The 57,047-nt window shown below is 68.3% G+C and carries 50 protein-coding genes and 1 tRNA gene (1 of these 51 only partly in view); 25 read left to right on the plus strand and 26 right to left on the minus strand.

What is annotated here, in order from left to right; genetic code table 11:
- Window positions 1–64: 64 nt before the first annotated feature.
- The 3 genes from G5B31_RS15680 (at window position 65) to G5B31_RS15690 (ending at window position 3,194) form a co-directional block, all read left to right on the plus strand.
- Window positions 65–2,203, plus strand: coding sequence for a YjbH domain-containing protein (locus G5B31_RS15680; protein WP_346763923.1), 2,139 nt, complete (start codon window positions 65–67; stop codon window positions 2,201–2,203).
- Window positions 2,194–2,814, plus strand: coding sequence for a YjbF family lipoprotein (locus G5B31_RS15685; RefSeq protein ID WP_165019145.1), 621 nt, complete (start codon window positions 2,194–2,196; stop codon window positions 2,812–2,814). Before G5B31_RS15680 ends, G5B31_RS15685 begins: the two co-directional genes overlap by 10 nt.
- Before the next feature lie 170 nt (window positions 2,815–2,984).
- Window positions 2,985–3,194, plus strand: coding sequence for a hypothetical protein (locus G5B31_RS15690; protein WP_165019146.1), 210 nt, complete (start codon window positions 2,985–2,987; stop codon window positions 3,192–3,194).
- 119 nt (window positions 3,195–3,313) lie between these two features.
- Here G5B31_RS15690 and G5B31_RS15695 read toward each other — a convergent pair whose 3' ends face one another.
- Together G5B31_RS15695 and G5B31_RS15700 are read right to left on the minus strand one after the other, a co-directional pair.
- Window positions 3,314–6,835, minus strand: coding sequence for a translocation/assembly module TamB domain-containing protein (locus tag G5B31_RS15695; protein ID WP_165019147.1), 3,522 nt, complete (start codon window positions 6,833–6,835; stop codon window positions 3,314–3,316).
- On the minus strand, window positions 6,835–8,670 hold the full coding sequence (locus G5B31_RS15700) for an autotransporter assembly complex family protein (RefSeq protein ID WP_165019148.1): 1,836 nt from the start codon (window positions 8,668–8,670) through the stop codon (window positions 6,835–6,837). Before G5B31_RS15700 ends, G5B31_RS15695 begins: the two co-directional genes overlap by 1 nt.
- 190 nt (window positions 8,671–8,860) lie before the next feature.
- Between G5B31_RS15700 and G5B31_RS15705 the strand changes: the two genes are divergently transcribed.
- The 6 genes from G5B31_RS15705 to infB all read left to right on the plus strand — a co-directional run bounded on the left by G5B31_RS15705 (window position 8,861) and on the right by infB (window position 15,896).
- Window positions 8,861–9,169, plus strand: coding sequence for a monooxygenase (locus tag G5B31_RS15705; protein ID WP_165019149.1), 309 nt, complete (start codon window positions 8,861–8,863; stop codon window positions 9,167–9,169).
- A gap of 74 nt (window positions 9,170–9,243) precedes the next feature.
- Window positions 9,244–10,476, plus strand: a complete 1,233-nt coding sequence (gene rhuM, locus G5B31_RS15710; protein ID WP_205911976.1) for a RhuM family protein — start codon at window positions 9,244–9,246, stop codon at window positions 10,474–10,476.
- Window positions 10,394–11,002 (plus strand): ribosome maturation factor RimP, encoded by a 609-nt coding sequence (gene rimP, locus G5B31_RS15715; RefSeq protein ID WP_165019150.1) that lies wholly within the window; start codon window positions 10,394–10,396, stop codon window positions 11,000–11,002. Before rhuM ends, rimP begins: the two co-directional genes overlap by 83 nt.
- Window positions 11,003–11,014: 12 nt before the next feature.
- Window positions 11,015–12,628: a transcription termination factor NusA gene (gene nusA, locus G5B31_RS15720; RefSeq protein ID WP_165019151.1), complete on the plus strand. Its 1,614-nt coding sequence runs from the start codon at window positions 11,015–11,017 to the stop codon at window positions 12,626–12,628.
- A gap of 23 nt (window positions 12,629–12,651) precedes the next feature.
- Window positions 12,652–13,287, plus strand: coding sequence for an RNA-binding protein (locus G5B31_RS15725; protein WP_165019152.1), 636 nt, complete (start codon window positions 12,652–12,654; stop codon window positions 13,285–13,287).
- A 5-nt stretch (window positions 13,288–13,292) separates the two neighbouring features.
- On the plus strand, window positions 13,293–15,896 hold the full coding sequence (gene infB, locus G5B31_RS15730) for a translation initiation factor IF-2 (protein ID WP_165019153.1): 2,604 nt from the start codon (window positions 13,293–13,295) through the stop codon (window positions 15,894–15,896).
- 70 nt (window positions 15,897–15,966) lie between these two features.
- On the opposite strand, the gene G5B31_RS15735 is transcribed toward infB, so the two are convergent.
- The 4 genes from G5B31_RS15735 to G5B31_RS15750 form a co-directional block, all read right to left on the minus strand.
- Window positions 15,967–16,110, minus strand: a complete 144-nt coding sequence (locus G5B31_RS15735) for a hypothetical protein (protein ID WP_165019154.1) — start codon at window positions 16,108–16,110, stop codon at window positions 15,967–15,969.
- A 96-nt stretch (window positions 16,111–16,206) separates the two neighbouring features.
- The gene (locus tag G5B31_RS15740; protein ID WP_165019155.1) at window positions 16,207–16,605 is read right to left on the minus strand and encodes a (deoxy)nucleoside triphosphate pyrophosphohydrolase; all 399 of its coding nucleotides are present in this window, start codon (window positions 16,603–16,605) and stop codon (window positions 16,207–16,209) included.
- A 75-nt stretch (window positions 16,606–16,680) separates the two neighbouring features.
- A complete protein-coding gene (argJ, locus tag G5B31_RS15745) occupies window positions 16,681–17,913 on the minus strand; it encodes a bifunctional glutamate N-acetyltransferase/amino-acid acetyltransferase ArgJ (RefSeq protein ID WP_394352134.1) in 1,233 nt (410 codons plus the stop codon).
- A gap of 172 nt (window positions 17,914–18,085) precedes the next feature.
- Window positions 18,086–18,928, minus strand: a complete 843-nt coding sequence (locus tag G5B31_RS15750; protein ID WP_165019157.1) for a peptidylprolyl isomerase — start codon at window positions 18,926–18,928, stop codon at window positions 18,086–18,088.
- A 200-nt stretch (window positions 18,929–19,128) separates the two neighbouring features.
- Here G5B31_RS15750 and secA point away from each other — a divergent pair, with 200 nt between their 5' ends.
- The 3 genes from secA to G5B31_RS15765 all read left to right on the plus strand — a co-directional run bounded on the left by secA (window position 19,129) and on the right by G5B31_RS15765 (window position 24,556).
- Entirely contained in the window at window positions 19,129–21,858 is a 2,730-nt protein-coding gene (secA, locus tag G5B31_RS15755) for a preprotein translocase subunit SecA (RefSeq protein WP_165019158.1), read from the plus strand.
- A 131-nt stretch (window positions 21,859–21,989) separates the two neighbouring features.
- Complete coding sequence (locus G5B31_RS15760) at window positions 21,990–23,009, plus strand: hypothetical protein (RefSeq protein ID WP_165019159.1); 1,020 nt, start codon at window positions 21,990–21,992, stop codon at window positions 23,007–23,009.
- Between the two features lie 17 nt (window positions 23,010–23,026).
- Window positions 23,027–24,556, plus strand: a complete 1,530-nt coding sequence (locus G5B31_RS15765) for a phosphate ABC transporter substrate-binding/OmpA family protein (RefSeq protein WP_165019160.1) — start codon at window positions 23,027–23,029, stop codon at window positions 24,554–24,556.
- Between the two features lie 6 nt (window positions 24,557–24,562).
- Here the strand turns inward: G5B31_RS15765 and radC are convergent, their stop codons facing one another.
- From radC to G5B31_RS15790, 5 genes are all read right to left on the minus strand, one after another.
- Window positions 24,563–25,327: a DNA repair protein RadC gene (radC, locus tag G5B31_RS15770; protein WP_165019161.1), complete on the minus strand. Its 765-nt coding sequence runs from the start codon at window positions 25,325–25,327 to the stop codon at window positions 24,563–24,565.
- A 125-nt stretch (window positions 25,328–25,452) separates the two neighbouring features.
- Window positions 25,453–26,610: a molecular chaperone DnaJ gene (gene dnaJ, locus G5B31_RS15775; protein ID WP_165019162.1), complete on the minus strand. Its 1,158-nt coding sequence runs from the start codon at window positions 26,608–26,610 to the stop codon at window positions 25,453–25,455.
- A 72-nt stretch (window positions 26,611–26,682) separates the two neighbouring features.
- Window positions 26,683–28,590, minus strand: a complete 1,908-nt coding sequence (dnaK, locus tag G5B31_RS15780) for a molecular chaperone DnaK (RefSeq protein ID WP_165019163.1) — start codon at window positions 28,588–28,590, stop codon at window positions 26,683–26,685.
- 203 nt (window positions 28,591–28,793) lie between these two features.
- Window positions 28,794–29,405 (minus strand): COG3650 family protein, encoded by a 612-nt coding sequence (locus G5B31_RS15785; RefSeq protein ID WP_165019164.1) that lies wholly within the window; start codon window positions 29,403–29,405, stop codon window positions 28,794–28,796.
- Window positions 29,402–30,226, minus strand: a complete 825-nt coding sequence (locus G5B31_RS15790; protein WP_165019165.1) for an ABC transporter permease — start codon at window positions 30,224–30,226, stop codon at window positions 29,402–29,404. The genes G5B31_RS15785 and G5B31_RS15790 overlap by 4 nt, the downstream gene beginning before the upstream one ends.
- Before the next feature lie 119 nt (window positions 30,227–30,345).
- Between G5B31_RS15790 and cysQ the strand changes: the two genes are divergently transcribed.
- The 7 genes from cysQ to G5B31_RS15825 all read left to right on the plus strand — a co-directional run bounded on the left by cysQ (window position 30,346) and on the right by G5B31_RS15825 (window position 38,366).
- Window positions 30,346–31,122 carry a 3'(2'),5'-bisphosphate nucleotidase CysQ gene (cysQ, locus tag G5B31_RS15795; RefSeq protein WP_165019166.1) on the plus strand — a complete coding sequence of 259 codons (777 nt, stop codon included), beginning with the start codon at window positions 30,346–30,348 and terminating at the stop codon, window positions 31,120–31,122.
- Window positions 31,119–31,916: a 3-deoxy-manno-octulosonate cytidylyltransferase gene (locus tag G5B31_RS15800; RefSeq protein ID WP_165019167.1), complete on the plus strand. Its 798-nt coding sequence runs from the start codon at window positions 31,119–31,121 to the stop codon at window positions 31,914–31,916. Before cysQ ends, G5B31_RS15800 begins: the two co-directional genes overlap by 4 nt.
- Window positions 31,917–32,073: 157 nt before the next feature.
- Window positions 32,074–32,970 carry a UTP--glucose-1-phosphate uridylyltransferase GalU gene (gene galU, locus G5B31_RS15805; protein ID WP_165019168.1) on the plus strand — a complete coding sequence of 299 codons (897 nt, stop codon included), beginning with the start codon at window positions 32,074–32,076 and terminating at the stop codon, window positions 32,968–32,970.
- Between the two features lie 4 nt (window positions 32,971–32,974).
- Window positions 32,975–34,048 (plus strand): glycosyltransferase family 2 protein, encoded by a 1,074-nt coding sequence (locus G5B31_RS15810; RefSeq protein ID WP_165019169.1) that lies wholly within the window; start codon window positions 32,975–32,977, stop codon window positions 34,046–34,048.
- Between the two features lie 208 nt (window positions 34,049–34,256).
- Window positions 34,257–35,267: a glycosyltransferase family 2 protein gene (locus tag G5B31_RS15815; protein WP_346763924.1), complete on the plus strand. Its 1,011-nt coding sequence runs from the start codon at window positions 34,257–34,259 to the stop codon at window positions 35,265–35,267.
- Entirely contained in the window at window positions 35,264–36,961 is a 1,698-nt protein-coding gene (locus G5B31_RS15820) for a beta-1,6-N-acetylglucosaminyltransferase (RefSeq protein ID WP_165019170.1), read from the plus strand. The genes G5B31_RS15815 and G5B31_RS15820 overlap by 4 nt, the downstream gene beginning before the upstream one ends.
- A gap of 1 nt (window position 36,962) precedes the next feature.
- Complete coding sequence (locus G5B31_RS15825; RefSeq protein ID WP_346763925.1) at window positions 36,963–38,366, plus strand: nodulation protein NodH; 1,404 nt, start codon at window positions 36,963–36,965, stop codon at window positions 38,364–38,366.
- A gap of 75 nt (window positions 38,367–38,441) precedes the next feature.
- On the opposite strand, the gene G5B31_RS15830 is transcribed toward G5B31_RS15825, so the two are convergent.
- From G5B31_RS15830 to G5B31_RS15875, 10 genes are all read right to left on the minus strand, one after another.
- Window positions 38,442–38,888, minus strand: a complete 447-nt coding sequence (locus G5B31_RS15830) for a carboxymuconolactone decarboxylase family protein (RefSeq protein ID WP_165019171.1) — start codon at window positions 38,886–38,888, stop codon at window positions 38,442–38,444.
- A gap of 20 nt (window positions 38,889–38,908) precedes the next feature.
- A complete protein-coding gene (locus G5B31_RS15835) occupies window positions 38,909–39,373 on the minus strand; it encodes a PTS sugar transporter subunit IIA (RefSeq protein WP_165019172.1) in 465 nt (154 codons plus the stop codon).
- 36 nt (window positions 39,374–39,409) lie between these two features.
- Window positions 39,410–39,985, minus strand: a complete 576-nt coding sequence (gene hpf, locus G5B31_RS15840; RefSeq protein WP_165019173.1) for a ribosome hibernation-promoting factor, HPF/YfiA family — start codon at window positions 39,983–39,985, stop codon at window positions 39,410–39,412.
- A 213-nt stretch (window positions 39,986–40,198) separates the two neighbouring features.
- Window positions 40,199–40,960, minus strand: a complete 762-nt coding sequence (lptB, locus tag G5B31_RS15845; RefSeq protein WP_165019174.1) for an LPS export ABC transporter ATP-binding protein — start codon at window positions 40,958–40,960, stop codon at window positions 40,199–40,201.
- Window positions 40,960–41,454, minus strand: coding sequence for an LptA/OstA family protein (locus G5B31_RS15850; RefSeq protein ID WP_165019175.1), 495 nt, complete (start codon window positions 41,452–41,454; stop codon window positions 40,960–40,962). Before G5B31_RS15850 ends, lptB begins: the two co-directional genes overlap by 1 nt.
- 14 nt (window positions 41,455–41,468) lie before the next feature.
- Window positions 41,469–42,080, minus strand: a complete 612-nt coding sequence (locus G5B31_RS15855) for an LPS export ABC transporter periplasmic protein LptC (RefSeq protein WP_165019176.1) — start codon at window positions 42,078–42,080, stop codon at window positions 41,469–41,471.
- Window positions 42,081–42,084: 4 nt separating this feature from the next.
- Complete coding sequence (locus G5B31_RS15860) at window positions 42,085–43,044, minus strand: SIS domain-containing protein (RefSeq protein WP_165019177.1); 960 nt, start codon at window positions 43,042–43,044, stop codon at window positions 42,085–42,087.
- Entirely contained in the window at window positions 43,025–43,639 is a 615-nt protein-coding gene (locus G5B31_RS15865; protein ID WP_165019178.1) for a ribonuclease D, read from the minus strand. The genes G5B31_RS15860 and G5B31_RS15865 overlap by 20 nt, the downstream gene beginning before the upstream one ends.
- Before the next feature lie 51 nt (window positions 43,640–43,690).
- Window positions 43,691–43,990 carry a hypothetical protein gene (locus G5B31_RS15870; RefSeq protein ID WP_165019179.1) on the minus strand — a complete coding sequence of 100 codons (300 nt, stop codon included), beginning with the start codon at window positions 43,988–43,990 and terminating at the stop codon, window positions 43,691–43,693.
- A 150-nt stretch (window positions 43,991–44,140) separates the two neighbouring features.
- Window positions 44,141–44,225 (minus strand) — tRNA-Leu (locus G5B31_RS15875).
- Window positions 44,226–44,373: 148 nt separating this feature from the next.
- On the opposite strand from G5B31_RS15875, the gene G5B31_RS15880 reads away from it, so the two are divergent.
- The 6 genes from G5B31_RS15880 to gltB all read left to right on the plus strand — a co-directional run bounded on the left by G5B31_RS15880 (window position 44,374) and on the right by gltB (window position 53,452).
- The gene (locus G5B31_RS15880; RefSeq protein ID WP_165019180.1) at window positions 44,374–45,360 is read left to right on the plus strand and encodes a complex I NDUFA9 subunit family protein; all 987 of its coding nucleotides are present in this window, start codon (window positions 44,374–44,376) and stop codon (window positions 45,358–45,360) included.
- Between the two features lie 3 nt (window positions 45,361–45,363).
- Window positions 45,364–46,164 carry an undecaprenyl-diphosphate phosphatase gene (locus G5B31_RS15885; RefSeq protein ID WP_165019181.1) on the plus strand — a complete coding sequence of 267 codons (801 nt, stop codon included), beginning with the start codon at window positions 45,364–45,366 and terminating at the stop codon, window positions 46,162–46,164.
- 162 nt (window positions 46,165–46,326) lie between these two features.
- Window positions 46,327–47,763 (plus strand): NAD(P)-dependent oxidoreductase, encoded by a 1,437-nt coding sequence (locus G5B31_RS15890; RefSeq protein WP_165019206.1) that lies wholly within the window; start codon window positions 46,327–46,329, stop codon window positions 47,761–47,763.
- 10 nt (window positions 47,764–47,773) lie between these two features.
- Window positions 47,774–48,481 (plus strand): hypothetical protein, encoded by a 708-nt coding sequence (locus G5B31_RS15895; RefSeq protein WP_165019182.1) that lies wholly within the window; start codon window positions 47,774–47,776, stop codon window positions 48,479–48,481.
- On the plus strand, window positions 48,471–48,917 hold the full coding sequence (locus G5B31_RS15900) for a GFA family protein (RefSeq protein WP_165019183.1): 447 nt from the start codon (window positions 48,471–48,473) through the stop codon (window positions 48,915–48,917). Before G5B31_RS15895 ends, G5B31_RS15900 begins: the two co-directional genes overlap by 11 nt.
- Entirely contained in the window at window positions 48,914–53,452 is a 4,539-nt protein-coding gene (gene gltB / locus G5B31_RS15905; RefSeq protein ID WP_165019184.1) for a glutamate synthase large subunit, read from the plus strand. Before G5B31_RS15900 ends, gltB begins: the two co-directional genes overlap by 4 nt.
- Before the next feature lie 24 nt (window positions 53,453–53,476).
- Here the strand turns inward: gltB and G5B31_RS15910 are convergent, their stop codons facing one another.
- From G5B31_RS15910 to G5B31_RS15930, 5 genes are all read right to left on the minus strand, one after another.
- Window positions 53,477–54,487, minus strand: a complete 1,011-nt coding sequence (locus tag G5B31_RS15910) for an NAD-dependent epimerase/dehydratase family protein (RefSeq protein ID WP_165019185.1) — start codon at window positions 54,485–54,487, stop codon at window positions 53,477–53,479.
- Between the two features lie 75 nt (window positions 54,488–54,562).
- Complete coding sequence (locus tag G5B31_RS15915; protein WP_165019207.1) at window positions 54,563–55,333, minus strand: ABC transporter permease; 771 nt, start codon at window positions 55,331–55,333, stop codon at window positions 54,563–54,565.
- Window positions 55,333–56,058 carry an ABC transporter permease gene (locus tag G5B31_RS15920; protein ID WP_165019186.1) on the minus strand — a complete coding sequence of 242 codons (726 nt, stop codon included), beginning with the start codon at window positions 56,056–56,058 and terminating at the stop codon, window positions 55,333–55,335. The genes G5B31_RS15915 and G5B31_RS15920 overlap by 1 nt, the downstream gene beginning before the upstream one ends.
- 22 nt (window positions 56,059–56,080) lie before the next feature.
- A complete protein-coding gene (locus G5B31_RS15925) occupies window positions 56,081–56,857 on the minus strand; it encodes a transporter substrate-binding domain-containing protein (RefSeq protein WP_165019187.1) in 777 nt (258 codons plus the stop codon).
- Window positions 56,858–56,893: 36 nt separating this feature from the next.
- On the minus strand, window positions 56,894–57,047 hold the end of the coding sequence (locus G5B31_RS15930; RefSeq protein ID WP_165019188.1) for an ABC transporter ATP-binding protein. Its footprint extends 641 nt past the window's final position; only the last 154 of its 795 coding nucleotides appear in the window; its start codon lies off the right edge, out of view — the gene reads right to left on this strand; its stop codon occupies window positions 56,894–56,896.

The following is a 57,047-nucleotide window of genomic DNA, read 5'->3' on the forward strand; positions in this document are numbered from 1 at the left end:
CTCGGGCCGGGCTTGTGACGGCGGGCGGGGACCGGCATAGGATGGTCGTGCAGGGAAGCGAGGGGTGCAGAACAGGATGAACCGCCGGATCAGCAGCCTGGTCGCCGTATCCGCCGCCGCCGTTCTGGCCGGCTCCGCGCCCGCGCTGGCCGAGATGCGCCCCAGCCTGTCCTTCTACGGCGTGCCCGGCATCATCGACATGCCCTCGGGCGAGGCGATGAAGGACGGCTCCATCGGCGTGACGCTGGCCTATTTCGGCTCGCAGCTGCGCACGACGCTGACCTTCCAGATCACCCCGCGAATCTCCGGCAGCTACCGCTTCAGCTCCACCCGCAACTGGAGCGATGCGCTGGCGCCCGGCGATCCGCTGAACGACGGCTACGACACCTACAACGACCGCGCCTTCGACCTGCGCCTGCTGCTGCTGGAAGAGACCGATTATCTGCCCGCGGTCACGCTGGGGCTGCAGGATTTCGTCGGCACCGGCAAGAATTCCGCCGAATACATCGTGGCGACCAAGTCCTTCGGCGACCGGCTGAAGGTGACGGCCGGCCTGGGCTGGGGGCGGCTGGGGTCCTACAACGACATCGGCTCCTTCGGCGACCGGCCGGAGGTCTATGACAACGATCAGGGCGGCAAGCCCTCGATCGACCAGTGGTTCCGCGGCCCGGTGGCGCCCTTCGCGGGGGTGGAGTGGCAGATCAACGACAACTGGAAGGCGAAGGCCGAATATTCCTCGGACGGCTATGACGAGGTGGCCGGGGACCGCAAGATCTTCGAGCGCCGCAGCCCGTTCAACTTCGGCGTGGAATACGAATATGCCGAGGCGGTGCGGGTCGGCCTGTATTCGCTTTACGGCACCGAGATCGGCTTCAACGTGCAGCTGACCATGGACCCCAAGCGCCGCCCGGTCGGCGGCATCCTCGGCCCGGCGCCGGGGCAGGTGGGCACCCGCCCCTCGCGCAGCGCCGATCCCGCGGCCTGGAGCGGCGGCTGGACCACCCAGCCCGGCGCGGCCGAGAGCCTGCGCGGCAAGCTGTCGAAGGAACTGGCCCCCGACGGGCTGATCGTCGAGGATTTCTCCTACACCGCCACCACCGTCCACCTGCGCGTCCGCAACACCCAGATCGATTCGGGTCCGCAGGCCATCGGCCGCAGCGCCCGGGCGCTGAGCCGGGTGATGCCCGCCTCGGTCGAGGTGTTCGAGATCGTGCCGCTGGTGCGCGGCATGGGGGCCTCGAAGGTCACCATCCGCCGCAGCGACCTGGAGGCGCTGGAGCACAGCCCCGCCAACGACACCGCCCTGCGCGGCAAGGTGCAGATCGCCGAGGCCGGCCCCGCCCCCGGCGGCCTGCGGGACGAGACCGTCTATCCCCGCTTCACCTGGGGGCTCTTCCCCGTGCTGCGGGTGTCCGAGCCGCTGCACGGCGACATCGGCCTGCGGCTGAACGCCAGCTACGAGCTGCGGCCCGGGCTGGTGCTGTCCGGCTCGGTGTTCCAGAAACTTGCCGGAAACTTCGACGAATGCGAGGGCTGCAAGCCCTCGAACCTGCCCCCCGTCCGCAGCGACATGGCCTATTACGACCTGGCCACCGATACCTCGCTGGATCGGCTGCAACTGGCCTGGTATGCGAAACCGGCCGATCAGCTTTATTCCCGGGTGACCTTCGGCTTCCTCGAACGGATGCACGCCGGTCTTTCGGCCGAGCTGCTGTGGAAGCCGGTGGACAGCCGCTTCGCCCTCGGGGCCGAGGTGAACTACACCCGGCAGCGCGACAGGGACGGCTTCGGCTTCGGCGAATACGACTACGGCGTCGCCACCGGCCATCTGTCGGCCTATTACGATTTCGGCGGCGGCTATCTCGGCCAGGTCGATGTCGGCCGCTATCTGGCGGGCGACAGCGGCGCCACCTTCTCGCTGGACCGCGAATTCGCCAATGGCGTCAAGCTGGGCGCCTATGCCACGCTGACCACCGCCAGCGCCGAGGAATTCGGCGAGGGCTCGTTCGACAAGGGCATCCGGGTGACCATCCCGATGAACTGGCTGCTGGGCCAGCCCGACCGGGGCGAGTTCACCACCACGATGCGGTCCTTGCAGCGCGACGGCGGCGCGCGGCTGGAGGTGGACGGACGGCTCTATGATTCGGTCCGCGACTACCACATGGGCGTTCTCGACACACAATGGGGCCGGGTATGGCGCTGATTCGATCCGTGCTTTCGCCGGCGCTGCTGGCGCTTGCCCTGCTGTCTGGCTGCGGCGGGCTGGCCGCCGTCGCCGGCCTGGGCGGCGGCACCGCGGTGAACCTGGACCGCGTATCGCGCGAGAAGCTGGAGGCCTTCGGCACGCCGATCATGCGCGCCACCATCCCGCTGCTTGGCATCGACACGCTGTTGTCGCCGCGCGACCGCAAGGGCGATGTGGTCACCTGGGAATCCGCCGACGGCTATACCTTCACCTTCCGCAGCGGCGTGCTGGTGGAGACCCGCGGCCTCGGCCCCGACCTGATGTCGGCCAGCGCCCCCGGCCCGGGCCAGATCGCGGCGGGCGGCGCCACCCGGCGCAGCTATTTCTATACCTGGGAGAACGATGCCAGCCAGCGCCGCGACTATGCCTGCACCTCGGCGACCGAGGGGCAGGAAGCGGTGGCGGTCTACGGTCGCCAGCATTCCACCCGCCACGTGGTCGAGACCTGCTTGCGCGAAGGCGGACGGCTGACCAACGAGTTCTGGTTCGAGGGCGGCACCATCCGCCAGTCCCGCCAGTGGATCAGCCCTCTCGCCGGCTCGGGCCGCTTCGTGCTGGTGATCGGCTGACGCAAGCGCCCTCGCATCGGCGTGATTTCGCCGCCCGGACGGGCATTCCCCCGCGAAACCCCCTTCAAACCGGGCGAATGTGCAACAGATTGTTGCCGGCGCGGAATGTTTGTCTTTTCAGAAGGACCCGGGAATGGTATCGCATTAGCAAGTAGCCAATGGAGTGCACCATGAAAAAAGCCCTTGTTCTCGCTGTCGGTCTTTCCCTTTCGGCGTCGGTCGTCTCCGCGGGCGGTCCGATCATCATCGAAGACGATGCTCCGGTCGAAGTGGTGACCACCGAGAAGCCCCGCAGCGGCGCCCTTCTGCCGCTGATCGCCGGTCTCGTGGTCCTGGGCGCCCTCGCCTCCTCGGGCAACGGCTCGGGCAGCGGTTCGTGATCCCGCGCCGGGCCTTCGGGTCCGGGCCGGTTCGACGCTGGACAGAATGTTGAAAGCCCCCTTCGCGGGGGCTTTCAACATTTCCGGGCCAGGGGAATGCCTGTTCCGCCCGCCGGCGGTCAGTAGTCGCGTTCCAGGAAGATGCCGAGGCCGCTGTCGCCGTCCGAGCCGACGCGGCCCTTCACCGTGACGCCCCGCCTCAGGTCGAGGTTCAGGTTGATCTGCGACTTGCCGTCCTGGTCCACCTCGATCTCGGTATAAACATTGCGCGAGATGTATTTGCCCGCGCTGACAGAGGCGGTGCCGTCTTCCGAGGTCTGCACGTCGAGATCGTCGAAGCCGAAGCCCTGCCGCAGCTTGTCGACGATGCCGGTGCCGCCGCGCCCGGCCAGCGTGGCCACCGCATTGGCCAGTTGCGCCGCCTGCAGCGGCGAGATCGATTCCAGCCCGCGTCCGAACAGCAGCCAGGCCAGCACTTCCTCCTGCGGCAGTTCGGGGGTGGAGCTGAAGGTGACCTCGGGCGCGTTCACCGGGCCCTCGATGCGGACCATGCTGATGACGTCGTCGGTCTGGTTCGAGGCGACCACGGTCACGTAGGGCACCAGGTCGCCTTCCAGCACCAGGCTGGCCTCGGTCAGGTCCAGCCGCTTGCCCAGAAGGTCCAGCCGGCCGCGGATCAGCTCGATGGCGCCCGAGGGCGAGATCGCCCGCAGGGTGCCGCCCAGCCGGACCGAGCCGCCCAGTTCGGCGTCCAGCCCGCGGCCGCGCAGGAAGATGCGGTTGGGCGCGTCGATCTGAACGTCCAGCGCCCAGTCCGGCCCGCCGCCGCCGGTGCCCCCGCCGCCCGCTCCTGCGGCGCCCACCCCGGCGCGGGCGCGGGTGGCGCGGACGGCGGCGCTGTCGTTGACATGGCGGATCGCGTCGAGGTCCGCCGCGCTGGCGAAGCCGGTGGAGGGCACGCGCAATTCCGTCTCGCCGATCAGGATGCGGCCGGTCAGCGCGGCGCGGCCCAGAAGCGGCCCCTCGATGCGCAGCTGGCCCGAGGCAACGGTCTCGAACAGTTCCGGGTCGCGCAGGCGCAGGGCTTCGAGGCCGAGGTCCAGGCTGGCGTCCAGCGGCGGGGTCAGCGACAGGCCGCCATTCACCCGCAGCCGCCCGCCCGAGGCCAGGTCGGCGGTGCCCGCCACCTGTGCCCGCCCGCCCGACAGGGTGGCGACCAGTTCCGTCCGTTGCAGCGAGAAGCCGGCCAGCGGATAGGCGACCCGCCCGCCCGACAGCGTGACCCGGCCCGACAGCGAGGACAGCGCCAGCGGCCCGCGCAGGGCCAGGTCCATCCGCAGCCCGCCCGCCAGCGCCAGCGGATCGGCGGCGGCATTGGCCAGCGCGGCATCGGCGGTGCCTTGCAGCGTCAGGTCGGCGCTGCCGCCGGAAATCCGCCCAGCCACCCTTGCGTCGATGGCGGCCGGGCCCATCACCCGCAGGTCCATGTCGGCGCCGCCGCCGGTGGGCGTCAGCCGTCCTGACAGGCTGACCGGGCCGGGATAGCCCGGGACCAGAAGCGACAGGTCGCGCAGCCGGCCCGTCACCTGCAACTCGTCGCTGCCGGCGCTGCCCTTGGCCTCGGCCTGAAGGTTGGCGCCGTCCAGGGTGGCGGAGGTCAGGAAGAAGCCGGCCTCGCGGGTCGCCACCGTGGCCTGAACCGCGGTCTGGCCGGCCAGCAGCTTGTCGACATCCGGCTGGCCGATCCGCAGGCTGCTGCCCTGTCCGTTCAGCGTCAGCTGGCCGTTGTCGGGCGTGCCGGTGAAGGTGGCCGCCGCCGTCAGCCCGCCGCCCCATTGCGGGTCCAGCGCGGACAGGTCGGCCAGCGTCACCTGCCCGGCCAGATCGCTGCCCTTGCTGGAGACCTTGCCGCCCGCCGTCAGCGCCAGCGCACCCGCCGTCAGGTCCAGCGACCGCAGGGTGGTGCCGGTCTCGTCCCGCACCGCCGAGAGGGTCAGCCGGGTTTCCTCCGCCGTCAGCCGGTCCGCCTGCGGGATGCCGATGCGCAGGCCCTGCGTCACCGCCTGGATCGCCACGTCGAAGGCGCCGGACAGGCGGCTGGCCTGCCCCTCCAGCACCACCTCGCCGGAGCCGCCCAGGTCCATCCCCGCCAGATCGGCGAAGCGGGACAGGTCGGCGGCGGTCAGGGTGATCCTGCCGCTGGTCATCAGGCCGGAGTCCAGCCCCTCGACCCGCAAGGACCCGGTGGCGCCGTAATTCTCGCCCTTCACCTCCAGCTGCGGCAGGGCCAGCGCGCCGCTGCCCTCGCGGGAGAACAGCACCACCTTGCCCGACAGCGCCGGGCCGATGGCCTTCTGCATCGCTTCGTCCGCCAGCGACAGGCCGGCAGTGGTGAAGTCCAGCGTGGCGCCGAAGGTGTTGTTGCCCGCCACCCGGCCGATCCGGCCCGAGCCGGTGATCCCGGCCGTGCCCAGCCGCAGCCCCTCGGTCTCCAGCCCCAGCAGGCTGGCGCTGCCCTTCCAGCCGCTGTCCCTGGCAGAGTCGAAGGCCAGCGCGATCTCGCCCCGGCGCAGCCATGTCCGGCCCTCGCCCGACAGCGGCAGCAGCACGGGCTGGCCGTCCGTCCCGGCGATCAGCGCCTTCAGGTCGAAGGCCTCGGGCAGGCCGTCGGCCGCCACGCTGATGCTGCCCGACAGTTGCAGCGCCCGGGTCTGCAGCGCCAGCCGGTCCAGCACCACCCGGCCCGAGGGCCAGCGCGCCCCCGCCACGTCCAGCGACACCAGATTGCCGAGGAAATCGGCGTAATCCGGCAGGAACAGCGGCGCCAGGTCGCCGGCCAGCCGGGCGGAGAACTGCGTCTCGCCCTTCTCGCCCAGCGTGATGGTGACCGGCCCGGCCAGCCGCTCCTCGCCGTCGCTGGCCAGCCGCACGTCGGCGGCGAAATCGGCCAGCGTGCCGCTGCCCTTGATCGTCAGGTCCACCGAGGGACGGCCCGGCAGGTCCAGCAGGCGGGCCGCGATGCCGTCGGCTTCTTCCTGCGCGGTCAGGTCCAGCACCAGCTCGCCGCTGGCGTTGGAATAGCTGGCGTCCAGCACGATCTCGCTGACCCGCCCGTCGGTGCGCCCCAGCACCAGCGCCGCCTTGCCGTCGCCCCCAGACAGCGACAGCGAGGCTTCCAGCTGCCCCTCCACCGCCTCGCCCAGGATCGGCGCGCCGAGGACGATCTTCACCGCCTGCACCTTGGCGATGTCCACCGACACCGGCAGTTCCGGCAGGGCGAAGGGCGTCGCCTCGGGCGAGGGCATCGTGCCCTCGGGCACCACCGGCAGCCGTTCCAGCGTGATGGTCTCGGCCGACAGCTCCTCCACCACCACCTGCCCGGACAGCAGGGAAGAGCGCGACCAGTCCAGCACCACCTCGTCCAGCGTGATCCAGACCCCGGCGTCGTCGGCGATCTCCAGCTTGTCGAGGGTCGCCCGCGACGACAGCGCGCCTTGGAAGCCGGTGATGGTGACCTTGCGGCCGGCGCCGGAGAGGTTGTCCTCCAGGAAGGCGGTCAGGTAGCTGCGGTCGTCCTCCTGCGCCAGCGCGGCGCCGGGCAGGGTGCAGGCGAGACAGAGCGAGAGGGCCAGCGCGCGCATCAGAAGCTCTGCCCCAGGCCGATGTAGATCTGCACGCCGTCGCCGGTGTCGCCATGGACCGGGGCCGCCACGTCCAGCCGGATCGGGCCGAAGCCGGTCTCGTAGCGCAGGCCGAGCCCGGCGCCGGCGTGCCAGTCGTCGTCGTCGCCCGAGAAGCCGTCCACCCCGATCTGCCCGGCATCGACGAAGCCGACGACGCCGATCCTTTCGGTGATCCGGGTGCGGACCTCGGCCGAGACCACGGCCATATGGGTGCCGCCGAGGGTGAATTCGTCCGGCTGGCCCGGGTTCACCGTGACGCCCAGGCTGCGGTAGGGCTGGCCGCGCACCGTGCCGCCGCCGCCCGAGAAGAACAGGTCGTCCCGCGGCGTCTCCATCAGCTCGGAGCCGAGGATCGCGCCCAGCTGCACCCGCCCGGCCAGCGTCACCCGGTCGTTCTCGCCGAAGCTGCGATAGGCCCGGCCGTCGAAGCGCAGCCGCACGCCCGATCCGGTGGTGCCGATGCCCGAGAAGGGTTTCGCCTCGGCGTCGATGTAGAATCCTTTGCGGGCGTCGGTGGTCTTGTCGCGCCTGTCCCAGGTCACGCCCAGGGGCAGCGACAGGCTGCGGTAGCGGAAGTCGCCGGTGGGATCGGTGCCCTCGGCATATTCGTAGTTGATCCCGATCTTCCCGGTCAGCTGGTCCGAGAAATGATGGGTGAAGCTCAGCCCGAATTCGGCGACATTGGCGGTGTAGTCGGTCTCGTCCAGATGGGCGAGGCCGAGGGTAAGGCTGGCGGTGGTGTCGGCGGTGATGGTGGCCGGGCGGTCCAGCGTGATGCCGATGGCATAGTCCACCCCGCTTTCGCCCGAGCCGATGTTGGTGGCCGAGCCCTCGATCTTCAGCCGCTCGCCGCCGCCGGTCAGGTTGCGGTGCAGCCAGTAGCCGGTGAGCGACAGCCCGTCGATGCTGGAGATTTCCGCGCCGATGGAATAGCGGCGGGTCTTCTCTTCGATCACGGTGATGCCGATCGGCAGCAGGTCGCCGGAGACCGGGCTTTCCGCCTCGGTCAGGGTGACCGAGCGGAAGATGCCGGTCCGCCGCAGGCGCTGCGCGGCGCGGTCCAGTTCGGTCTGGCTGAAGCGTTCGCCGTATTTCAGCCCGGCGATCTTGACGATCCGCCGCTCGCGCATCCGCTCCTCGCCCTCCACCGTGACCGGGCCGAAGCGCAGGGCGGGGCCGGGGGCCAGGCGGATGTCGGCGGAGAGCGTGTTGCGGGCATGGTCGGCCACCACGTTCTCGGCGGCGATGGCGACCTTGGCGTGCCCGGCCTCGCGCCAGGCCAGGGTGGCGGCGTCGGCGGCCTCGGTGACCAGGGTGCTGCGGGCGGGTTCGCGGGGGGCGAAGCCCTCGGGCAGGTCGGTCTCGGGGGCAAGCGGCGCGATGCGGGTGGTGCCGAAGGCGAACTGCGGTCCCGGGTCCACGGTGACGGTGATGCGGCCGACGCGGGAAGGCGCGTTCAGCGCCGGGATGTTCGCCGCCTCGCGCCCGTCGATGCGGATCGAGATGGTGGCGCCGTAATGCCCCTCGGCATAAAGCGCGCCCAGGATGCGGGCGTAATCGGCGCGGGCGGCGGCGAAAAGATCGGCCGGATCGGTGGCGCCGTCGGCCTGCTGGGTCAAGAGCAGCGAGGCGCTGCGCAGGGTCTTGGTCAGCGCGGCGTCCTTGTCCTGCCCGACGACCTGGAAGTCCAGCGCATCCAGCGCCGGCGACGGCCCCGGCAGCGCCGTGGCGAGGACGGCCGCAAGGGCGATTGCGGGGACCGTCTTGCGCCTGCCTGGACCTGACCGCCTCACCCGAACGCCCCCCCCCCCCCGCCTGTTCGCTGCCGATTATGGTTCGCCCGGCGGGGAAGGGCAACCGGCCTCGGTCCTCCGGGGCGGCGGATCGCGCATCTTCCGGCCCGGCGATCCGGCCCGCGCCGGGGCTGTTGCCAGCGCCCCGGCGGCGGGCCTAGACTGGCGCGAAAATCGCAGGGGGAAGGCCATGCCGATCACGCTGGTTCAGGTGGATTTTCCGCATCAGGGCCCTTGGGGCGCCGAGATGGCCGCGGCCTTCGAGGGCCTGGCGCAGTCCATCGCGCAGGAGCCGGGCTTCCTGTTCAAATACTGGACCGAGGACCCGTCCCAGGGCATCGCCGGCGGCGTCTATGCCTTCGCCTCCCGCGCCCAGGCCGAGGCCTACCTGGCGATGCACACCACCCGCCTGCAGGGCTTCGGCGTCACCGGCATCCGCGGGCTGGTGCTGGACGTGAACGAAGCGCTGTCGCGGATCGACGGGGCGCCGGTGTTGTGAGGGCGGGAAGGCGTTGACCTGCCGCAGCCAGGCGCGTAGTTTGTTCATGCAATGTTCATGTCTGCAGGGCGCCCATGGCCGGTCAGGAAGACGATCCCATCCATCTTGAACAGGACGAGGCCACGGGGGACCGTTTCCTCGTCTACGGCACCGACAAGGGGATGCGGATCGACATCCGCTTCGAGGGCGAGACGCTGTGGATGACGCAGGCGCAGATCGCGCAGCTGTTCGACAAGGACCGGACGAGCATCACCAAGCACATCGGCAACATCCTGGCCGAGGGCGAGTTGGACGAAGTGACTTCTGTGAAGAAAGTTCACACAAGTATTGGCAGGCCATCCGCCATTTACAGCCTCGATATGGTCATCTCGGTCGGCTACAGGGTGTCCTCGGCGCAGGCGACGGCCTTCCGCCGCTGGGCCACCGGCATCCTGGTGCAATACGCCCGCAAGGGATTCGTCGTCGACAGCATCCGGCTGAAGCGGCCGGAGATGGCGGATCGCTTCGCCGAACTGCGCGAGATCATCCGTGACATCCGCTCGGACGAGGCGAATGTCTACCGCGAGCTGAAGCGCATCTGCGCGATGTGCCAGGATTATCAGGGCGATACCCAGGCAGCGCGCGAGTTCTTCCAGCAGACCCAGGCCAAGCTGGTCCATGCCGTCACCTCTATGACTCCGGCGGAAATCGTGATGGAACGCTCAGACGGGATGGCCGGGAACATGGGTCTTCAGACTTGGCCGAACGACAATATCCGCAAGGGGGACGTCACGGTCTCGAAGAACTATCTGGCCGAGCCCGAGATCAGGGAACTGAACCGGCTGACGACCATCTTGTTGGACATCTTCGAGGATCAGGCCGAGATGGGCCGCCTTGTGGTGATGGCGGATGCGCGGCGGGCTGGACGAACAGCTGCGGAACCTCGGCCGGACGGTCCTGCGCGGGGGCGGAACGGTCTCGGCAGAGGCGGCGAAGGAGAAGGCCCTGCGCGAATACGGGGTCTGGAAGAGTCGCCAGAAGGTGCTGCGCCATCAGCAGGCGGATGCGGCGATTGCGGAGCTGGCGGCCGAAGCCCGGCGCGGAAAGCGGCGCGGCTAGAACAAGGCTTGCAGACTCGCCCCGAGGGGCCTATATGGCCTTCAACAGCTGCTTTCGGGTCCAAACCGGAAGCTACCGGAAGAGCAAGCGGGCCGCTGGGTCCGCTTTTTTGTTTTCAGGAACCACATGACCGATCTGATCGCCAAGACCGCCATCGACCGCCGCCTGGCCGACATCGTCCAGCCGGTGATCGAGGGCTTGGGGTATGAGCTGATCCGGCTGCGGCTGATGGGCGGGCATGGCAAGGTGCAGCGCACGCTGCAGATCATGGCCGACCGGCCCGAAGGCGGCATCGGGGTGGAGGATTGCAGCAAGATCTCCACCGCCGTCTCGGCCGTCCTCGACGTGGAGGACCCGATCGAGGACAATTACGTGCTGGAGGTTTCCTCCCCCGGTATCGACCGGCCGCTGACCCGGCTGAAGGATTTCGAGACCTGGAAGGGCTGGGAAGCCCGGATCGAGACCACCGAGCTGATCGACGGCCGCCGCCGCTTCAAGGGCGGGCTGATGGGTGTCGAGGGCGAGGAGGTGCTGATCGAGATCGAGGAAGGCGGGCAGGAGGTGACCATCGGGCTGCAGTTCGACTGGCTATCCGATGCCAAGCTGATCCTGACCGACGAGCTGATCGCCGAGATGCTGCGGCAGAAGAAAGTGGCGCTGCCGGAAGACGGCGGCTTCGACGAGATCGAAGAAATCGAGGGCGACGAGGAAGACGCGCCCGAGACGAAACACTAAGGGAGCAGGACGATGGCAATCACTTCGGCCAACCAGCTGGAACTGTTGCAGACCGCCGAGGCGGTGGCGCGGGAGAAGATGATCGACCCGGATCTGGTGATCCAGGCGATGGAAGACAGCCTCGCCCGGGCCGCGAAAAGCCGCTACGGCGCCGAGATGGACATCCGGGTCAAGATCGACCGCAAGACCGGCCGCGCCAGCTTTGCCCGCATCCGCACCGTGGTTCCCGACGAGGAGCTGGAGAACCACCACGCCCAGCTGACGGTGAAGCAGGCGAAGAACTACCTGGCCGACCCGCAGATCGGCGACGAGATCGTGGACGAGGTTCCGCCGGTGGACCTGGGCCGGATCGCCGCGCAAAGCGCCAAGCAGGTGATCCTGCAGAAGGTGCGCGAGGCCGAGCGCGACCGCCAGTTCGAGGAATTCAAGGACCGCAAGGGCAGCATCATCAACGGCGTGGTCAAGCGCGAGGAATACGGCAACGTCATCGTCGACATCGGCCGCGGTGAGGGCATCCTGCGCCGGAACGAGAAGATCGGCCGCGAGGCCTATCGCATCGGCGACCGCATCCGCTGCTACATCAAGGACGTGCGGCGCGAGGCCCGGGGGCCGCAGGTGTTCCTGTCCCGCACCGACCCGCAGTTCATGGCGGAACTGTTCAAGATGGAAGTGCCGGAGATCTACGACGGCATCATCGAGATCAAGGCCGTGGCCCGCGACCCGGGCAGCCGCGCCAAGATCGCCGTCATCTCCTACGACAATGCCATCGACCCCGTCGGCGCCTGCGTCGGTATGCGCGGCAGCCGCGTGCAGGCGGTGGTGAACGAGCTTCAGGGCGAGAAGATCGACATCATCCCGTGGAACCAGGACCAGGCGACCTTCCTGGTGAACGCGCTGCAACCGGCGCAGGTGTCCAAGGTCGTGGTGGACGAGGACGCCGGCAAGATCGAAGTGGTGGTGCCGGACGAGCAGCTGTCGCTGGCCATTGGCCGCCGCGGCCAGAACGTGCGGCTGGCATCTCAACTGACGGGCCTGGACATCGATATCCTGACCGAGGCCGAGGAATCGACCCGCCGCCAGGCCGAATTCGCCGAGCGCACCAAGCTGTTCATGGACACGCTTGATGTGGACGAGATGATGGCGCAGCTGCTGGTGTCCGAGGGCTTCACCAACCTGGAAGAAGTGGCCTATGTCGACCAGGACGAGTTGCTGTCCATCGACGGCTTCGACGAAGGCACGGCCGAGGAACTTCAGGCCCGCGCCCGCGACTTCCTGGAGGAACAGGCCAAGAAGGCACTGGAAGCGGCCCGGGCGATGGGCGTCGAGGACAGCCTCATTGAATTCGAGGGCCTGACACCCCAGATGCTGGAGGCGCTGGGCAAGGACGGCATCAAGACTCTGGAAGACTTCGCCACCTGCGCCGACTGGGAACTGGCCGGCGGCTGGACCACCGAGAACGGCCAGCGCAAGAAGGACGAAGGCATTCTGGAGCCCTTCGACATGAGCCTGGAAGAGGCGCAGCACCTGATCATGACGGCGCGCGTTCTGCTGGGTTGGGTCGACCCGACCGAGATGCTGGCCGAGGAAGAGCCTGCCGCCGAAGAAGACCAGGAGGCCGGGGCCTGATCCCAGGCCCCGGGACACGCGCCATGACGCGCGGCGGTCGGGAAAAACTGCGGGACGAGCCGGAGCGCAAATGCATTGCGACCGGCGAGGTCAGCCCCAAGGCGGGGCTGATCCGTTTCGTCGTCGGCCCCGAGTCGGCGGTGGTGCCGGATGTCGCGGCCAAGCTGCCGGGGCGGGGGATCTATGTCTCCTCCACCCGGGCTGCGCTGGACCGGGCCGGGGGCAAGGGCCTGTTCGCCCGGGCGGCGCGGCAGCCGGTGAAGGTGCCGGAGGGGCTGGCCGATCTGGTCGAGGCGCTGCTGGCGAAGCGGGTGGTGGAACTGCTGTCGATGGCCCGCAAGGCCGGCGATGCGGTGACGGGCTACGAGAAGGTGAAGGACTGGCTGGTCGGGGGCCGCGCGGTGGCGCTGATCCAGGCCAGCGACGGGTCGGAGCGCGGCAAGACCAAGCTCAGGCCGCCGGAGGGTGAAAACCGCCTGATTTCCTGCCTCACGGCAGGGGAAATCGGTTTGGCTTTCGGCCGCGAACGTGCCATACACGCGGCGCTTGCGGCTGGTGGACTCACGACCCGTGTTGTAGAGGAAGCGGCAAGGCTTGCCGGGCTTCGTTCGGAAGCAGGCGGGCAGGACGGCGGCGAGACCGCCGGGAAGGATATGTAGGACGCATGAGCGATACTGACGGCAAGAAACCCCTGGGCTTGGGTGGCGCCCCCCGTTCCGGTTCGGTGAAGCAGAGCTTCTCGCACGGCCGGACCCATGCGGTGGTGGTGGAGACCAAGCGCAAGCGCGTGGTCGTTCCGGCGGCGAAGCCTGCGGGCACGCCGGGCGGTGCGGCTTCGGCTGGCGGCACCTCGCCGATGACGGGCGATCCGTCGCGCCGTCCCGCCGGGATTTCCGAAGCCGAGATGCAGCGCCGTCTCGACGCCCTGCGCCAGGCCAAGGCCCGCGAGCAGGAAGAGGCCGCCAAGCGCGCCGCCGATGAAAAGGCGCGCGAGGAGGACCGCCAGCGCCGCCGCGAGGAGATCGAGGCCAAGGAACGCGAGGACCGCCAGCGCGAGGCCGCGCTGCGCGCCCGCGCCGAAGAGGAAGAGCGCCAGAAGCGCGAGGCCGAGGAAGAGGCGAAGAATCGCGCCGCTGCCCGCAAGGCCGACGTCCTGGGCACCCAGCGGCGCCAGCCCGCCAAGGCGGCGGAGCCGGCCGATCCGGCTCCGGCCGAGGCGACGCCGACCGACCGTTCGACCGGCCAGAGCCGGCCGAAGCCCGGCGCTGCCGGCGGCGACGCCAAGCCCGGCCTGTCGCCGCGCAAGACCGACCGCGAGCGCGAGGACCGCGCCACCGACCGCGGCACCAAGGGCAAGGGCGACGACGGCCGCCGCTCCGGCAAGCTGACGCTGACCGCCGCGCTGGATGGCGAAGGCGGCCGGACCCGCAGCCTTGCCGCGATGAAGCGCAAGCAGGAGAAGGCCCGGGCCAAGGCGCTCGGCCTCGGCCACAAGGCCGAGAAGCAGGTGCGCGACGTGCAGCTGCCGGAAACCATCGTCGTCAGCGAACTGGCCAACCGGATGGCGGAACGCGCCGCCGATGTGGTCAAGGCGCTGATGAAGATGGGCATGATGGTCACCATGAACCAGACCATCGACGCCGACACCGCCGAACTGGTGATCGAGGAATTCGGCCACCGCGCCGTCCGCGTCACCGATGCCGACGTGGAACAGGCCATCGACACGGTGGAGGACAAGGCCGAGGATCTGGTCGGCCGTCCGCCGATCGTCACGATCATGGGCCACGTCGACCACGGCAAGACCAGCCTTCTGGACGCGATCCGCCACGCCAACGTGGTCTCGGGCGAGGCCGGGGGCATCACCCAGCACATCGGCGCCTATCAGGTGAAGACCGAAAGCGGGGCGGTGATCAGCTTCCTCGACACCCCCGGCCACGCCGCCTTCACCTCGATGCGGGCCCGTGGCGCGCAGGTGACGGATATCGTGGTGCTGGTGGTGGCCGCCGACGACGCGGTGATGCCGCAGACGGTGGAGGCGATCAACCACGCCAAGGCCGCCGGGGTGCCGATGATCGTCGCCATCAACAAATGCGACAAGCCCACGGCCAATGCCCAGAAGGTCCGCACGGACCTGCTGCAGCACGAGGTTGTGGTCGAGGCGATGTCCGGCGAGGTGCAGGATGTCGAGGTCTCGGCCCTGACCGGCAAGGGGCTGCCGGAACTCTTGGAGGCGATCAGCCTGCAGGCTGAGATCCTGGAGCTGAAGGCGAACCCGAACCGGGCCGCCATGGGTGCGGTGATCGAGGCCAAGCTGGACGTGGGCCGCGGCCCGGTCGCCACGGTTCTGGTGCAGAACGGCACGCTGAAGAAGGGCGACATCTTCGTCGTCGGCGAGAAGTGGGGCCGCGTCCGCGCGCTGGTCAACGACAAGGGCGAGACGGTGGCCGAAGCCGGTCCTTCGGTTCCGGTCGAGGTGCTGGGGCTGAACGGCACCCCGGAAGCCGGCGACGTGCTGAACGTGGTCGACACCGAGGCGCAGGCCCGCGAGATCGCGGAATACCGCGAGAAGGCGGCCAAGGACAAACGCGCCGCCGCCGGCGCCGCCACCACGCTGGAACAGCTGATGGCCAAGGCCAAGGCCGACCAGGACGTGTCGGAACTGCCGGTGCTGGTGAAGGCCGACGTGCAGGGCTCTGCCGAGGCCATCGTCCAGGCGCTGGAGAAGGTGGGCAACGACGAGGTGCGGGTGCGTATCCTGCATTACGGCGTCGGCGCCGTGACCGACAGCGACGTGGGCCTTGCCGAGGCCAGCGGCGCGCCGATCATCGCCTTCAACGTCCGCGCCAATGCCACGGCCCGCAACTCGGCCCAGCAGAAGGGCGTGGAGATCCGCTACTACTCGATCATCTACGACCTGATCGACGACATCAAGGCGGCGGCCTCGGGCCTTCTGAAGGCGGAAGTGCGCGAGAACTTCATCGGCTATGCCTCGATCAAGGAGGTGTTCCGCATCACCGGCGTCGGCAACGTCGCGGGCTGCATCGTCACCGAGGGCGTGGCCCGGCGGTCGGCGGGCGTGCGCCTGCTGCGCGACAACGTGGTGATCCACGAGGGCACGCTGAAGACGCTGAAGCGCTTCAAGGACGAGGTGAAGGAAGTCCATTCCGGCCAGGAATGCGGCATGGCCTTCGAGCGCTACGAGGACATCCGTGCCGGCGACGTGATCGAGATCTTCGAGCGCGAGGAGGTCCAGCGCACGCTGGCCTGACCGGATCGGGAAGAAAAGAAGAAGGCCGGGCAGATCGCCCGGCCTTTTTTTCTTGCCCTGTGGCGGCGCGTCAGGCGGCGCGGGTGCTCTGCGCGACCGGCGTGCCGATGAAGGTCTTCTCGTCGACCCGGACCATCAGCTTGCCGTCCGGCGTCTGGCCGACGACGATCCCCTGGACCGAAACGCAGGTGCCGATTGCGATCGTTCGCAGCATCAATTCCTCCCCCAAGAAACATGCTGGAGGTAGAGTAGCGACAGTTCGATTAAAAAGAAGTGAATTCTTTGCCGCAGGCGAAAGAATCTTTCCCGGTCACAGCCAGTCGCGCAGGATCGGGATCAGCGGCAGGTCGGCGGGCGGCATCGGATAGTCGCGCAGCCGGTCGGCGGCGACCCAGGCGAGGCGCTGGCCCTCGCGCGGGGCGGGAATGCCCTGCCAGCGGCGGCAGGCAAAGAGCGGCATCAGCAGGTGGAAGTCGTCGTAGGTATGGCTGGCGAAGGTCAGTGGGGCGAGGCAGGATTTCCAGGTGTCGATCCCCAGTTCCTCGTGCAGTTCGCGGATCAGGCAGGCCTCCGGCGTTTCGCCGGGCTCGACCTTGCCGCCGGGGAATTCCCACAGGCCGGCCAGCGACTTGCCCTCGGGCCGCTGCGCCAGGAGGACGCGGCCGTCGGCGTCGATCAGGGCGACGGCGGAGACGAGGAGGGTTTTCATCTGAAGCGTTCCGCAAGGTGGAGAGCGCCGGGGGCCAGCCCCCGGACCCCCGGGATATTTGAGGACAGAAAATGATCAGGAGCGGTAGTCGGCGTTGATCTCGACATAGCGGTCGGTCAGGTCGCAGGTCCAGACCGTGCGCTTCGCCCGGCCGAGGCCGAGGTCGACGGCGATCACCAGTTCTGCCTGCTTCATGTAGTCCGCCCCGGCCTCCTCGCTGTAGGAGGGCGCGCGCCAGCCCTTCTCGGCGACCAGGATGTCGCCGAAGCGGATGGTCAGCCGGTCGCGGTCGGCTGTCGCGCCGGACTTGCCGACGGCCATGACGATGCGGCCCCAATTCGGGTCCTGCCCGGCGACGGCCGTCTTCACCAGCGGCGAATTGGCGATGGCGAAGGCGACCCTGGCGGCGTCCTCGTCGGAGGCAGCGCCGGTGACGCGGACCTCGACCAGCTTGGTCGCGCCCTCGCCGTCGCGCACCACCTGCAGGGCAAGGTCGCGCATGACGCCGGCCAGCGCGGTCTCGAAGGCCTTGGCCGCGGCGCCCTTCACCTCGGCCGCCGGGGATTGGCCGGTGGCGGCGACCAGCAGGGTGTCGGAGGTGGAGGTGTCGCTGTCCACCGTGATCGAGTTGAAGGTGCCGCCGACATTGCGGTCCACCATCCGCTGCAGCGCGGCCGGGGCGATCTTCGCGTCGGTGAAGACATAGACCAGCATCGTCGCCATGTCGGGCGCGATCATGCCCGAGCCCTTGGCGATGCCGGCGATGTGGATGGTGCCGCCCTCGCCCTGCACGGTGGCCGCCGCGCCCTTGGGGAAGGTGTCGGTGGTCATGATCGCCTCGGCCGCCATGCCGATGCCGGTTTCCGCCAAGTTGGCGGCAAGGGCGGGGATCACGGCGGTGATCTTCTCGTGCGGCAAGGGCTCGCCGATCACGCCGGTGGAGGAGGAGAAGACGCGGGCGGCGGGGAGGCCGAGCGCCTCGGCCACCGCGCCGGTGACCGCGGCCACGGCGGCATCGCCGACCTTGCCGGTGAAGGCGTTGGAATTGCCCGAGTTCACCACGATGGCCGCGCCTGCACCCGGGGGCACCTTGGCCGCCAGCTTGGTCTGGCAGTCGCGCACGCAGCCCGAGCGGGTGGAGGAGCGGGTGAAGGCCCCGGCCACGGCGGTGCCGGGGGCGAGGCGGACCAGCATCACGTCCTTGCGGTCGCGGTATTTCACCCCGGCGGCCACGGCGGCGAATTCAGCCCCGGCGATGACCGGCAGCTGCGGGAAGGCGGCGGGGGCCAGCGGCGAGACCGGCTTCATCGCCTTCCTCGCGCTCTCCACCACATCGGCCACGGCGCCCTGCACCGCCTCGGCCACAGGGGCGGCGGCGGCGGTCAGGCTGTCCTTCAGCTTGCGGACCTTCTTCTTCAAGGCCTTGGCTTCGGCTTTCCAGTCGGTCTTGGCCATGGCGGCGCCCCTTCGCGGCAGAGGATCAGTCGATCAGTTCGGTCTTCTTCAGCAGCGCCGGGTCGATCTTCTCGCCCGGCTTCTCGACCGCTGCGGCGCCGGTCAGCTCGGCCAGCTTCGCCTCGACCGCCTTGTTCTCGATCTCGGCCGCCAGTTCCTCGCGCATGTCGTCCAGCGTCGGCTGGGCGGCGATGCGGGTTTCCTTGACCAGCACCAGGTGCCAGCCGAAATCGGACTTCACCGGATCGGTGACCTTGCCCGGCTCGGCCGCCACCACGGCATCCTCGAAGGGCTTGACCATCATGCCCAGGCCGAACCAGCCCAGATCGCCGCCCTGCGCGCCCGAGCCGGTGTCGGTGGAATTGGCCTTGGCCAGCTCGGCGAAATCGGCGCCGCCGTCCAGCTGCGCCTTCAGCTCCTTCGCCTTCTCTTCGCTGTCGACCAGGATATGGGCGGCGTTGTATTCCTTCTGCGGCTCGGCGTCCTTGAAGCGGTCGTCATAGGCCTTCTGCAGCGCCTCTTCGGTGACGGCGGCGGCGACCACGTCCTGGATCACCACGCCGGACAGATAGCTGCGGCGGTCGTTGGCCACATTGGCCTCGTCGCGGACCGAAAGCGTGGTATGGGACTGCGACAGCACCTCCTGCTGGATCAGCTGGTCCAGGATACCGTTGAACAGCACGTCGTCGGGCAGGGTCAGGTATTGCGGCGGCAGGTTCTCGCGCAGCGCGATCATCTGGCCCAGGGTGATCTCGGTCCCGTTGACGGTGGCGACCACGGTCGCGGCGTTCTCGCCCTCGGCCAGCGCCGGGGCGGCCAGCGTGGCGGCAAGCGCCAGACCTGCCCAGAACCCTGTCTTTTTCGCCATCTTCACCTTCTCCTGATCGTGCCGCAGCCCTGCGCGACGTTGACTATCCCGGACCTTCCCCTTAGATCGCGTCAGTCGCGGAAAGACAGTCGCGGAAAGACTGGGCCGGCCGGTCCTTCACGGTCCTTCTAGGGAAGGCATCGGGGTCGGGCAAGGCCAAGTCCTCGTGATCGCGCGAAATGGCCGCCATCGGAGAGAATATGCTGGGACTTGCAACGCTCGCGCGGAAGGTGTTCGGAACGGCGAACGACCGCAAGGTGAAATCGGTCCGGCCGCTGGTGGCCAAGATCAACGCGCTGGAGCCGGATTTCGCCGCCCTTTCGGACGAGGGCCTGATCGAAAAGACGCGCGAGTTCCAGAAGCGGGTGCAAGAGCAGGGCGAGGAGCTGGACGCGATCCTGCCCGAGGCCTTCGCCGCCTGCCGCGAGGGGGCGAGGCGGGCGCTCGGCCTGCGGGCCTTCGACGTGCAGCTGATGGGCGGCATCTTCCTGCACCAGGGCAACATCGCCGAGATGCGCACGGGCGAGGGCAAGACCCTGGTCGCCACCTTCCCGGCCTATCTGAACGCGCTGACCGGCAAGGGCGTGCATGTCGTCACCGTGAACGACTACCTGGCCCGCCGCGACGCCGACTGGATGGGCAAGGTCTATGCCCAGCTGGGGATGACCACCGGCGTGGTTGTGCCCTTCCAGGGCGAGGCCGAGAAGCGCGCCGCCTATCGCTGCGACATCACCTATGCCACCAACAACGAATTGGGTTTCGACTACCTGCGCGACAACATGAAGTCCTCGGTGGACGAGATGGCGCAGCGCGGCCATTTCTTCGCCATCGTCGACGAGGTGGACTCGATCCTGATCGACGAGGCGCGGACGCCGCTGATCATCTCGGGGCCGTCGCAGGACCGCAGCGACCTTTACACTGCCGTCGACAAGCTGATCCCGCAGCTGACCGAGGCGCATTACACGCTGGACGAAAAGCAGCGGCAGGTCACCTATACCGACGAGGGCAACGATGCCATCGAGACGCTGCTGGTGCAGGCGGGCGTGCTGCCGGAGGGCCAGCACCTGTTCGCGCCGGAATCCACCACCATCGTCCACCACATCAACCAGGCGCTGCGCGCCCACAAGATGTTCTTCAAGGACCAGCACTACATCGTCCGCGACGGCGAGGTGGTGCTGATCGACGAATTCACCGGCCGGATGATGAAGGGCCGCCGGCTCTCGGACGGCCTGCACCAGGCCATCGAAGCGAAAGAGGGCGCGAAGATCCAGCCCGAGAACGTCACCCTCGCCTCGGTCACCTTCCAGAACTACTTCCGTCTCTATGAAAAGCTGGGCGGCATGACCGGCACCGCGGCCACCGAGGCCGAGGAATTCATGCAGATCTACGGCCTCGGCGTGGTCGAGGTGCCGACCAACCGCCCGGTGGCGCGGAAGGACGAACACGATCAGGTCTACCGCAACACCAAGGAAAAGTTCGACGGCATCCTGACCTCGATCAAGGAGGCCCATGCCCTGGGCCAGCCGATCCTGGTCGGCACGACGTCCATCGAGAAGTCCGAGATGCTGTCCGAGTTCCTGAAGAAGGAAGGCATCCCGCACAACGTGCTGAACGCGCGCCAGCACGAGCAGGAGGCGAAGATCGTCGCCGATGCCGGCAAGCTGGGTGCGGTGACCATCGCCACCAACATGGCCGGCCGCGGCACCGACATCAAGCTGGGCGGCAACGTCGAGTTCAAGGTAATGGAGGCCATCGCCGCCGATCCCGAGGGCCATCCCGACGAGATCCGCTCCCGCATCGAGGCCGAGCACAAGGACGAGGAGGAGGCGGTCAAGCAGGCCGGCGGCCTGTTCGTCCTGGGCACCGAACGGCACGAAAGCCGCCGCATCGACAACCAGCTGCGCGGCCGGTCCGGCCGTCAGGGCGACCCGGGGCGGTCGGCCTTTTTCCTGTCGCTGGAAGACGACCTGATGCGCATCTTCGGGTCCGAACGGCTGGACAAGATCCTGTCCTCGCTGGGGATGAAGGAAGGCGAGGCCATCGTCCATCCCTGGGTGAACAAGTCGCTGGAGAAGGCGCAGGCCAAGGTCGAGGGGCGCAACTTCGACATCCGCAAGCAGCTGCTGCGCTTCGACGACGTGATGAACGACCAGCGCAAGGCGATCTTCGGCCAGCGGCTGGAGATCATGCAGGCCGAGGATGTGACCGAGATCGCCATGGACATGCGCCATCAGGTGATCGACGACCTGATCGCCGAATACACTCCGCCGAAGACCTATCCCGACGCCTGGAACCTGGAAGGCCTGCGCGACGCCTGCCGCGAGCGGCTGAACATGGACCTGCCCGTCGCCGAATGGGCGGCGGAAGAGGGCGTCGACCAGGCGGTGCTGGCGGACCGGATCATCCAGGCCTCGGACAAGATGATGGCCGAGAAGACCGAAGCCTTCGGCAAGCCGACGATGGAGAACATCGAGAAGCAGATCCTGCTGCAGGCCATCGACGGCAAGTGGCGCGAGCACCTGCTGCGGCTGGAACACCTGCGCTCGGTGATCGGCTTCCGGTCCTATGCGCAGCGCGACCCGCTGAACGAATACAAGACCGAGGCCTTCCAGCTGTTCGAATCCATGCTGGAATCGCTGCGCGTGCAGGTGACCGAGCAACTGGGCCGCATCCGCCCCCTGACCCGCGAGGAGCAGGAGCAGATGATGGCGCAGATGATCGCGCAGGGCCAGGCGGCCGCTGCGGGCGAAGGCGAGGCTGCGGCCGTGGCCGTGCGGCCCAAGGCCGAGGCGGCGCCCGCCGCCGTGGCGGCCCGGCTGGACGGGTTCGACGCGGCCGATCCCTCGACCTGGGGCAATCCGGGGCGGAACGATCCCTGCCCCTGCGGCTCGGGCGAGAAGTTCAAGCATTGCCACGGCAAGCTGGCTTGACGGCCGGCTGAACGGGGCCGGGGCCGCGCAAGGCCCCGGTGTCCGTGCTGGAAACATTCCCCAGTCCGGCCACGGAATCGCCCGCTTTCCCGGCAAGGATGCCCCTTGGGTATCCTCATCCGGGGGCGAAGATGGACAAGAGAAAGAAATCGTTGATGCGGGGGGGCGCGGTGATCCTGGTCGCCCTTGCCGCCGGCCATCTGGTCCAGACGATGAATGCCGAAAAGGTGGCGGCGGCCGCCGCGAAGCCGAAGGGGATCGAGCAGGTCTCCGCCGGGCCCGAGGCTGCGGCGCCCGCGCCCGAGGCCGCGGCCCTTCCCGCAGCCGAGCCGGCCCCCGCACTGGTGGCGACCGAGCCCGAAGCCCCGCCCGCCCCGGAGGCGCCGGTGCTCGCCGCCCTGCCGGAGGTCCCGCCCGTCGCGCCGGAGCCTGCGCTGCCCGCCGCCCCCGCTCTCGACCCCGCGCCGGAAGCTGCTCCGCCCGCCCCCGCCGCAGCCGCGGAAGATTGCGCCTCCGCCGTGACCTTGACCGCCGGGCCGCAGGCGATGATCTCCGTCGCCATCGCCGCCCCCTGCCGGGCGGGCGAGCGGGTGGTGCTGCGCCATGCCGGCCTGGCGCTGGCCGAGGAACTGGGCGCCGACGGCAGCCTGCATCTCGACCTGCCGGCGCTGCAGACCTCCGGCGAGGTCTCGGTCCTCTTCGCCGATGCCGAGGTGCTGCGCGATGCCGTGCCCGTGCCGGATGCCGCCGCCGTCCACCGTTTCGCGGTGCAATGGATGGCCGACGACGCCTTCCAGCTGCACGCCTTCGAGAACGGCGCCGACTATGGCCAGCCGGGCGAGGTCTGGTCGGCTGCGCCGGTGTCGCCGAACGGCGGTTATCTCGTCTCCTTGGGTAATCCCGGGCTGGACCTGCCGATGCTGGCCGAGGTCTATACCTTCCCCGCCGAAACCCCCGCCGACCTGTCGATCGAGGCGACGGTGACCGAGACCACCTGCGGCCGCGAATTGCTGGGCGAGGTGCTGGAGGCACAGCAGGGCAAGGTGACGGTGACCGACCTGACGCTGGCGATGCCGGATTGCGAGGCGCTCGGCGACATTCTGGTGTTGAAAAATCCCGGCCGGGACGTGACACTCGCCACCATGAACTAGGGTTCGGGCGGGCTTTCATGCTGACGGGATCTGGACGCGCGGCGGTTTTCGCCGCGCTTCTGTTTGGGGCCTCCCTGCCTGCCGCCGCGCAGGACGTGGCGCTTGTGGCGCGCGAGGGCAGGATCGTGCTGACCGGCACGCTCTTGGGCTTCGACGGCGAGTTCTACCGGATCGACACCTCTTACGGCGCGCTGACGGTGGATGCGCAGGGGGTGATCTGCGAAGGCCCGGCCTGCCCCGACCTGACCGCGCCCAAAGCCACCATCCGCATTGCCGGCGCGGCGGATGCGGGGGCGCGGCTGCTGCCCGGGCTGGTCCGCGCCTTCGCCGAAAGCCGCGGGCTGGTGTATGAAGAGGCTCCCGGCCCCGGCTATGCCGCCCGCATCCTGGACCCCGAGACCCGCAAGGACCTGGCCGAGGTCAGCTTTGCGCCGCTGGCCCCGGATCAGGCCGCCGCCGCGCTGGCGGAGGGCAGCGCCGAGTTGCAGTTGACCGCCTTGGCCGAGGCCGCCTTCGGCGCGCGGGCGGTGGCGCTGGATGCGCTGGTGCCGATCATGGCGCCCGACAACCCGACGCCCGAGGTTTCCACCGTGGAACTGGCCGCGGCGCTGTCGGGCGAGGCCGGCAACTGGGCCGACCTGGGCGGGCCGGACATGCCGCTGGTGCTGCACGCGCTGGCGCCGGAGACCGATCTGGCCCGGGCGCTGGACGCGCGCCTCGGGATAGGGATCAAGGCGCAGGTGCTGCACGACGACATGGCGTCGCTGGCCGAGGCAGTGGCGAAGGACCCCTGGGCGCTGGCGATCACCGGCCGGGCCGAGGTGGGGCCGGCGCGGCTGCTGCCGCTGACGGATAGCTGCGGTTTCCCGCTCCTGCCCGGGCCGATGGCGGTGAAGGCCGAGGATTATCCGCTGGCGCTGCCGCTGTTCTTCCTGACGCCGAAGCGCCGGCTGCCGCTGATGGCGCGCGAGTTCCTGGATTTCCTCGCCAGCCCGGCGGCCGAGGCGGTGGTGGCCCGCGCCGGCTTCATCGACCGCTCCACCGAGCGGGCGCCGATGACGCAGGACGGGTTGCGGCTGATCAATGCGATTCAAGGCGCGGGCGAGGATGTGACGCTGGCCGACCTGAAGCGGCTGGCCGGGGTGATGGACGGCGCCGACCGGCTGTCCTTGACCTTCCGCTTCGAGGACGGCTCGACCCGGCTGACGCCATCGAGCCAGGAGAACATCGCCGATCTGGCCCGGCTGATCGCCTCGGGCGGGTTCGCCGGCGAGGCGCTGGTGCTGGCGGGCTTCTCCGACGGCTCCGGCGCGGCCGAGGCCAACCTGGCGCTGTCGCTGGAGCGCGCGGCGCGGGTGGCGGACGAATTGCGCGCGGCGGCGCCGGACCTGCGCGCGGACCAGATGCCGCGGATCGAGGGCTTCGGCGAGGCGCTGCCGATGGCCTGCGACGAAACCGCCGCCGGGCGCCACCTGAACCGGCGGGTGGAGCTGTGGCTGGTGCCGGATTTCACCCCGCGCGGCGGGGCGGCGGAGGCGCCGCTTTAGCTTCGGCTAAAGATAGCCCTGCGACTTGAAGCTGAGTTCGCGCGATTTGCCGATGATCAGGTGGTCGTGCAGGGTGATGCCCAGGGCATGGGCGGCGTCCTGCACCTGGCAGGTCATCGAGATGTCCGCCTCGGACGGCGTAGGGTCGCCCGAGGGATGGTTGTGCACCAGGATCAGCGCCGAGGCGTTCAACTCCAGCGCGCGTTTCACTACCTCGCGCGGGTAGACCGGCACATGGTCGACGGTGCCGCGGGCCTGTTCCTCGTCGGCGATCAGAACATTCTTGCGGTCGAGGAAGAGGATGCGGAACTGTTCCGTCTCTCGGTGCGCCATGGCGGTGTGGCAATAATCCAGCAGCGCGTCCCAGCTGCCGAGCAGCGGGCGGTTGATCACCCGGGCGCGCATCATCCTTTGCGCGGCGGCCTCGACGATCTTCAGCTCCTGCACCACGGCCTCGCCCACCCCCTTCACCATCATCAGCCGGGCGGGGGTGGCGGAGACGACGCGGTTGAAATCGCCGAATGTATCCAGCAGAAGCCGGGCCAGCGGTTTCACGTCCTGCCGCGGGATGGCGCGGAACAGGACCAGCTCCAGCAGTTCGTAATCCGGCATCGCCGCGGCGCCGCCTTCCATGAAGCGGCTGCGCAGGCGCTTGCGGTGGTCGGCGATGTAGCTGGGCAGCCGGCCGGGCAGGGCCGCGGGCGCGGCCTCATCCTCGTCGCCATCGGGGGCGAAGAGGGGAAGCGATGCGTCTGAGAAACCCTGTGCCATGCCGCGCAGGGTGGCACGGCGGCGGTGAAGAAAGGGTTAACAGCATCCGCTCGTCGAGCACTTCGTGCACTCCTCGCCTGTCCGGTCGGCGAGGAGTGCACGAAGTGCCCGACGAGCCCCGGGGATCAGCCCTTCATCCCGTCCCAGAAGCCCTTCACCTTGGCGAAGAAGGACTTGCCTTCCGGGTTGTTCTCTTCCGACAGCTTCTCGAACTCGCGCAGCAGTTCCTTCTGCCGGGCGGTCAGGTTCACCGGGGTTTCCACCGCCAGTTCGATCACCATGTCGCCGGTGCCGGCGCCGCGCAGGGCGGGCATCCCCTTGCCGCGCAGCCGCATCTGCTTGCCGGACTGGGCGCCGGCGGGAACCTTCACCCGGGCGCGGCCGCCGTCGATGGTGGGCACCTCGACCTCGCCGCCCAAGGCCGCCGCGGGCATCGAGATCGGCACGCGGCAGAACAGATGCACGCCGTCGCGCTGGAAGATCGCGTGGTCCCTGACCTCGATGAAGATATACAGGTCGCCCTGCGGCCCGCCGCGCAGGCCGGCCTCGCCCTCGCCGGCCAGGCGGATGCGGGTGCCGGTCTCCACCCCCGCGGGGATGTTCACCGACAGCTGGCGTTCCTTCTCCACCCGCCCGGCGCCGTGGCAGGTCTTGCAGGGGTTCTTGATGGTCTGGCCCATGCCGTTGCAGGTGGGGCAGGTGCGTTCGACCGTGAAGAAGCCCTGCTGCGCCCGCACCTTGCCCATGCCGGAGCAGGTCGGGCAGGTGACGGGTTCCGCCCCGCCCTCGGCGCCGGTGCCGCGGCAGGTCTCGCAGGTCACGCTGGCGGGGATGGTGATGGTCTTCTGCGCGCCCTGGAACGCTTCTTCCAGCGTCACCCGCAGGTTGTAGCGCAGGTCGGAGCCGCGCTGCGCCCGTTGCCGCGCGCCGCCCCCGCCGCCGCCGCGGCCCATGAAATCGCCGAACAGGTCCTCGAACACGTCCGAGAAGGCGCTGGCGAAATCGCCCTGCTGGAAGCCGCCGGCCCGCGGGCCGCCCCCGCCGCCGCCCATGCCGTTCTCGAAGGCGGCATGGCCGAAGCGGTCGTAGGCCGCCTTCTTCTGTTCGTCCTTCAGCACGTCCCAGGCTTCGTTCACTTCCTTGAACTGGGCCTCGGCCTGCGGATTGTCGGCGTTGCGGTCGGGGTGCAGTTCCTTGGCCTTCTGGCGATAAGCCTTCTTCAGCTCATCGGCAGAAGCCCCGCGCTTGGCCCCGAGAATGTCGTAGTAGTCGCGCTTTGCCACGGCAAAACCCTCAGCTGCAACCGGAGAGGGGCGGCCCGTTGCCAGACCGCCCCCCGTTCCGGTTCAAGCGGATCACTTCCGCTTTCCGCCCAGATCCTCGAAGTCGGCATCGACGATGTCGTCGTCGTCCACCGGGCGGGGCTCGTCCTCGTCCTTCTCGGCACCTTCGGCCTGGCTGGCCTTGTAGATGGCCTCGCCCAGCTTCATCGCGGCTTCGGTCAGGTTCTGGATCGCGCCCTTGATCTTGCCGGCATCCTCGCCCTTCAGCGCGTCTTCCAGCGGGCTCATCGCCAGTTCGATCGCCTCGACGGTGGAGGGGTCGACCTTGTCGCCATGATCGGCCAGAGACTTCCTGGTCGAGTGCAGCAGGCTTTCGCCCTGGTTGCGGGTCTCCACCAGTTCCTTGCGGGCGCGGTCGGCGTCGGCATTGGCCTCGGCGTCCTTGACCATCTTCTCGATGTCCTCATCGGAAAGACCGCCCGAAGCCTGGATGGTGATCTGCTGCGCCCGGCCGGTGCCCTTGTCCTTCGCCGAGACGGACACGATGCCGTTGGCGTCGATGTCGAAGGTCACCTCGATCTGCGGCACGCCGCGCGGGGCGGGCGGGATCTGTTCCAGGTTGAACTGGCCCAGCATCTTGTTGTCGGCCGCCATCTCGCGTTCGCCCTGGAAGACCCGGATCGTCACCGCGTTCTGGTTGTCCTCGGCGGTGGAGAAGACCTGGGACTTCTTGGTCGGGATCGTGGTGTTGCGGTCGATCAGCCGGGTGAACACGCCGCCCAGCGTCTCGATGCCCAGCGACAGCGGGGTCACGTCCAGCAGCACCACGTCCTTGACGTCGCCCTGCAGCACGCCGGCCTGGATCGCGGCGCCCATGGCCACGACTTCATCCGGGTTCACGCCCTTGTGGGGTTCCTTGCCGAAGAACTTGGTGACCTCTTCGATCACCTTCGGCATCCGGGTCATGCCGCCGACCAGCACCACCTCGTCGATTTCGTCCTTGGACACGCCGGCATCTTTCAGCGCGGCGGCGCAGGGCTTCATCGACTTCTTGATCAGGTCGTCGACCAGGCTTTCCAGCTTGGCGCGGGTCAGCTTCATCACCAGGTGCAGCGGCTGGCCGGTGTTGCGGTCCATGCTGATGAAGGGCTGGTTGATTTCGGTCTGCTGGCTGGAGGACAGCTCGATCTTGGCCTTTTCAGAGGCTTCCTTCAGCCGCTGCAGCGCCATCTTGTCCAGCGTCAGGTCGACGCCGTGCTCTTTCTTGAATTCGTCGGCCAGGTAGTTGACGATCCGCATGTCGAAGTCTTCGCCACCCAGGAAGGTGTCGCCGTTGGTCGACTTCACCTCGAAGAGGCCGTCGTCGATCTCCAGGATGGTGATGTCGAAGGTGCCGCCGCCGAGGTCATAGACGGCGATGGTCTTCGATTCCTTCTTGTCCAGGCCATAGGCCAGCGCGGCCGCGGTGGGTTCGTTGATGATGCGCAGGACTTCAAGGCCCGCGATCTTGCCCGCGTCCTTGGTGGCCTGGCGCTGCGCGTCGTTGAAGTAGGCGGGCACGGTGATCACCGCCTGGGTGACGGTCTCGCCCAGGTAGGATTCGGCGGTTTCCTTCATCTTCTGCAGGATGAAGGCGGACACCTGCGAAGGCGAATACTTCTCGCCGCGCACCTCGACCCAGGCGTCGCCGTTGCCGCCGTCGACGATGTTGTAGGGGACAAGCTTCTTGTCCTTCTCCACCTCGGCGTCGCCCAGCCGGCGGCCGATCAGGCGCTTGACGGCGAAGACGGTGTTGGTGGGGTTGGTCACGGCCTGCCGCTTGGCGGGCTGGCCGACGAGGCGTTCGCTTTCCGTGAAGCCCACGATCGAGGGCGTGGTGCGGGCGCCTTCCGAATTCTCGATGACCCGGGGCTGCGCGCCGTCCATGATGGCGACGCAGGAGTTGGTGGTGCCGAGGTCGATACCGATGACTTTGGCCATGTGTATATCCCTTTCTATCAGGCGATCTGCCAGCCGCGGGCCCTGTAGCGTTCGGCACCCTTGGCCGGGTATGGATGCCGCGGGGGCGACCCCTTGGCAGGACTTGGCGTATATAGGCAGGTGCAATTGCGCCTGCAACGGCTGCGGCACGGAGTCTGCTGCGAATTTTCCGAAGGATGGCGCGCGGGACGGCCTTTGCGCCGTCAGTCGCGGTGCTCCAGCGTGCAGCAGCCGCGGAACAGCCGGTTGCCGTCCGGGCTGGCGATGAACAGCCGGGCGTCGAGGCCGAAGCGGCGGTCGGACATGCCGTCGCTGCAGGTCTCGCGGGTGACGGTCAGTTGATACAGATCGTCCCCGCCGCTGCCCCGGGCCAGCACGAAATAGCCTTCCGGCGCGACCATCTCGGCCGAGACCGACAGGAGCCGCGGTTCCTCGCCCGGCGTCTCGAAGCTGTCGCTTCCGCCGTCATGGGCCAGCAGCCAGAACGGCTCTGTCCCCAGGCAGGTCATCGGGCGGGGCAGGGTGTTGGCGGCGGGGTCCGGGCGGGCGGCCAGATAGCGCAGCGCGACCCAGCCATTGCCCTCGCCCGTCGAGACCATGCCCCATTTCCCGTCGCCGGACAGGGCGACGACCTCGATCCCCTTCGCATCCGGGGCAAGCGTCCGCAGGACCGGCGCCCCTGCCGAGGGCTCCGCCCGGACGTTCAGCACGTCGCCGGCGGCGACGCCTGCGACATCGTAGACGGCGGGCAGGTCCTGCGCCGGGGCGGGGCCTGCGGCAAGCCAGAGGGCCAGGGCAAGGGCGCGGCGGATCATTGCCGTTTCTGCCAGCTCAGCGAGACATGCTTGCGGGTGTAGAACTCGGCCATCAGTCCGATCAGGATGCAGACCAACGCCACCTTGATCGGATATTCCACCGAGGTATAGCGGGCGTGGTAGTTCAGGAACATGTGCCCGCGGGCCTGGTCGATGGTGTGGAACAGCGGGTTCCAGTCGAACAGCGCCCGGCGCGAGGCGGGCAACATGCTGGCCACGAACATCTTGCCGGAGGCGATCATGTTGGCGCGCTGGTAGATGGTGGAGAGGATGCCCACCACCTCGGGCTGCCAGGGCTTGGCGGCGTAGAAGATCAGCCCGATCGCCGCGCCGGAAAACCACGACAGCAGCAGCATCCCCAGCACGCCGACGGGTTCGTAGATGGTCAGCGGGGCCCAGAGGGTGTGGTAGAACAGCAGGATCACCGCCATGGCGAACAGCTGCTGATAAAGCGCCGCCAGGGCCGCCGAGACCACGGCGACCACCGGGTTCATCGGCGCGTGCATCATCATCGGCGAGGTCGGCCCGTCCGCGCTGGAGACCGCGCCGAGCGCCTTGGTATGGGTCAGGAACATGAAGACGCCGGACATCACGTAAAGGATGAAGTCGCCGCGGATCGGGCTGCTTTTCAGCCCCATCACCCAGAACATCACCACGAAGATCACCAGCACCAGCGTGGCCTGCACCACGTTCATCACCATGCCGTAGACGGCATTGCCATGGCTCTTGCGCAGGTTGCGGATGGTGGCGTGGTAGATCAGTTCGAGAAACTCGAACCCCGAGCGGATGCGCGACGGGCGTTTCGCCTGCGGTCGAAACATTTCCGGTCCTTCGGCTGCTGCCTCTGCCCATTCAAGCCGGGAAATCTTGCCGTTCCCTTGACGGCGCAGGATAAGCGGGCAAGGAGAGCAAAGCAACTGCCGCGATCCCGGAGGATTCCATGGACTTTCACCGCCTCGTCCCCGTCATCCGCCAGCTGGCGCTGGAGGCCGGCGAGAAGATCATGGAGGTCTATGAGCGGCCCGATTTCGAGGTGAAGTCCAAGGGCGACTCCAGCCCGGTGACCGAGGCGGACGAGGCGGCGGATGCCCTGATCTCGGCCGGGCTGCGCCGGGAGTTCCCCGATGTGGTGCTGATCACCGAGGAGCAGGCGGCCAGCCACGGCTTGCGCGCGAAGACCTTCCTGATCGTCGATCCGCTGGACGGCACCAAGGAATTCGTCCAGCGCCGCGGAGATTTCACCGTGAACATCGCCTATGTGCAGGACGGCGTGCCGCTGCGCGGCGTGGTCTATGCCCCGGCGCAGCAGCGGCTGTTCTACACCCTGCCCGACGGCGCGGCGGTGGAGGAATCGCTGAAGGACGGCAGCCAGCGGCCGATCCGGGTGTCCACCCCCGACAATACGGCGCTGATGGTGGTGGCGTCGAAATCCCACCGCGACCAGGCGACCGAGGATTATATCGGCAGATATGCAGTGAAGGATTCCCGCTCGGCCGGGTCCAGCCTGAAGTTCTGTCTGGTGGCGACCGGCGAGGCGGACCTCTACCCCCGGCTCGGCCGGACGATGGAATGGGACACCGCGGCGGGCGATGCGGTGCTGCGCGGGGCGGGCGGGCAGGTGGTGCGCTTCGACGACCATGCGCCGCTGGCCTATGGCAAGCCGGGCTGGGACAACCCGTTCTTCATCGCGCTGGCCCCGGGCGTCGTGCTGAAATGAAGGCGCTGATCGCCATCCCGGCCCGCTATGCCAGCACCCGCTATCCGGGCAAGCCCCTGGTGGCGTTGAAGGGGCCGGACGGCGAGAAGACCCTGATCCGCCGCAGCTGGGAGGCGGCGATGGCGGTGCAGGGCATCGACCGGGTGGTGGTGGCGACCGACGATGCCCGCATCGCCGACCATGCCGCGGGCTTCGGGGCCGAGGTGGTGATGACCTCCTCCGACGCCCGCAACGGCACCGAGCGCTGCGCCGAGGTGGCGGCGCAGCTGCCGGGCTACGACGCCATCGTGAACCTGCAGGGCGATGCGCCGCTGACCCCCGCCTGGTTCGTCGAGGACCTGCTGCGCGGCCTTGCCGCCGATCCGGCGGCCGAGATCGCCACCCCGGTGCTGCGCTGCGACGGCCGGGCGGTGTCCGGTTTCCTGGCCGACCGCCGCGCCGGCCGGGTGGGCGGCACCACCGCCGTCTTCGGCGCCGGCGGGCGGGGGCTTTACTTCTCCAAGGAGGTCATCCCCTATACCGGGCGCGACTATGCGCCGGACGAGCCGACCCCGGTCTTCCACCATGTCGGCGTCTACGCCTACCGCCCGGCGGCGCTGGCGGCCTATCCGTCCTGGCCCATCGGCCCGCTGGAAACCCTGGAGGGGCTGGAGCAGCTGCGCTTCCTGGAAAACGGCCGCGCGGTGCTTTGCGTCGAGGTGGAGGCGAAGGGTCGCCAGTTCTGGGAATTGAACAACCCTTCGGACGTGCCGGTGATCGAGGCGATGCTGCGCGGCGATCTGCCCGAAGGCTGACGCAGCCGCGGCAACATTCCCCCCTGCCTTCTCGGGGCGTGGTGGTAATTATGCCGTGAATAGCGTATGTTCGCCAAAATCCGGCCAGATTGTTCACTAATGTAAACAATCCAACGGTAGCCTCTGCCCAAGGCGGCAGAACAGAAACGAGTAGATGATGAAAGCCAAGAAGGTCACCAAGGCAGTCTTTCCGGTCGCCGGTCTGGGAACCCGATTCCTGCCCGCCACCAAATCCATCCCGAAAGAGATCATGACGCTGGTGGACCGCCCGCTGATCCAATACGCCATCGACGAGGCGCGGGCGGCCGGGATCAAGGAATTCATCTTCGTGACCAGCCGCGGCAAATCCGCGCTGGAGGATTATTTCGACAACGCGCCCGAGCTGGAATCGGAGCTGCGCAAGAAGGGCAAGACCGAGCTGCTGGAGGTGTTGAAGGACACCAACATGGATTCGGGCGCCATCGCCTATGTCCGGCAGAACCGGCCGATGGGCCTGGGCCATGCCGTCTGGTGCGCCCGCCGCCTGATCGGGGACGAACCCTTCGCGGTGCTGCTGCCCGACGACGTGATCGCGGCGGAAAAGCCCTGCCTGCAGCAGATGGTCGAGGCCTATGAACAGACCGGCGGCTGCATGGTCGCCGCGATGGAGGTGCCTCCGGCCAAGGCCAGCAGCTACGGCGTTCTGGACATCGCCGAGGACCTGGGCGCCATCGTCCGCGCCAAGGGCATGGTCGAGAAGCCGAAGGCCGAGGAGGCGCCCTCGAACCTGGCGGTGATCGGGCGTTACATCCTGTCGCCCAAGGTGCTGACCAACCTCAACCGGATGAAGCAGGGCGCCGGCGGCGAGATCCAGCTGACCGACGCCATCGCTGAAGAGGTGAACGGCAAGGCCGGCGTCTACGGCTACCGCTTCCGCGGCCAGCGCTACGACTGCGGCTCCAAGGCCGGCTTCCTGCAGGCCACGGTGGCCTTCGGCCTGTCGCGCCCCGATCTCTGCGGCGAATTCGGCGCCTATCTCAGCGACATGATGGCGCAGCGCCAGGCAGCGCAATAGGCCCATGGGGGCAGGCCCCCAGTCCTGGCCCATCGGCGACCTGCCCTCCGGGGCGGGCCGCGGTCTCCGCCCCTTCTGGAGGGCGGCCCGGCTGCGGCTTCGGCGGCAGATCTGGCTGGCCCGGGCGATCCGCAAGCGGCGCGAGCTGCGGGTCGTCGCCGACAACACCGCCGGGTTGCGGCGGGGGGCGATCCTCTGCGTGACGGTGGTCCGCAACGAGATCGACCGCCTGCCGCATTTCCTGCAGCACCACCGCCGGCTGGGCGTCGACCATTTCCTGGTCGTCGACAACGGCAGCCTGGACGGGACCGCAGAGTTCCTGTCCGGGCAGTCGGATGTCTCGCTCTGGTCGACCCGGGGCAGCTACAAGAAATCCCGCTTCGGGCTGGACTGGACCAACTGGCTGCTCTTGCGCCACGGCCACGGCCGCTGGTGCCTGACCGTCGATGCCGACGAGCTGCTGGTCTATCCCAACTGGGAGACCCGCCCCCTGCCCGCGCTGACCCGCTGGCTGGAGGGGACGGGCCAGCAGGCCATGGCGGCGATGATGCTGGAGCTTTATCCCGACGGCCCGCTTTCGGCGCAGGATTATCGCCCGGGCGACGACCCGCTCAGCGTGCTGCGCTGGTTCGACAGCGGCAACTACAGCCTTCAGGTCCAGCCCCGGCTGCGCAACCTGTGGATCCAGGGCGGCCCGCGGGCGCGGGTGTTCTTCGCCGGCGATCCGCGCCGGGCGCCGACGCTGAACAAGGTGCCGCTGGTGAAATGGCACTGGCGCTATGCCTATCACAATTCCACCCATACCCTGCTGCCGCCACGGCTGAACGCCGTCTTCGACGAGACGGGGGGCGAGATGACCTCGGGCGCGCTGCTGCACACCAAGTTCCTGCCCTCGATCGTCCGCAAATCGGCCGAAGAGAAGGACCGCCGCCAGCATTTCGCCGACCCGGCCCGTTTCGGCGCCTATTACGACGGGCTGATCGCCGACCCGGTGCTGCATTGCCCCGCCTCGCGTCGTTATACCGGCTGGCGGCAGCTGGAATCGCTGGGGCTGATCTCGCGCGGGGGCTGGGTGTGACCGGCCTGCCCGGAAGGACAGGAAATGGCCGCAATTGTTTACTTCCACCCGGCCAGGCCTTAGAATCGATGCAACAAAAGCCTGAACGGGAAACAATGGCGGCGGATCGGGCACGGGGCAGGGATAACGGGACAAGGGGCGAAAGGCTTTCGCAAGACCTTGGTGACAGGTTTTCCTCCGGCAAATCCACCGATGGCAGGGGCGACGGGTGAGTGTGCTTGGGTCATATCGGCTGCGCCTGCGCCGCCAGCGTCTGCTGGCCCGGGCCTTCCTGCACCGGCGCGAGCTGAAGACCGTCGCCAACCGCATGGCCGGGGTGCGGTCCGAACCGATGCTGCTGTTCACCTGCCTGCGCAACGAGAAGGTGCGGCTGCCCTATTTCCTGCAATATTACCGCGACCTCGGCATCGACCACTTCCTGATCGTCGACAACGACAGCGACGACGGCAGCCGGGAATACCTGGCGCGGCAGCCGGATGTCTCGCTCTGGACCACCAAGGCCAGCTACAAGAACTCGCGCTTCGGGATGGACTGGATCACCCATCTCCTGCGCCATTACGGCCATGGCAACTGGTGCCTGACGGTCGATGTCGACGAATTCCTGATCTATCCCTTCTGCGAGACGCGGCCGCTGCGCGCGCTGACCGACTGGCTGGACGCCAGCCAGATCCGCACCTTCGCCTCGATGCTCCTGGACATGTATCCCAAGGGGCCGATGCAGGATCAGCCCTACCGCGAGGGGCAGAACCCGTTCGAGATCGCGCAATGGTTCGACAGCGGCAATTACACCATCGCCCGCAACTGGGGCTACGGCAACCTGTGGATCCAGGGCGGCCCGCGCACCCGCAGCTTCTTTGCCGACGACCCGCGGCGGGCGCCGGCCCTGAACAAGGTTCCGCTGGTGAAATGGCACCGCAGCTATGCCTATGTCAGCTCCACCCACATGCTGCTGCCGCGGGGGCTGAACCTCGTCTTCGACGAATGGGGGGGCGAGAAGGCCAGCGGCTGCCTGCTGCACGCCAAGTTCCTGGACACCTTCGCCCTGAAGGCCGAGGAAGAGATGGCGCGGGGCGAGCATTACGCCGACAGCCGCGAATACCGTGCCTACCAGAAGGCGCTGGAGGATCAGCCCGACCTGTGGTGCAAATGGTCCGAGAAATACATCAACTGGCGCCAGCTTGAAATCCTGGGGCTGATGTCCAAGGGGAACTGGGCATGACCCTGGGCTTCGTCATGCTGTGCCACACCGCGCTGGACCGCGCGGCGCAGGTCGCCCGCTACTGGGCGGTGCGGGATTGCCCGGTGGTGATCCATGTCGACAAGCGCACCCCCCATGCGCAGGCCGAAAAGCTGCGCACGGACCTGGCCGACCTGGACAACATCCGCTTCTCGATCCGCCATGCCTGCGAATGGGGCACCTGGGGCATCGTCGCCGCCACCCAGGCCGCCGCCACGCTGATGCTGCGCGACTTCCCGCAGGTGCGGCATGTCTGCCTGGCCTCCGGCTCCTGCCTGCCCTTGCGGCCGGTGGAGGAGCTGCGGGCCTATCTGGACGACCGCCCGCGCACCGACTTCATCGAAAGCGTCACCACGGCCGATGTCGGCTGGACGGTGGGCGGGCTGAACTACGAACGCTTCACCCTGCGCTTCCCCTTCTCCTGGCGGAAACACCGCTGGCTGTTCGACAGCTATGTGGAGCTGCAGCGCTTCCTGCGCGTCCGCCGCGCCATGCCCTCGGGCGTGGTGCCGCATCTGGGGTCGCAATGGTGGTGCCTGACCCGGCAGACGCTGTCCGCCATCCTCGACGGGCCGGAGCGCGAGGAATACGACCGCTATTTCCGCAAGGTCTGGATCCCCGACGAAAGCTATTTCCAGACGCTGGTGCGGCAGGTCTCGACCAATGTCGAAAGCCGGTCGCTGACGCTGAGCAAGTTCGACTTCCAGGGCAAGCCGCACATCTTCTACGACGACCACCTGCAACTGCTGAAACGGTCGGACTGCTTCATCGCCCGCAAGATCTGGCCGCAGGCGGAAAGGCTCTATTCCACCTTCCTGTCGCCCACCGCGGGGCAGGAGCCGCGGGCCGAGCCCAACCCCGGCAAGATCGACCGGCTGTTCGCCAAGGCGGTGGAGCGGCGGACCACCGGCCGCGCCGGGCTTTACATGCAGTCGCGCTTTCCGAACAAGGAATGGGAGCAGGGCCGCACCGCCGCGCCCTATTCGATCTTCGAGGGCTTCGCCGAGGTGTTCGAGAACTTCGACACCTGGCTTTCCAAGGTTTCCGGCACCCGGGTCCACGGCCATCTCTTCGCGCCGGAGCGGGTGGAATTCGCCGGCGGCGCCACCATCTACAACGGCTGCCTGTCGGACAGCGCCATCCTGCGCGACTACAACCCTCGCAGTTTCCTGACCAACCTGATCTGGAACACGCGGGGCGAAAGACAGTGCTTCCAGTTCGGCCCGAACGACAACCAGAAGATTGCCGAATTCGTCGCCGCCGACCCGAATGCGCAGATCTCGGTGGTCACCGGCGCCTTCGCCATCCCGCTGTTCCAGTCCAACCGCAACTTCGGCGACATCCGGGCCGAGGCCGCGCGGTTGCAGAAAGTGGAATCCGACCTGCTGGCCATCCTGCGGGCGCCGAACGTCAAGGCCCGGGTCCGCATCTGGACCCTGGCCGAGTTCATCGAATCGCCGATGGAGCCGTTGCAGACCCTGGTGGACGAGATCAGCCCGCGGTCCCTGCGCCGGCTGACCGAGGTGCCGCGGATGGTGGACCTGACCGGCTTCGGCCAGTTCCTGCAGAACCTGCGCAACCAGGGGATGCAGCCGGTGCTGATGGGCGATTTCCCCGCCGGGCCGGAGCTGCCCTCGGCCGCGTCCCGCCGCGCCCGGCCCTATCTGGTGAAGTAGAGTGCCGCGATTCACGTCTTTCGTGCTGTTCGCGGAAATGCGCACCGGCTCCAACTTCCTGGAGGCGAACCTGAATGCGCTGCCCGGCGTGTCCTGCCTGGGCGAGGTGTTCAACCCGCATTTCATCGGCAAGAAGGACCAGACCGAGATGTTCGGGATGGATCTTGCCGCCCGCGAGCAGGACCCCCGCGCGCTGCTGCGGCTGTTGCGCGACCGGACGCCGGGGCTGGCGGGATTCCGCTACTTCCACGACCACGACCCGCGCATCCTGCCGGACCTGCTGGACGACCAGGGCTGCGCCAAGATCGTCCTGACCCGCAACCCGGTGGACAGCTATGTCAGCTGGAAGATCGCCCAGGCCACCGGCCAGTGGAAGCTGACCAACGCCAAGAACCTGAAGACCGCGCAGGCCCGTTTCGACGCTGCCGAATTCCGCGCGCATATGGAGGCGTTGCAGGACTTCCAGCTGCGGCTGATGCGCGGCTTGCAGACCTCCGGCCAGACGGCGTTCTACATCGACTACGACGACCTTCAGGACGTGGCGGTGCTGAACGGGCTGGCGGCCTGGCTGGGGGTGGAGGCGCGGCTGGAGGCGCTGGACGACAAGCTGAAGAAGCAGAACCCGGAAGAGATCGGCGACAAGGTGGTGAACCTGGCCGAGATGGAGGGGGCGCTGGCGCGGCTGGACCGTTTCAACCTGGCCCGGACGCCGAATTTCGAGCCGCGGCGGGCGCCCGCCATCCCCTCCTTCGTGGCGGTGGAAGGGGCGGGGCTTCTGTATATGCCGGTGCGGTCCGGCCCCGAGGCGCAGGTGCAGGCCTGGATGGCGGGGCTGGGGCGCGGCGGGCTGCTGGGTGATTTCGCGCAGAAGACCCTGCGGCAGTGGAAGAAGACCCATCCCGGCCATCGCAGCTTTACCGTGATCCGCCATCCGCTGCTCAGAGCGCATCAGGCGTTCCTGGGCCAGATCGTCTCCGGCAAGCTGGCCGAGCACCGGCAGGGCCTGATCCGCAGCCAGAAGGCCGACCTGCCGCCGCCGGGCCAGCCCTTCCTCGATGCCGCGCAGCACCGCGAGGCCTTCGCCGCCTTCCTGCGCTATGCGAAACTGTCGGTGGCGGGGCAGATGGGCCAGCGCGTCTCGCCCCATTGGGCCAGCCAGACCGCGGTGCTGCAGGGCTTCGCCGGCTTCCAGGGCCCCGACCTGGTGATCCGCGAGGACCGGCTGGCCGAGGGGCTGTCCTGGCTGGCGGCCGAGGTCGGGCTGGAGAAGGCGCCCGCCGCTCCGGCCGACCACGCCGCCGCCGAGGCGCTGGAGGCGATCTGGGACCCGGCGCTGGAAGAGGCGGCGCAGGAAGCCTATGCGCGGGACTACATGGGCTTCGGCTTCGGACGGTGGAAGGCCTGAGGCGACGCTCCTCGTTCGCCTTCGGCTTCTCGTCGCGGGAAGGCGAGGCGGAACGAAGGTCCCGACGAGCCCCGGTCAGGGCCTGACCGGATGCTCCGAGCGGAAGCCGATGGCGAAGCGGTTCCAGGCATTGATCGTGGTGATCACCAGCGTCAGTTCCACCCGCTCCTGCTCGGTGAAGGCGGCGGCCAGGGCCCGATATTCCGCATCCGGGGCGCCGGTCGCCTCGACCCGGGTCAGCGTCTCCGCCCAGCCGAGCGCGGCCCGCTCCCGGTCGTCGAAGACCGGGCTTTCGCGCCAGGCGGCCAGGACATCGAGCTTCTGCTGCGAGACGCCGGCCGCCCGCGCCTCGGGGGCGTGCATGTCCAGGCAATAGGCGCAGGCGTTGATCTGCGACACCCGCATCTTGACCAGTTCGCGCAGCGCCAGCGGGATGGAAAGCCGGGTCGTCGCCTCTTCCATCGCCAGCATGGCGTTCATGGCGGCGGGTGCGGCCTTGTAATAGTTCAGTCGGTCGGACATCCCGGCTGTTTCCCCGCCACTCAGGCCGCCGCCGAAGCCTTCGCCTCGGTCAGGATGGCGTGCAGCTTGGCCGGGTCGGTGTTGGCGCGCAGCTTCGACACCACGCCCTGGTCGCGCATGGTGCGGCTGACCAGGGCCAGCGCCTTCAGGTGGTCGACGCCGGAATCCTTGGGCGCCAGCAGGCAGAACACCAGGTCGACCGGCTGGCGGTCGACGGAATCATAGTCCAGCGGCTTTTCCAGCCGGATGAACAGGCCGACGATCCGCTCCAGATCCTCCAGCCTGGCGTGGGGCAGGGCGATGCCGTGCCCCACGCCGGTCGGCCCCAGCGTCTCGCGTTCCTGCAGCCCGTCCAGCACCTGCGCCGAGGGAATCCCGTGGACCTGCCCGGTGATCTCGGCCAGTTCCTGGAACAGCCGCTTCTTGGAGGTGAATTGCCCCACCACGCGAACAGCGGCAGGGACGAGGATTTTGGAGAGTTCCATGAGCCGGGCGATGATCCTGCTGGCCGCGAGGGCCGCTTACCTGCTGTTGCGAGGGTCGATCCAGCCGATGTTCCCGTCTTCCCGACGATACACCACGTTCACGCCCCCATGACCTTCGTTGCGGAAAACCACCATCTTCTGCCCCGCCAGTTCCAGCTGCATCACGGCCTCGCCGACGGTGATCGAAGGGATCTTCGTCTCCATCTCGGCGATGACCACGGGCTGCAGGCTGTCCGGCTCGGCATCCTCGGTCTCCTCGGATGGGGCGAGGATATACTGGGACGCGCCGGCGAATTCAACCGGCGCCTTGCGCCCGGCGTGATGGTCGCGGATGCGGCGCTTGTAGCGGCGCAGCTGCTTGTCCATCTTCTCGCGGCAGGCCTCGAAGGCGGCATAGATTTCGGGCGCATGGCCGCGGGCCTGTGCCGTCAGCCCGGTGGACAGGTGGATCGTGGTCTCGCAAACGAATTCATGGGCCATCCGGGAAAAGACGACGGTGCATTCGGTCGGACGCTGGGCGTATTTCTCCACCACCTCGCCCAGTTCGGCCTTCACATGCGTCTGGAGAGCCTCGCCGATGTCGATCTGTTTTCCACTGATCTGGTAGCGCATGATGTCTCCTCTTGCTTGCAGCCGGCGGGTCTGGCGAAGGGTTCCGCCCTCCTGCCGGGGCCTTCTTTTCAGGTGGGGAACGATGGGCATGTCCGCAACCCGGCGGTGCTGGACCATCAGCCGCGGCAGCCTGAAGACGGGGGCGAACGACATGCACATCCCCTTCATTGGGGACAGGGCGCCCCCGGTTGTCAACAGGAACGGTGGGGCGGGTCAAATGATCCGGAAGTTCTCGCCCAGGTAGACACGGCGGACCGTCTCGTCGCGCACGACCTCGTCGGTGGTGCCGCTCATCAGCACCTTGCCGTCGTGCAGGATATAGGCGCGGTCGACGATCTCCAGCGTCTCGCGGACGTTGTGGTCGGTGATCAGCACGCCGATGCCCCGCCCCTTCAGGTCGTGCACCAGATGGCGGATTTCGCCCACGGCGATCGGGTCCACCCCGGCGAAGGGTTCGTCCAGCAGCAGATAGCGCGGATCGGCGGCCAGGCAGCGGGCGATCTCCACCCGCCGGCGCTCGCCGCCCGACAGCGCCAGCGCGGGGGCGTGGCGCAGGTGGGTGATGGAGAATTCGGACAGGAGTTCCTCCAGCCGCTCGCGCCGCTTGTGGCGGTCGGAATGGGTGATCTCCAGCACGGCCAGGATGTTGTCCTCGACCGAGAGGCCGCGGAAGATCGACACCTCCTGCGGCAGGTAGCCGATGCCCAGCCGGGCGCGGCGATACATCGGCAGCGCGGTCACGTCCTTGCCGTCGATGATGACCTGCCCGCCTTCCGGCGTGACCAGCCCGGCGATGGAATAGAAGCAGGTGGTCTTGCCCGAGCCGTTGGGGCCCAGAAGCGCCACCACCTCGCCGCGCCGCAGGTCCATGCTGACGTCGCGGATGACGGGGCGTTTCTTGTAGGATTTCCGCAGGTTGCGGATCTGCAACCCTTGGGAGCCTTCGGTCACGGTCAGGTCGGGACGCTCTGCCATCAGTTGCCGCCCGGCACGAAGACGGTGGAGACGCGGCCCTCCATCACCCCGGTGCCGTCCTTCAGGTGGATGGTCAGCTTCTGGCCGGACAGCGCGCTGGACCCTTGGGTCAGCAGCACGTCGCCGGTCAGCACGATCACCCCGGTGTCGATGGTGTAGAGGGCTTCCTTCGCCTCGGCGGCATCGGCGAGGTTGGCGATGGTCACCCCGCCGGTGGCGTGCAGCCGGGCGATGGACTTGCCGTCACGCCCGTATTCCACCTGCACCCGCGCCGCGGCCAGCCGCATCTCGCCCTGGCCGACCAGCACGTTGCCCTCGAAGACGGCGGTGCCGTCGGCATTGTTGACCGACAGCATGTCGGCCTGCACCTCGACCGGCAGCGAGGTGTCCTGCGCCAGCCCGCCGAAGGCGACCTTGGCCTCCTGCGCGGAAAGGGGGCCGGACAATGCGGCCAGCAGGGCGGCAAGCGCCAATGAAGTGCGGAGGAATGCCATGGATCTGCCTGTGGTCACGGGGCCTGCCCGCCCGGCTGGTATAGCAGCCGGACGCCGCCCTTGAAAACCAGAAGATAGGCGCCCGGGTCGGCCGGGTCCTGGGTCAGGGTGAAGCCCTCGGCCCGGATGTCGCCCATCGGCGCCGTCACCGTCACCGGGGCGGTGCTGGCGACCTCGGTCCGGTCCAGCGCCGCGGTGATCCCGGCGGTTTCCAGCCGGTAGCCGAGCGCGGTTTCCAGCGTGACTCCGCCGGTCAGCTCCAGCCGCCCCGCCGCCTGGTCCAGCGCGGCGGCGGCGGCGGCGATGTCGATCTTCTGCCCGTCCGGGGTTTCCACCTGCGCCGCCACGCCCTCGGCACTGGCGCCGCGGTCGCCGGCCGCGGGGCGGACCGAGGCGGCCGAGAGGGTGATGCCGGCGCCGTCCTCGGTGGTGCCGGCATAGGCCGGGGCGGACATGCGGGGATCGTTGGCCAGATCCTCGACATCCACCTCGGCATAGGGGATGGCGTCGGTGGGGTCGATGCGGTCCGACAGCAGGAACAGCGTCGACAGCAGCGCCAGTGCCGTCAGCGGCAGGGCGACCTTCAGCCAGCCCACCATCCGGCTGTGGAGATCGACCCCGGGCATGGCGTCAGGCCACGCCCGCGCGCAGGCAATCGTGAATCTTGATCAGGCCGAGGACGGCGCCCGCCGCATCGGTGACCATCAGGCAGGTGATCAGCTTCTCGTCCATCAGGGCCAGGGCCTCCACCGCCAGCGCATCGGGCGGGGTGGTGCGGGGGTTCCGCGTCATCACCTCTCCCGCCGTCCTGGACAGGAGCCCGTCCATGTGGCGGCGCAGGTCCCCGTCGGTGACGATGCCCAGAAGATGGCCTTTGTCGTCGCGCACGCCAAGGACGCCGAAGCCCGCCCGCGTCATGGTCAGCAAGGCTTCGCTCATCGGCGTGTCGGGCGGCACCAGCGGCGGGTCGTCGTGCATCAGGTCGCGCACCCGCAGGAGCTTCGCCCCCAGCTTGCCGCCGGGGTGGAAGACCCGGAACTGCTCGGGCGAGAAGGCCCGGTGCTCCATCAGCGCGATGGCCAGCGCATCGCCAAGGGCCAGCGTCATGGTGGTGGAGGTGGTGGGGACGATCCCCTGCTCGCAGGCTTCGGGCGCGGGCGGCAGCAGGATCGCCACGTCGGCTTCGCGCAGGAGGGTGGAGCCTTCTCGGCCGGCCACCCCGATCAGCGGGATGGCGAAGCGGCGGGAATGGGCGACCAGATCGGCCAGCTCCGGCGTCTCGCCGGAATTGGACAGCACCAGCAGCACGTCCTGCGGCGTCACCATGCCGAGGTCGCCATGGCTGGCCTCGGCCGGGTGGACGAATTGCGAGGGCGTGCCGGTGGAGGCGAAGGTGGCGGCGATCTTGCGGGCGATGTGGCCGGACTTGCCCATGCCCGAGACGACGACGCGGCCCTTCGCCTTCAGGATCAGCGCCACCGCATCGGCGAAGCTGGCGCCAAGGGAATCGGCCAGCATCTGCAGCGCCTCGGCCTCGCGGCGGAGGACGCGGCGGCCGACCGTCAGGTGGTCAGTGGGCGAAGATGTCATTGGTGTCCCCCCAGCCCAGCAGGTCCAGCTCGGCCCGGGTCGGCAGGAAGGCGAAGCACTTCTCGGCCAGCGCCATCCGGTCCTCGCGGATCAGCCGTTCCTCCAGCGCCGCCTTCAGCGCGTGCAGGTAAAGCACGTCCGAGGCGGCATATTCCTTCTGTGCCTCGGTCAGGGCGGCGGCGCCCCAGTCGCTCGTCTGCTGCTGCTTCGACACATCGACGCCGACCAGATCGGCCAGCAGGTATTTCAGCCCGTGCCGGTCGGTGAAGGTGCGGACCAGTTTCGAGGCGATCTTGGTGCACCAGACCGGCGCGGTGGTGACGCCGAAGGCGCGCTTCAGCGCGGCGATGTCGAAGCGGCCGAAGTGGAACAGCTTCAGCACGGCGGGATCGGCCAGCAGCCGTTCCAGATTCGGGGCGCGGGTCTGGCCGCGGGCGATCTGCACCAGATGGGCATCGCCGTCGCCGCCCGACAGCTGCACCAGACAAAGCCGGTCGCGGCGCGGGTCCAGGCCCATGGTCTCGGTGTCGATGGCGACGACCGGGCCGAGGTTCAGGCCGTCCGGCAGGTCGTTCTGGTAAAGATGGATGGCCAAGGGCGCCTCCGCAGGGGGTTTGGCCCCGATTACGCCCGCGGTCGGGTCCGGTCAACCGAGGCCGGGAACCGGCAGGGTGACGACGCCCACCGAATGGGCGATCTGCAGCAGGCAGACCACGCCCGCCGCCACGATCAGCCCCAGCCGCAGCCCGTCGCCGCGGGCGCCTTCCCGCAGGGCGCGGAAGGCCATCGCCACCCCGATCAGGCCAAGGACCAGCCCGGCGATGTTGAAGCGGTGGTCGCTGACCACCTGGCCGTTGACCGTGGTGCTGCTGCTGGTGCCGATGAACAGCCAGAACGGGACGATGCCGAGCGCAAGGATGATGAGGGGGGTGCGGAAACGGTCCATGAAAGCCTCGACGATATGAAGACAGGAGAAAATCGTCGGAAAAGGCTAGGGTCGGCGCGGTGTTGCGTCAATCGGCGCCGGGCGGCCGGCGGGATTCCCGACCCGCGGAAAACCGAAAGGCCACCCCGGAGGGTGGCCTTTTCGTGGTAGTGGTGCCCAGAAGAGGACTCGAACCTCCACGCCTTGCGGCGCTGGTACCTGAAACCAGTGCGTCTACCAATTCCGCCATCTGGGCACTGACGGGCGATGTAATGGGGGGAATCGGCGGTGTCAACAGAGGCCGAGCGGCCTGCGCGGAAAATTCGTCGCGGCCATTCGGCCTTGCTGGCAAGGGCGGGCGGCGATATTGATCCCCCGAGCCATTCAGCCGGGAGAACACGGGCATGAGCAAGCTGGTCACGATCTATGGCGGCGCGGGTTTCGTCGGCCGTTACATCGCGCGCCGCTTGGCGAAGCAGGGCTGGCGCATCCGCGTCGCCTGCCGCCGCCCGAACGAGGCGCTGTTCGTCCGCCCCTACGGCGTGCCCGGGCAGGTGGAGCCGGTGTTCTGCAACATCCGCGACGATGCAAGCGTGCGGGCGGTGATGCAGGGGGCGGATGCGGTGGTGAACTGCGTCGGCACCTTCCAGCGCATGGGCAAGAACAACTTCAACGCGGTGCAGGCCGAAGGCGCCGGCCGCATCGCCCGCATCGCCGCCGAGCTGGGGGTGGAGCATCTGGTCCATGTCTCGGCCATCGGCGCGGCGGAGGACGGCCCCTCGATCTATACCCGCAGCAAGGCGGCGGGCGAGAAGGCGGTGCGCGAGGCCTTCCCGCAGGCGTTGATCCTGCGGCCTTCGGTGATCTTCGGGCCGGAAGACGGGTTCTTCAACAAGTTCGGGGCCATGGCCGCGCTGTCGCCGGTGCTGCCGATCGCCAAGGGCGGCACGAAGCTGCAGCCGGTCTTCGTCGATGATGTGGCGCAGGCGGCGGTGAAGGGCGTGCTGGGCGAGGCGGAACCGGGCGTCTACGACCTGGGCGGGCCGGAGGTCGACAGCCTGAGCGGGTTGATCAAGCGGATGCTGGGTGTGATCCAGCGCCGCCGTCTGGTGCTGCCGCTGCCGGCCTTCGCGATGAAGATCGTCGCCTTCGGGGCCGACATGGTGGAGGCCGTGACCATGGGCCTTGTCACCAACCGCCTGATCACCCGCGACCAGCTGAACACGCTGGGCCCCGACAACGTGGTGGCCCCGGGCGCGAAGGGGCTGGCCGACCTGGGGATCGCCCCCACGCCGATGGAAGGGGTGCTGCCGGAATACCTGTGGCGCTTCCGTCCCTCGGGGCAATATGCGGCGATCAAGGCCTCGGCCAAGAACCTGAAGAAGGCGTAATCCTTGGACAACACGCTGACCGCTGCCCTTCTCGGCCTGCTGGAGGGGTTGACGGAGTTCATCCCGGTGTCCTCCACCGGGCACCTGCTGCTGGCCGGGCATTTCCTGGGCTTCGAGTCCGAGGGCAAGACCTTCGAGGTGGTGATCCAGCTGGGCGCGATCCTGGCGCTGACCTCGGTCTATGCGGCGATGCTGGGGCGGCTGTTCCTGCGGGCGCGGCACGAGGAGGCGGCGCGGAAGAGCATCGTCTCGGTGCTGCTGGCCTTCCTGCCGGCGGTCTTCATCGGCCTGCTGGCGCATGATTTCATCAAGACCGTGCTGTTCGAGACGCCGATGCTGGTGGCGGTGATGCTGATCCTGGGCGGCTTCGTGCTGCTGGCGGTGGACCGGATCGCGCCCGAGCCCCGGCATTTCGACGCGCTGGCGCTGCCCTTCGGCAAGTCGCTGGCCATCGGCTTCTGCCAATGCCTGGCGATGGTGCCCGGCGTGTCGCGCTCGGGCGCCACCATCGTCGGTGCGCTGCTGATGGGGGTGGAGAAGCGGGCGGCGGCGGAATTCTCCTTCCTGCTCAGCCTGCCGACCATGGGCGCGGCGGTGGCCTACGACCTTTTCAAGAACCGCGACGTGCTGGATTTCGCCGCGGTCTGGGACATCGCCATCGGCTTCGGCGTGGCCTTCCTGACCGCGGTTCTGGTGGTGCGCTGGGTGCTGAACTACGTCGGGCGGCATGGCTATGCCGTCTTCGGCTGGTGGCGAATCATCGTCGGTTTCGCCGCGCTGGCCGCGCTTTTGCTGGGGTTTTAGGCAGAATCGGAAACCATGCTGACCTAGTTTGCGACGGATGGGGCAGATTTCCTGCCATACCGGAGAAGAAATGTGAAACTAGGTAAACTCTGCTGACTTTTATTCTGCCCGCGAGGGCTGTAGGTAGGCGCACCTGAGGAAATCCCCATGGGAGGCGCAGCCGTGGCCACGCAGAAGATGCTGAAGTTCGTGACCCTGGGCAAGGAAATGCCCGAAAAACGGGACGCAGCTTCGCGCGCCAGGGATTTCGACGAGATCTATCGCGAATTCGCCGCCCAGAAGGCCGCCGAACAGGCCAGCCGCTGTAGCCAGTGCGGCGTGCCCTATTGCCAGTCCCATTGCCCGCTGCACAACAACATCCCCGACTGGCTGCGCCTGACAGCCGAGGGCCGGTTGCAGGAAGCCTACGAACTGTCGCAGGCCACCAACACCTTCCCGGAGATCTGCGGCCGCATCTGCCCGCAGGACCGGCTGTGCGAGGGCAACTGCGTCATCGAACAGGCGGGCCACGGCACCGTCACCATCGGCGCGGTGGAGAAATACATCACCGATACGGCTTGGGAGGAAGGCTGGGTCAAGCCGATCCGCCCGCATGTCGAGCGGCCTGAATCGGTGGGAATCATCGGCGCCGGGCCGGGCGGGCTGGCGGCGGCGGATGTGCTGCGGCGCGCCGGGGTGCAGGTCACGGTCTACGACCGGCACGACCGGGCGGGCGGGCTGCTGACCTACGGCATCCCCGGCTTCAAGCTGGAGAAGGATGTGGTGCTGCGCCGGAACGAACAGCTGCGCGACGGCGGGGTGCAGTTCGTGCTGGACTGCAACGTCGGCACCGACCTGACCTTCGACGCCATCCGCGGCCAGCACGACGCGGTTCTGATCGCCACCGGCGTCTACAAGGTCCGCGAGATCGAGGCGCCGGGGGCCGGCGCGAAGGGCATCGTCAAGGCGCTGGACTACCTGACCGCCAGCAACCGCAAGAGCTTCGGCGACGAGGTGCCGGCGTTCGACTCGGGCGAACTGGATGCCAGCGGCAAGCGCGTGGTGGTGATCGGCGGCGGCGACACGGCGATGGACTGCGTGCGCACCGCGATCCGCCAGGGCGCGCTGTCGGTGAAATGCCTCTACCGCCGCGACCGGGCCAACATGCCGGGGTCGCAGCGCGAGGTGCAGAACGCCGAGGAGGAGGGGGTGGAATTCGTCTGGCTCTCCGCCCCCCGGGGCTTCACCGGTGGAACCGAAGTCGAGGGCGTGATGGTGCAGAAGATGCGCCTCGGCGCGCCCGACGCCACCGGGCGCCAAACCCCCGAGGTGATCGAGGGCGCGGATTACGTCGAACCCGCCGACCTGGTGGTGCAGGCACTGGGCTTCGAGCCGGAGGACCTGCCGACGCTCTGGGGCCAGCCGGAGCTGAAGGTGACCCGCTGGGGCACGATCAAGGCCGACTTCCGCAGCCACGCCACCAGCCTGCCCGGCGTCTATGCCGCCGGCGACATCGTGCGCGGCGCCTCGCTTGTGGTCTGGGCGATCCGCGACGGGCGCGAGGCGGCGGAGTCGATTCTGGGCTATCTTGCCCAGAACGGCGCTGTTGCCGCCGAATAAGGAGAAAGCGATGCGCCTGACGGCCCTTGCCCTGCTGGCCCTGCTGCCTGCCCCGGCCCTTGCCGGGACCTGGACCGCGCCCGAGGGCTGCGAGATCTTCCTGACCGTGCAGTCGAAGCTGTGCCGGGTGTCGAACCACTACCGCTGCGCCGCGGATACGCCGGGCGACCAGTGGCGGGCCGATTTCGACCAGGAGGGGCTGTTCTTCCGCAGCCGGATCAACTTCGAGACCGAATGGGTGGAAAGCTACGATTCGATGCCGCCCACCCGGCAATGGCTGGACCCCGACCCCGAGGACCCGGCTCGGTTCTCGGAACTGCTGTCCTCGGGCACGGACACCTTCTCCTTCGCGCTGAGCCATGACGACGGCTATCACTCCTCGGTCCGCGGCTTCGACCGGCTGACCGGGCGGACGGTCACCATCGACGGGGTGGCGCTGGAGGAGACCGAGTTCGACTTTACCGAGACCGACGATTTCGGCACCGTGATCCGCCGCGGCCGCGGCCATGAATACATCAGCCGGGAATGGCGGATGTTCTTCGCCGGCCCGGGCGAGACCGACCTGGGCGACGGACAATGGCTGCCGATCGACGGCAGCCCGGTGGACTTCATCTTCCCCGGCGAGAAGGGCTTTGCCTCCACCCAGCCGCTTTACGATTGCGATGCGCTGACGGCGGAGGGGCCGGAAAGCCTGTGGCGGGTGTCCGATGACAGGTGACCTGACCGGACATTGCCTCTGCGGCGCGGTGACGGTTGCCGTTTCCGGCGCGCACGACCCGCGGGTCGGGGCCTGCCATTGCCGGATGTGCCAGCGCTGGTCCGGCGGGCTGTTCCTCAGCTTCACCGCCGAGGCCGCGGCGGTCAAGGTGACGGGCGAGGTGGCGCGCCATGCCTCCTCCAGCTTTGCCGAGCGGGCCTTCTGCCCGGTCTGCGGCAGCCATCTGTGGATGCGCGACCTCGACGGCGGCGACTACGACCTGATGCCCGGCCTGTTCGACGCAGGCAGGGACTGGCCGCTGCGGTCGGAAATCTACACCGACCAGGCGATGGCCGCGGTGGCGCTGGAAGGCGACCACGACCGCGCCACCGCCGCCGAATACGAAGCCGCCAATCCCCATGTTTCCGCCAACCCCGCGCAGGGAGACCAGCCATGACGATCCATGACCAAGCCTGGGTGAAGGCCGAAGAGGAAAAGCGCGCCTGGATGGATGCCAACAGCCTGTATCGGGCCGAGGACGAGCATTCCTCCTGCGGCGTCGGGCTGGTGGTCACCCTGTCCGGCAAGCCGAGCCGCAAGGTGGTGGAGGCCGGGATCAACGCGCTGAAGGCGATCTGGCACCGCGGCGCGGTGGATGCCGACGGCAAGACCGGCGACGGCGCGGGCATCCATGTGCAGATCCCGGTGAAGTTCTTCTACGACGTGGTGCGGCGGACGGGGCACGAGCCCGATCCCCACAAGCTGATCGCCGTGGGGCAGGTCTTCCTGCCGCGCACCGACTTCGGCGCCCAGGAGCGCTGCCGGACCATCGTGGAGACCGAAGTGCTGCGGATGGGGCACTACATCTACGGCTGGCGGCATGTGCCGGTGGACATCTCGGTCCTGGGCGAGAAGGCCAACGCGACCCGGCCCGAGATCGAGCAGATCCTGATCCGTTGCGAGAAGGACATCGACCGCGAGCAGTTCGAGCGCGAACTTTACATCATCCGCCGCCGGATCGAGAAGGCGGCGACGGCGGCGGGCATCCAGGGGATGTATCTGTGTTCGCTGTCCTGCCGGTCGATCATCTACAAGGGGATGATGCTGGCCGAGCAGGTCAGCACCTTCTACCCGGACCTGCAGGACGAGCGGTTCGAGAGCGCCTTCGCCATCTACCACCAGCGCTATTCCACCAACACCTTCCCGCAATGGTGGCTGGCGCAGCCGTTCCGGATGCTGGCCCACAACGGCGAGATCAACACGCTGAAGGGCAACGTCAACTGGATGCGCAGCCATGAGATCCGCATGGCCTCCGCCGCCTTCGGCGACATGGCCGAGGACATCAAGCCGATCATCCCCGGCGGCACCTCGGACTCTGGCGCGCTGGACGCGGTGTTCGAGGCGCTGGTGCGGTCGGGCCGCAATGCGCCGATGGCCAAGACCATGCTGGTGCCCGAGGCCTGGTCGAAGCAGACGGCCAACATGCCGAAGGCCTGGGCCGACATGTATTCCTACTGCAACTCGGTGATCGAGCCCTGGGACGGCCCGGCGGCGCTGGCGATGACCGACGGCCGCTGGGTCTGCGGCGGGCTGGACCGCAACGGGCTGCGGCCGATGCGCTATGTCGTCACCGGCGACGGGATGCTGATCGCCGGGTCCGAGGCCGGGATGGTGCCGGTGGACGAGATGACGGTGCGCGAGAAGGGCGCGCTCGGCCCCGGGCAGATGATCGCGGTCGACATGGCCGAGGGCAAGCTCTACCGCGACGCCGAGATCAAGGACAAGCTGGCCGCCGCGCAGCCCTATGGCGAATGGGTCGGCAAGATCGTCGACCTGTCGCCCGAGCTGGACCTGCTGCCGGAAACCGCGATGTTCCGCGGGGCCGAGCTGCGCAAGCGCCAGATCGCCGCCGGCTTCACCGTGGAAGAGCTGGAGCAGGTGCTGGCGCCGATGGCCGAGGACGGCAAGGAAATGGTGGCCTCGATGGGCGACGACACCCCGCCCGCGGTGCTGTCCAACGTCTACCGGCCGCTGAGCCACTACTTCCGCCAGAACTTCAGCCAGGTGACCAACCCGCCCATCGATAGCTTGCGCGAAGGCCGGGTGATGAGCCTGAAGACCCGCTTCGGCAACCTGCGCAACGTGCTGGACGAGAATTCGGCCCAGACCGAGATCCTGGTGCTGGACAGCCCCTTCGTCGCCAATGCGGAATTCGACGCCATGGTGCGGCAGTTCGGCGAGCAGGTGGCCTTCATCGACTGCACCTTCCCGGTGGGACCGTCGCTGGACGACCTGCAGGGCGCGCTGGAACGCATCCGGGCCGAGGCCGAGGATGCCGTGCGCTCGGGCGCCGGGCAGCTGGTGCTGACGGACGAGCATCAGGGGCCGGAGAGGGTGGGGATGCCGATGATCCTTGCCACCTCGGCCGTGCATTCCTGGCTGACCCGCAAGGGGCTGCGCACCTTCTGCTCGATCAACGTGCGGTCGGCGGAATGCATCGACCCGCATTACTTCGCGGTGCTGATCGGCGCCGGGGCCACCACGGTGAACCCCTATCTGGCGCAGGATTCCCTCGCCGACCGCATCGACCGCGGTCTTCTGGAGGGCAGCCTGCTGGACGCGATGCGCCGCTATCGCACCGCCATCGACGCGGGGCTGCTGAAGATCATGTCGAAGATGGGGATCTCGGTGATCTCCAGCTACCGCGGCGGGCTGAACTTCGAGGCGGTGGGTCTGAGCCGCGCCATGGTGGCCGAATACTTCCCGGGGATGCAGAGCCGGATTTCCGGCATCGGTCTGCACGGGATCGAGGCCAAGCTGGAAGAGGTCCACGCCCGCGGCTGGCGCGGCGGGCGGGACGTGCTGCCGATCGGCGGCTTCTACAAGGCGCGGCGCTCGGGCGAGAAACACGCCTGGGAGGCGCAGGTAATGCACATGCTGCAATCGGCCTGCGACCGGGCCAGCTATGACATGTGGAAGCAGTATTCCGCCGCGATGCGGGCCAACCCGCCGATCCACCTGCGCGATCTGCTGGACATCAAGCCTTTGGGCAAGCCGGTGCCCATCGAGGAGGTGGAGAGCATCACCTCGATCAGGAAGCGTTTCGTCACGCCGGGGATGTCCCTTGGCGCGTTGAGCCCGGAGGCGCACAAGACGCTGAACGTGGCGATGAACCGCATCGGCGCCAAGAGCGACTCGGGCGAGGGCGGCGAGGACCCGGCGCATTTCCTGCCGGAGCCGAACGGCGACAATCCTTCGGCCAAGATCAAGCAGGTGGCCTCGGGCCGGTTCGGCGTGACGGCGGAATACCTGAACGCCTGCGACGAGCTGGAAATCAAGGTGGCGCAGGGCGCGAAGCCCGGCGAGGGCGGGCAGCTTCCGGGGATGAAGGTCACCGAACTGATCGCCCGGCTGCGGCATTCGACCAAGGGGGTGACGCTGATCTCGCCGCCGCCGCACCACGATATCTATTCGATCGAGGATCTGGCCCAACTGATCTACGACCTGAAGCAGATCAACCCGCGGGCCAAGGTGACGGTGAAGCTGGTGTCCTCCAGCGGCGTCGGCACCATCGCGGCGGGGGTGGCGAAGGCGAAGGCGGATGTGATCCTTGTTTCCGGCCACAACGGCGGCACCGGGGCCAGCCCGGCGACCAGCATCAAATATGCCGGCTTGCCGTGGGAGATGGGCCTGACCGAGGCGCATCAGGTGCTGGCGATGAACAACCTGCGCGAGCGGGTGACCTTGCGCACCGATGGGGGCCTGCGGACCGGCCGCGATATCGTGATGGCAGCGATGATGGGGGCCGAGGAATACGGCATCGGCACCGCCGCGCTGATCGCCATGGGCTGCATCATGGTGCGGCAATGCCAGTCGAACACCTGCCCGGTGGGCGTCTGCACCCAGGACCCGGCGCTGCGGGCGAAGTTCACCGGCAATGCCGACAAGGTGGTGAACCTGATCACCTTCTATGCGCAGGAAGTGCGGGAGATCCTCGCCCAGATCGGCGCGCGGTCGCTGGACGAGATCATCGGCCGGGCCGACCTGCTGACGCAGGTCTCGCGCGGCCATGCCGACCTCGACGACCTCGACCTCAACCCGCTCTTGATCAGCGTGGACGGAGCGAAGTCGATCACCTACGACCGCTCGAAGCCCCGCAATGCGGTGCCGGACACGCTGGATGCCGAGATCATCAAGGACGGCCACCGCTTCTTCGAGGACGGCGAGAAGATGCAGCTCAGCTATGCGGTGCGGAACACGCTGCGGACCATCGGCACGCGGGCCAGCAGCCATATCGTCAAGAAGTTCGGGATGCGGAACGGCCTGCAGCCCGACCACCTGACGGTCAAGCTGACCGGAAGCTGCGGGCAGTCGCTGGGGGCCTTCGCCGTCAACGGGCTGAAGATCGAGGTGATGGGCGACGCCAACGACTATGTCGGCAAGGGCCTGTCGGGCGGCACCATCGTGGTGCGGCCGCCGATGGCTTCGCCCCTGCGCGCGGAAGAGAACACCATCATCGGCAACACCGTGCTTTACGGCGCAACCGGCGGTTTCCTCTTCGCCTCCGGCCGGGCCGGAGAGCGGTTCGCCGTGCGCAACTCGGGCGCAAGCGTGGTGGTCGAGGGCTGCGGGTCGAACGGCTGCGAATACATGACCGGCGGGGTGGCGGTGATCCTCGGCCGGATCGGCGCCAACTTCGCGGCGGGGATGACCGGCGGCATGGCCTATGTCTACGACCCGGAGGGCGCGGCCGAGGATTTCGTCAACCTGGAGACGGTGCTGACCTGCGGCGTCGGCCACCCGCATTGGGAGGCGCAGCTGAAGGGTCTGGTGGAACGCCACGCCGCCGAGACCGGATCGAAGCTGGCCGCGCGCATCCTGTCGGACTGGCCGGCCGAGCGGGCGAATTTCCTGCAGGTCTGCCCGAAGGAAATGGTGCCGCTGCTGTCGCACCCGCTGTCGGACGAACCGGCCCGGGTGCCGGCGGAATGAGCAGGGCGGCCCCTTCGGGGGCCGTCACTTGCCGTAATACTCCCTGAACCAGCCGACGAACCGGGCGATGCCGTCGCGGAAGCCGGTCTGCGGCCGGTAGCCGGTCAGCCGTTGCAGCAGCGTGGCATCGGCCCAGGTGGCGGGCACGTCGCCCTTCTGCATCTCCATGTAGTTGCGGATCGCCTTGCGGCCGATGCAGTCCTCGATGGCATCGACGAAATCCAGCAGGCGCACCTTGTCGGAATTGCCGATGTTGACCACGCGCCAGGGGGCGACGGGGGAAAGGCTGTCGCCCTCGGGCACAACGCCGTCCGCCGGCCGCACCGGCACGGCGTCGATCAGCAGGCGGATGCCGCGGACCAGATCGTCGACATAGGTGAAGTCGCGATACATCTCGCCGTGGTTGTAGATGTCCACCGGGCGGCCTTCGAGGATGGCGTCCACGAACTTGTAAAGCGCCATGTCCGGGCGACCCCAGGGCCCGTAGACGGTGAAGAAGCGGAACATGGTGGTGGGCAGGTTCCAAAGATGGGCATAGGCATGGCCCATGCTCTCGGTCGCCTTCTTGGTGGCGGCGTAGATGGTCAGCTGGCTGTCGGCCTTGTCGGTCTCGCGGAAGGGCATCTCCTCGTTGGCGCCGTAGACCGAGGAGGTGGAGGCCATCAGCAGGTGCTGCACCTCCAGCCGCCGCGCCGCCTCCATCACGTTGAAAGTGCCGACCACGTTGGAATCGACATAGGCGCGGGGGTTCTCCAGCGAATAGCGCACCCCGGCCTGGGCGGCGAGGTGGACGATGACCTCGGGTTTGAACTCGTCGGTCACCCGGTCGAACAGGGCGCGGTCCTCCAGCATCCCCTCGGTGGCCGAGAAATTGCCGTCCTGCAACAGGATGGCATGGCGGCGCTGCTTCAGCCGGACATCGTAATAGTCGGTCATCCCGTCGTAGCCATGGACGCGGAAGCCCTCGGCCAGCAGCAACCGGGCGAGGTGGAAACCGATGAAGCCGGCGGTGCCGGTGACGAGAACCCTGGTCATACTCTTCCTTGCAATGCGCCGGCCCCTGCCGGGCGGGCGGGCGCGACGATAGCCGATTTCCGGCCGGGCGAAAGGTCAGGCGGTGCGGCGGGGCTGGCGGCCTTCCATCTTGCGGAAGGCCAGCACGATCAGCGCGGCCAGCACCAGGTAGATCGCCGCCACCAGGAACAGCGGCTCGTAGGTGATCAGTGTGTCCTGCCGCACCCGGCTGGACACGGCGTAGATCTCGATCACCGTGATGGTGGCGACCAGCGGCGTGGCCTTCAGTTGCAGCACCGCCTCGCCCCCCAGCGTCGGCAGCACGCTTTGCAGCGCCAAGGGCAGCGAGATGCGGCTGAAGATCTTCCACCGCGGCATTCCCATCGCCCGCGCCGCCTCGATCTGGCCGCGGGGGACGGAGGCGAAGGCGCCGCGCATCACCTCGCCCTCGTATCCGGCGTAGGAGAGCGACAGCGCCAGCAGCGCATAGGGCCAGGCCTGCCGCAGGATCGGCCAGAGGTCGCTTTCCCTGATCCAGGGGATGCCGGGGAAGAGGGAGCCGAGGCCGTAATACAAGAGCCAGATCTGCAACAAGAGCGGCGTGCCGCGGATCACGGTGCAGAAGGCCCGGGCCGGCAGCGCCAGCACCCGCGGCCCGGACGCCTGCGCCAGGCCGAGCGGCACCGCCAGCGCGAAGCCGATCAGGATCGACAGCGCCAGCAGCCAGATCGTGCGCCAGACCCCTTGCACGATCATCGGCGCGTATTTCGGCAGCCAGGACCAGTTGCCGCCGAAGACGATCCACAGCACCAGGCCGATGGCCACGGCCAGCATGACAATCCGGTGGGGCTGCATCAGCGCGCGCATCATCTGGCCCCCGCGACCCGCGGCGGATCGCCCCGCCTTGCCCAGGCCTCCAGCCGGGCGAAGCCCCAGGTGGAAAGCAGCGAGATCGCCAGATAGATCACCCCGGCGGCGATGAAGAAGGTGAAGAAGGCCTTGGTGGTGCCCGCCGCCTGCCGCGTCGCCAGCGTCAGTTCGTTGAAGCCGACGATGGCCAATAGCGCGGTGTCCTTGGTGGCGATCAGCCAGAGGTTGGACAGGCCCGGCAGGGCAAGCCCCAGCATGGTGGGGATGGTGATCCGCCGGGCGATCTTGCCCGCGGGCATTCCCATGGCGCGGGCGGCCTCGATCTGGCCGGGCGGCACGGCAAGGATGGCGCCGCGCAGGATTTCCGTTGCATAGGCGCCCTGCACCACGCCCAGGACCAGAACCCCGGCGACGACGCCGGAAATCTGGATGCGGCCGTAGCCCAGGGCCAGCATCAGCTTGTTCACCATGTCGGTGAGGCCGAAGTAGAGCAGCAGGATCAGGATCAGCTCGGGCAGCGCCCGGACCACGGTGGTGTAGACGCCGAGGCAGTCGCGCAGCACCGGCCCGCCGTAGATCTTGCCATAGGCGCCGCCGAGGCCGATCAGCAGCCCCAGCCCGAAGGCCCCGACCGCGATCTGGATCGAGGCCCAGAGGCCGATGAGCAGCGTGCCCCCCCATCCGGGGGGGCTGAGGGCCAGGAGGCCGAGCGTGCTGTCCATCGGTCAGCGGCCGGTTCGGCGGTCACTCGCCATAGATCGAGGAGGAGAAGTAGTTCGCGGTGATCTTGTCGTAGGTACCGTCCGCGCGCACCGCGGCGATGGCCTTGTTGAACTTCTCCTTCAGCGCCTCGTCGCCCTTGCGCAGGCCGACGCCGACGCCAAGACCCAGCACCGCCGGGTCGTCGGCCACCGCGCCCTTCAGCTCGCAGCAGGCGGTGCCCTCGGCCGAGGTCAGGAAGGCGTCCATGGCGATGGAATCGGCCTGGGTGGCGTCGATCCGGCCGGCGACCAGGTCCTGGTTGGCCTCGTCCTGGGTCTGGTAGACCTTGATCTCGGCCGCGGTGCCGCCGAAGTGCTTCTCGGCATAGGTCTGGTGGATGGTCGAGACCTGCACGCCGACGATCTTGCCCGACAGCCCTTCAGGGTCCGGGGTGATCTCGGCGCCCTTGGCGGCGACGATCACGGCGGGGGTGTTGTAGTATTTGTCCGAGAAGTCGATGACCTTCTGCCGCTCCTCGTTGATCGACATCGAGTTCATGATGGCGTCGATCTGGCCGGCTTCCAGCGCCGGGATCAGGCCGTCCCAGGCGATGGGAGTGATCTCGCATTCCAGCTCGGCCGCCTTGCACAGCGCCCACATCAGGTCGATCTCCCAGCCGGTCCAGGTGCCGGCGGCATCGACGCTGGCGAAGGGCGGATAGGGTTCGGGCGCCATGCCGATGCGCACCGTCTCGGCCGAGGCGGCGCCCGCGGTCAGGCCAAGCGCCAGCGCGGCGGCGGCGAGGTTCAGTCTGGTCATTGGTCTTCTCCCTTGTTGGATCGTTACACGGCCTTCTTACGAGACCGATTTCAGAAACTGCTTCAGCCGGGCCGATTGCGGATCGCCGAACAGCCGCTCGGGCGGCCCTTCCTCTTCGATCAGCCCGTTGTAGAGGTAGACCACATGGTCCGAAACCTCACGCGCGAATTTCATCTCGTGCGTCACCAGC

Source organism: Rhodobacter sp. SGA-6-6 (genome assembly GCF_011043545.1).
Lineage (GTDB): Bacteria > Pseudomonadota > Alphaproteobacteria > Rhodobacterales > Rhodobacteraceae > Pseudogemmobacter.

Coding starts and splice junctions, on each gene's coding strand:
- G5B31_RS15820 (WP_165019170.1), top strand. CDS start 35,264: ATGACCCTGGGCTTCGTCATGCTGTGCCACACCGCGCTGGACCGCGCG.
- G5B31_RS15690 (WP_165019146.1), top strand. CDS start 2,985: ATGAAAAAAGCCCTTGTTCTCGCTGTCGGTCTTTCCCTTTCGGCGTCG.
- G5B31_RS15725 (WP_165019152.1), top strand. CDS start 12,652: ATGACGCGCGGCGGTCGGGAAAAACTGCGGGACGAGCCGGAGCGCAAA.
- cysQ (WP_165019166.1), top strand. CDS start 30,346: ATGGACTTTCACCGCCTCGTCCCCGTCATCCGCCAGCTGGCGCTGGAG.
- G5B31_RS15850 (WP_165019175.1), bottom strand. CDS start 41,454: ATGGCATTCCTCCGCACTTCATTGGCGCTTGCCGCCCTGCTGGCCGCA.
- G5B31_RS15800 (WP_165019167.1), top strand. CDS start 31,119: ATGAAGGCGCTGATCGCCATCCCGGCCCGCTATGCCAGCACCCGCTAT.
- G5B31_RS15765 (WP_165019160.1), top strand. CDS start 23,027: ATGCTGACGGGATCTGGACGCGCGGCGGTTTTCGCCGCGCTTCTGTTT.
- gltB (WP_165019184.1), top strand. CDS start 48,914: ATGACGATCCATGACCAAGCCTGGGTGAAGGCCGAAGAGGAAAAGCGC.
- G5B31_RS15855 (WP_165019176.1), bottom strand. CDS start 42,080: ATGCCCGGGGTCGATCTCCACAGCCGGATGGTGGGCTGGCTGAAGGTC.
- G5B31_RS15895 (WP_165019182.1), top strand. CDS start 47,774: ATGCGCCTGACGGCCCTTGCCCTGCTGGCCCTGCTGCCTGCCCCGGCC.
- G5B31_RS15705 (WP_165019149.1), top strand. CDS start 8,861: ATGCCGATCACGCTGGTTCAGGTGGATTTTCCGCATCAGGGCCCTTGG.
- galU (WP_165019168.1), top strand. CDS start 32,074: ATGAAAGCCAAGAAGGTCACCAAGGCAGTCTTTCCGGTCGCCGGTCTG.
- G5B31_RS15735 (WP_165019154.1), bottom strand. CDS start 16,110: ATGCTGCGAACGATCGCAATCGGCACCTGCGTTTCGGTCCAGGGGATC.
- G5B31_RS15870 (WP_165019179.1), bottom strand. CDS start 43,990: ATGGACCGTTTCCGCACCCCCCTCATCATCCTTGCGCTCGGCATCGTC.
- G5B31_RS15740 (WP_165019155.1), bottom strand. CDS start 16,605: ATGAAAACCCTCCTCGTCTCCGCCGTCGCCCTGATCGACGCCGACGGC.
- infB (WP_165019153.1), top strand. CDS start 13,293: ATGAGCGATACTGACGGCAAGAAACCCCTGGGCTTGGGTGGCGCCCCC.
- G5B31_RS15920 (WP_165019186.1), bottom strand. CDS start 56,058: ATGGACAGCACGCTCGGCCTCCTGGCCCTCAGCCCCCCCGGATGGGGG.
- G5B31_RS15685 (WP_165019145.1), top strand. CDS start 2,194: ATGGCGCTGATTCGATCCGTGCTTTCGCCGGCGCTGCTGGCGCTTGCC.
- G5B31_RS15750 (WP_165019157.1), bottom strand. CDS start 18,928: ATGGCGAAAAAGACAGGGTTCTGGGCAGGTCTGGCGCTTGCCGCCACG.
- G5B31_RS15910 (WP_165019185.1), bottom strand. CDS start 54,487: ATGACCAGGGTTCTCGTCACCGGCACCGCCGGCTTCATCGGTTTCCAC.
- G5B31_RS15695 (WP_165019147.1), bottom strand. CDS start 6,835: ATGCGCGCGCTGGCCCTCTCGCTCTGTCTCGCCTGCACCCTGCCCGGC.
- G5B31_RS15900 (WP_165019183.1), top strand. CDS start 48,471: ATGACAGGTGACCTGACCGGACATTGCCTCTGCGGCGCGGTGACGGTT.
- radC (WP_165019161.1), bottom strand. CDS start 25,327: ATGGCACAGGGTTTCTCAGACGCATCGCTTCCCCTCTTCGCCCCCGAT.
- G5B31_RS15830 (WP_165019171.1), bottom strand. CDS start 38,888: ATGTCCGACCGACTGAACTATTACAAGGCCGCACCCGCCGCCATGAAC.
- lptB (WP_165019174.1), bottom strand. CDS start 40,960: ATGGCAGAGCGTCCCGACCTGACCGTGACCGAAGGCTCCCAAGGGTTG.
- G5B31_RS15880 (WP_165019180.1), top strand. CDS start 44,374: ATGAGCAAGCTGGTCACGATCTATGGCGGCGCGGGTTTCGTCGGCCGT.
- rhuM (WP_205911976.1), top strand. CDS start 9,244: ATGGCCGGTCAGGAAGACGATCCCATCCATCTTGAACAGGACGAGGCC.
- rimP (WP_165019150.1), top strand. CDS start 10,394: ATGACCGATCTGATCGCCAAGACCGCCATCGACCGCCGCCTGGCCGAC.
- hpf (WP_165019173.1), bottom strand. CDS start 39,985: ATGCGCTACCAGATCAGTGGAAAACAGATCGACATCGGCGAGGCTCTC.
- G5B31_RS15790 (WP_165019165.1), bottom strand. CDS start 30,226: ATGTTTCGACCGCAGGCGAAACGCCCGTCGCGCATCCGCTCGGGGTTC.
- G5B31_RS15785 (WP_165019164.1), bottom strand. CDS start 29,405: ATGATCCGCCGCGCCCTTGCCCTGGCCCTCTGGCTTGCCGCAGGCCCC.
- G5B31_RS15925 (WP_165019187.1), bottom strand. CDS start 56,857: ATGACCAGACTGAACCTCGCCGCCGCCGCGCTGGCGCTTGGCCTGACC.
- G5B31_RS15835 (WP_165019172.1), bottom strand. CDS start 39,373: ATGGAACTCTCCAAAATCCTCGTCCCTGCCGCTGTTCGCGTGGTGGGG.
- argJ (WP_394352134.1), bottom strand. CDS start 17,913: ATGAAGCCGGTCTCGCCGCTGGCCCCCGCCGCCTTCCCGCAGCTGCCG.
- secA (WP_165019158.1), top strand. CDS start 19,129: ATGCTGGGACTTGCAACGCTCGCGCGGAAGGTGTTCGGAACGGCGAAC.
- G5B31_RS15810 (WP_165019169.1), top strand. CDS start 32,975: ATGGGGGCAGGCCCCCAGTCCTGGCCCATCGGCGACCTGCCCTCCGGG.
- nusA (WP_165019151.1), top strand. CDS start 11,015: ATGGCAATCACTTCGGCCAACCAGCTGGAACTGTTGCAGACCGCCGAG.
- G5B31_RS15760 (WP_165019159.1), top strand. CDS start 21,990: ATGGACAAGAGAAAGAAATCGTTGATGCGGGGGGGCGCGGTGATCCTG.
- G5B31_RS15860 (WP_165019177.1), bottom strand. CDS start 43,044: ATGACATCTTCGCCCACTGACCACCTGACGGTCGGCCGCCGCGTCCTC.
- G5B31_RS15915 (WP_165019207.1), bottom strand. CDS start 55,333: ATGCGCGCGCTGATGCAGCCCCACCGGATTGTCATGCTGGCCGTGGCC.
- dnaK (WP_165019163.1), bottom strand. CDS start 28,590: ATGGCCAAAGTCATCGGTATCGACCTCGGCACCACCAACTCCTGCGTC.